The sequence below is a fragment of the Psychrobacter sp. GP33 genome (assembly GCF_014119005.1).
GTDB lineage: Bacteria > Pseudomonadota > Gammaproteobacteria > Pseudomonadales > Moraxellaceae > Psychrobacter.
In genome coordinates this window covers 288,357-346,027 of sequence record NZ_JACGYX010000002.1, presented here as the reverse complement: position 1 = coordinate 346,027, position 57,671 = coordinate 288,357, and the positions used below count along the sequence as shown (strand labels likewise).

General features: G+C 43.1%; 47 protein-coding genes (2 of these 47 cut by a window edge). 24 read left to right on the top strand and 23 right to left on the bottom strand.

Going from position 1 to position 57,671, the window contains the following annotated elements; genetic code table 11:
- The 3 genes from tsaD to H2245_RS03960 all read right to left on the bottom strand — a co-directional run.
- Positions 1–998, bottom strand: the 5' portion of a protein-coding gene (tsaD, locus tag H2245_RS03970) for a tRNA (adenosine(37)-N6)-threonylcarbamoyltransferase complex transferase subunit TsaD (RefSeq protein ID WP_182406075.1). 52 nt of this gene lie to the left of the window's left edge; 998 of the gene's 1,050 nt are visible here — the first part of the coding sequence; the start codon lies at positions 996–998; its stop codon lies off the left edge, out of view.
- Positions 999–1,116: 118 nt separating this feature from the next.
- Complete coding sequence (locus tag H2245_RS03965; RefSeq protein ID WP_182406074.1) at positions 1,117–1,641, bottom strand: cytochrome c5 family protein; 525 nt, start codon at positions 1,639–1,641, stop codon at positions 1,117–1,119.
- Between the two features lie 335 nt (positions 1,642–1,976).
- Positions 1,977–2,534 (bottom strand): cytochrome c5 family protein, encoded by a 558-nt coding sequence (locus H2245_RS03960; RefSeq protein WP_259365071.1) that lies wholly within the window; start codon positions 2,532–2,534, stop codon positions 1,977–1,979.
- A gap of 452 nt (positions 2,535–2,986) precedes the next feature.
- On the opposite strand from H2245_RS03960, the gene rpsU reads away from it, so the two are divergent.
- Both rpsU and H2245_RS03950 read left to right on the top strand, forming a co-directional pair.
- Positions 2,987–3,202 (top strand): 30S ribosomal protein S21, encoded by a 216-nt coding sequence (rpsU, locus tag H2245_RS03955; RefSeq protein ID WP_182406073.1) that lies wholly within the window; start codon positions 2,987–2,989, stop codon positions 3,200–3,202.
- 256 nt (positions 3,203–3,458) lie between these two features.
- A complete protein-coding gene (locus H2245_RS03950; protein ID WP_182406072.1) occupies positions 3,459–3,905 on the top strand; it encodes a GatB/YqeY domain-containing protein in 447 nt (148 codons plus the stop codon).
- A gap of 80 nt (positions 3,906–3,985) precedes the next feature.
- Here H2245_RS03950 and H2245_RS03945 read toward each other — a convergent pair whose 3' ends face one another.
- Positions 3,986–5,719, bottom strand: a complete 1,734-nt coding sequence (locus H2245_RS03945) for a M48 family metalloprotease (protein WP_259365070.1) — start codon at positions 5,717–5,719, stop codon at positions 3,986–3,988.
- A 382-nt stretch (positions 5,720–6,101) separates the two neighbouring features.
- Here H2245_RS03945 and H2245_RS03940 point away from each other — a divergent pair, with 382 nt between their 5' ends.
- From H2245_RS03940 to thiS, 4 genes are all read left to right on the top strand, one after another.
- Positions 6,102–6,599 carry a sulfurtransferase TusA family protein gene (locus H2245_RS03940; protein ID WP_182406071.1) on the top strand — a complete coding sequence of 166 codons (498 nt, stop codon included), beginning with the start codon at positions 6,102–6,104 and terminating at the stop codon, positions 6,597–6,599.
- A gap of 269 nt (positions 6,600–6,868) precedes the next feature.
- Positions 6,869–7,732 carry an RNA polymerase sigma factor RpoH gene (rpoH, locus tag H2245_RS03935; protein ID WP_220464377.1) on the top strand — a complete coding sequence of 288 codons (864 nt, stop codon included), beginning with the start codon at positions 6,869–6,871 and terminating at the stop codon, positions 7,730–7,732.
- A 119-nt stretch (positions 7,733–7,851) separates the two neighbouring features.
- On the top strand, positions 7,852–8,223 hold the full coding sequence (locus H2245_RS03930; RefSeq protein ID WP_182406069.1) for a DUF423 domain-containing protein: 372 nt from the start codon (positions 7,852–7,854) through the stop codon (positions 8,221–8,223).
- A 99-nt stretch (positions 8,224–8,322) separates the two neighbouring features.
- Positions 8,323–8,523 carry a sulfur carrier protein ThiS gene (thiS, locus tag H2245_RS03925; protein WP_182406068.1) on the top strand — a complete coding sequence of 67 codons (201 nt, stop codon included), beginning with the start codon at positions 8,323–8,325 and terminating at the stop codon, positions 8,521–8,523.
- Positions 8,524–8,814: 291 nt separating this feature from the next.
- On the opposite strand, the gene hpf is transcribed toward thiS, so the two are convergent.
- Both hpf and rpoN read right to left on the bottom strand, forming a co-directional pair.
- Positions 8,815–9,195: a ribosome hibernation-promoting factor, HPF/YfiA family gene (gene hpf, locus H2245_RS03920; protein ID WP_182406067.1), complete on the bottom strand. Its 381-nt coding sequence runs from the start codon at positions 9,193–9,195 to the stop codon at positions 8,815–8,817.
- Between the two features lie 410 nt (positions 9,196–9,605).
- Positions 9,606–11,288, bottom strand: a complete 1,683-nt coding sequence (rpoN, locus tag H2245_RS03915; protein ID WP_182406066.1) for an RNA polymerase factor sigma-54 — start codon at positions 11,286–11,288, stop codon at positions 9,606–9,608.
- A gap of 166 nt (positions 11,289–11,454) precedes the next feature.
- Here rpoN and H2245_RS03910 point away from each other — a divergent pair, with 166 nt between their 5' ends.
- Positions 11,455–12,330 carry a nitrilase-related carbon-nitrogen hydrolase gene (locus H2245_RS03910; RefSeq protein WP_259365069.1) on the top strand — a complete coding sequence of 292 codons (876 nt, stop codon included), beginning with the start codon at positions 11,455–11,457 and terminating at the stop codon, positions 12,328–12,330.
- Positions 12,331–12,345: 15 nt separating this feature from the next.
- Here H2245_RS03910 and H2245_RS03905 read toward each other — a convergent pair whose 3' ends face one another.
- From H2245_RS03905 to H2245_RS03890, 4 genes are all read right to left on the bottom strand, one after another.
- Positions 12,346–13,302, bottom strand: a complete 957-nt coding sequence (locus H2245_RS03905; protein WP_182406064.1) for a tyrosine recombinase XerC — start codon at positions 13,300–13,302, stop codon at positions 12,346–12,348.
- Between the two features lie 12 nt (positions 13,303–13,314).
- Positions 13,315–14,247, bottom strand: a complete 933-nt coding sequence (gene dapF / locus H2245_RS03900) for a diaminopimelate epimerase (RefSeq protein ID WP_182406063.1) — start codon at positions 14,245–14,247, stop codon at positions 13,315–13,317.
- Between the two features lie 248 nt (positions 14,248–14,495).
- Positions 14,496–15,839 (bottom strand): diaminopimelate decarboxylase, encoded by a 1,344-nt coding sequence (lysA, locus tag H2245_RS03895; protein WP_182406062.1) that lies wholly within the window; start codon positions 15,837–15,839, stop codon positions 14,496–14,498.
- An 81-nt stretch (positions 15,840–15,920) separates the two neighbouring features.
- Complete coding sequence (locus H2245_RS03890; RefSeq protein WP_182406061.1) at positions 15,921–16,277, bottom strand: LPS translocon maturation chaperone LptM; 357 nt, start codon at positions 16,275–16,277, stop codon at positions 15,921–15,923.
- Positions 16,278–16,938: 661 nt separating this feature from the next.
- Between H2245_RS03890 and H2245_RS03885 the strand changes: the two genes are divergently transcribed.
- From H2245_RS03885 to H2245_RS03855, 7 genes are all read left to right on the top strand, one after another.
- A complete protein-coding gene (locus tag H2245_RS03885) occupies positions 16,939–18,174 on the top strand; it encodes an acetate/propionate family kinase (protein ID WP_182406060.1) in 1,236 nt (411 codons plus the stop codon).
- Positions 18,175–18,247: 73 nt separating this feature from the next.
- The gene (gene pta, locus H2245_RS03880; protein ID WP_182406059.1) at positions 18,248–20,395 is read left to right on the top strand and encodes a phosphate acetyltransferase; all 2,148 of its coding nucleotides are present in this window, start codon (positions 18,248–18,250) and stop codon (positions 20,393–20,395) included.
- 184 nt (positions 20,396–20,579) lie between these two features.
- Positions 20,580–21,395, top strand: a complete 816-nt coding sequence (locus H2245_RS03875; RefSeq protein WP_182406058.1) for a nicotinate-nicotinamide nucleotide adenylyltransferase — start codon at positions 20,580–20,582, stop codon at positions 21,393–21,395.
- Between the two features lie 98 nt (positions 21,396–21,493).
- Positions 21,494–21,895: a ribosome silencing factor gene (gene rsfS / locus H2245_RS03870; RefSeq protein WP_182406057.1), complete on the top strand. Its 402-nt coding sequence runs from the start codon at positions 21,494–21,496 to the stop codon at positions 21,893–21,895.
- Between the two features lie 355 nt (positions 21,896–22,250).
- Positions 22,251–22,898: an MOSC domain-containing protein gene (locus H2245_RS03865; RefSeq protein ID WP_259365080.1), complete on the top strand. Its 648-nt coding sequence runs from the start codon at positions 22,251–22,253 to the stop codon at positions 22,896–22,898.
- Positions 22,899–22,952: 54 nt separating this feature from the next.
- Positions 22,953–23,807 carry an N-acetylmuramoyl-L-alanine amidase gene (locus tag H2245_RS03860; protein ID WP_182406055.1) on the top strand — a complete coding sequence of 285 codons (855 nt, stop codon included), beginning with the start codon at positions 22,953–22,955 and terminating at the stop codon, positions 23,805–23,807.
- Between the two features lie 43 nt (positions 23,808–23,850).
- Positions 23,851–24,048, top strand: a complete 198-nt coding sequence (locus H2245_RS03855) for a hypothetical protein (RefSeq protein ID WP_182406054.1) — start codon at positions 23,851–23,853, stop codon at positions 24,046–24,048.
- 104 nt (positions 24,049–24,152) lie between these two features.
- On the opposite strand, the gene H2245_RS03850 is transcribed toward H2245_RS03855, so the two are convergent.
- The 3 genes from H2245_RS03850 to purL all read right to left on the bottom strand — a co-directional run bounded on the left by H2245_RS03850 (position 24,153) and on the right by purL (position 29,994).
- Positions 24,153–25,052: a hypothetical protein gene (locus H2245_RS03850; protein ID WP_182406053.1), complete on the bottom strand. Its 900-nt coding sequence runs from the start codon at positions 25,050–25,052 to the stop codon at positions 24,153–24,155.
- On the bottom strand, positions 25,042–25,737 hold the full coding sequence (locus tag H2245_RS03845) for a hypothetical protein (protein ID WP_182406051.1): 696 nt from the start codon (positions 25,735–25,737) through the stop codon (positions 25,042–25,044). Before H2245_RS03845 ends, H2245_RS03850 begins: the two co-directional genes overlap by 11 nt.
- Before the next feature lie 243 nt (positions 25,738–25,980).
- The gene (gene purL, locus H2245_RS03840; RefSeq protein ID WP_182406245.1) at positions 25,981–29,994 is read right to left on the bottom strand and encodes a phosphoribosylformylglycinamidine synthase; all 4,014 of its coding nucleotides are present in this window, start codon (positions 29,992–29,994) and stop codon (positions 25,981–25,983) included.
- Positions 29,995–30,441: 447 nt separating this feature from the next.
- On the opposite strand from purL, the gene H2245_RS03835 reads away from it, so the two are divergent.
- On the top strand, positions 30,442–30,936 hold the full coding sequence (locus H2245_RS03835; RefSeq protein WP_182406049.1) for a pyridoxamine 5'-phosphate oxidase family protein: 495 nt from the start codon (positions 30,442–30,444) through the stop codon (positions 30,934–30,936).
- A gap of 243 nt (positions 30,937–31,179) precedes the next feature.
- Positions 31,180–31,674: a pyridoxamine 5'-phosphate oxidase family protein gene (locus H2245_RS03830; RefSeq protein ID WP_182406047.1), complete on the top strand. Its 495-nt coding sequence runs from the start codon at positions 31,180–31,182 to the stop codon at positions 31,672–31,674.
- Between the two features lie 114 nt (positions 31,675–31,788).
- Here H2245_RS03830 and pgsA read toward each other — a convergent pair whose 3' ends face one another.
- Entirely contained in the window at positions 31,789–32,460 is a 672-nt protein-coding gene (pgsA, locus tag H2245_RS03825; protein WP_182406045.1) for a CDP-diacylglycerol--glycerol-3-phosphate 3-phosphatidyltransferase, read from the bottom strand.
- A 690-nt stretch (positions 32,461–33,150) separates the two neighbouring features.
- Positions 33,151–34,701 carry an acetyl-CoA hydrolase/transferase family protein gene (locus H2245_RS03820; protein ID WP_182406043.1) on the bottom strand — a complete coding sequence of 517 codons (1,551 nt, stop codon included), beginning with the start codon at positions 34,699–34,701 and terminating at the stop codon, positions 33,151–33,153.
- Positions 34,702–35,163: 462 nt separating this feature from the next.
- Between H2245_RS03820 and H2245_RS03815 the strand changes: the two genes are divergently transcribed.
- Positions 35,164–35,442, top strand: coding sequence for a hypothetical protein (locus H2245_RS03815; RefSeq protein WP_182406041.1), 279 nt, complete (start codon positions 35,164–35,166; stop codon positions 35,440–35,442).
- A gap of 138 nt (positions 35,443–35,580) precedes the next feature.
- On the opposite strand, the gene H2245_RS03810 is transcribed toward H2245_RS03815, so the two are convergent.
- Together H2245_RS03810 and acs are read right to left on the bottom strand one after the other, a co-directional pair.
- Entirely contained in the window at positions 35,581–36,762 is a 1,182-nt protein-coding gene (locus H2245_RS03810) for an NAD(P)/FAD-dependent oxidoreductase (protein ID WP_259365068.1), read from the bottom strand.
- A 254-nt stretch (positions 36,763–37,016) separates the two neighbouring features.
- Positions 37,017–38,984, bottom strand: coding sequence for an acetate--CoA ligase (acs, locus tag H2245_RS03805; RefSeq protein ID WP_182406039.1), 1,968 nt, complete (start codon positions 38,982–38,984; stop codon positions 37,017–37,019).
- A gap of 381 nt (positions 38,985–39,365) precedes the next feature.
- Here acs and H2245_RS03800 point away from each other — a divergent pair, with 381 nt between their 5' ends.
- Together H2245_RS03800 and H2245_RS03795 are read left to right on the top strand one after the other, a co-directional pair.
- Complete coding sequence (locus H2245_RS03800) at positions 39,366–40,682, top strand: NAD(P)/FAD-dependent oxidoreductase (protein ID WP_182406037.1); 1,317 nt, start codon at positions 39,366–39,368, stop codon at positions 40,680–40,682.
- A gap of 208 nt (positions 40,683–40,890) precedes the next feature.
- Positions 40,891–41,901, top strand: a complete 1,011-nt coding sequence (locus H2245_RS03795; protein ID WP_182406035.1) for a pirin family protein — start codon at positions 40,891–40,893, stop codon at positions 41,899–41,901.
- 112 nt (positions 41,902–42,013) lie between these two features.
- Here H2245_RS03795 and H2245_RS03790 read toward each other — a convergent pair whose 3' ends face one another.
- Entirely contained in the window at positions 42,014–43,120 is a 1,107-nt protein-coding gene (locus H2245_RS03790) for an alkene reductase (RefSeq protein ID WP_182406033.1), read from the bottom strand.
- A gap of 338 nt (positions 43,121–43,458) precedes the next feature.
- On the opposite strand from H2245_RS03790, the gene H2245_RS03785 reads away from it, so the two are divergent.
- From H2245_RS03785 to H2245_RS03775, 3 genes are all read left to right on the top strand, one after another.
- Entirely contained in the window at positions 43,459–44,478 is a 1,020-nt protein-coding gene (locus tag H2245_RS03785) for a lipoate--protein ligase (RefSeq protein WP_182406031.1), read from the top strand.
- 127 nt (positions 44,479–44,605) lie between these two features.
- A complete protein-coding gene (locus H2245_RS03780; protein ID WP_182406029.1) occupies positions 44,606–45,307 on the top strand; it encodes a DUF1003 domain-containing protein in 702 nt (233 codons plus the stop codon).
- 179 nt (positions 45,308–45,486) lie between these two features.
- The gene (locus H2245_RS03775) at positions 45,487–46,851 is read left to right on the top strand and encodes a HEPN domain-containing protein (protein ID WP_182406027.1); all 1,365 of its coding nucleotides are present in this window, start codon (positions 45,487–45,489) and stop codon (positions 46,849–46,851) included.
- Between the two features lie 55 nt (positions 46,852–46,906).
- On the opposite strand, the gene H2245_RS03770 is transcribed toward H2245_RS03775, so the two are convergent.
- Positions 46,907–49,033 (bottom strand): FAD-dependent oxidoreductase, encoded by a 2,127-nt coding sequence (locus tag H2245_RS03770; RefSeq protein ID WP_182406243.1) that lies wholly within the window; start codon positions 49,031–49,033, stop codon positions 46,907–46,909.
- 318 nt (positions 49,034–49,351) lie between these two features.
- On the opposite strand from H2245_RS03770, the gene H2245_RS03765 reads away from it, so the two are divergent.
- Entirely contained in the window at positions 49,352–51,016 is a 1,665-nt protein-coding gene (locus H2245_RS03765; RefSeq protein WP_182406026.1) for an AMP-binding protein, read from the top strand.
- An 88-nt stretch (positions 51,017–51,104) separates the two neighbouring features.
- Here H2245_RS03765 and H2245_RS03760 read toward each other — a convergent pair whose 3' ends face one another.
- The 4 genes from H2245_RS03760 to hemA form a co-directional block, all read right to left on the bottom strand.
- Positions 51,105–51,539, bottom strand: coding sequence for a DUF6691 family protein (locus H2245_RS03760; RefSeq protein WP_182406024.1), 435 nt, complete (start codon positions 51,537–51,539; stop codon positions 51,105–51,107).
- A 97-nt stretch (positions 51,540–51,636) separates the two neighbouring features.
- Entirely contained in the window at positions 51,637–52,074 is a 438-nt protein-coding gene (locus tag H2245_RS03755) for a YeeE/YedE family protein (RefSeq protein WP_182406022.1), read from the bottom strand.
- Positions 52,075–52,227: 153 nt separating this feature from the next.
- Entirely contained in the window at positions 52,228–53,382 is a 1,155-nt protein-coding gene (locus H2245_RS03750; RefSeq protein ID WP_182406020.1) for an aminotransferase class V-fold PLP-dependent enzyme, read from the bottom strand.
- Between the two features lie 460 nt (positions 53,383–53,842).
- Positions 53,843–55,213, bottom strand: a complete 1,371-nt coding sequence (gene hemA, locus H2245_RS03745; protein WP_182406018.1) for a glutamyl-tRNA reductase — start codon at positions 55,211–55,213, stop codon at positions 53,843–53,845.
- A gap of 600 nt (positions 55,214–55,813) precedes the next feature.
- Here hemA and H2245_RS03740 point away from each other — a divergent pair.
- Positions 55,814–57,671, top strand: partial view of a hypothetical protein gene (locus tag H2245_RS03740; RefSeq protein ID WP_259365067.1) — the 5' portion only. It continues 95 nt past the right edge of the window; only the first 1,858 of its 1,953 coding nucleotides appear in the window; its start codon is at positions 55,814–55,816; the stop codon falls past the right edge of the window.

The following is a 57,671-nucleotide window of genomic DNA, read 5'->3' as shown; positions in this document are numbered from 1 at the left end:
AAATCATCTGACTGTCCAGCTTGCAAGCGCTCGTAGCCCGCATAAGCAATCATCGCCCCATTATCGGTACATAACGCGGGCGGCGCATAGTGAACGGTCGCATTTATTTTAGCCAATTCCGTTTCAAGTGTGTCACGCAAATGACGGTTGGCACTCACCCCGCCTGCAATCACTAAGCGGCTCATATTTGCTTGTTTTAAAGCTTTAATTGACTTTCTTACTAAGGTATCGACCATGGCATGCTGAAAACTGGCGGCAATATCAGCCCGTACTTGTGGGTCACTATCAGAGCCTGTCCCTGAGCCAGCAGTGTCTTTAATAAGATTGTGCACTGCTGTTTTCATACCACTAAAGGAAAAGTCCAAACCGCGATGCAACATCGGACGCGGTAACTGGTAAGCATTAGGATTGCCAGTTTCGGCAAGTTTAGCGATATTAGGTCCACCAGGATATTCTAGCCCCAGCATTTTTGCCGCTTTATCAAAACACTCACCTGCGGCATCATCAATGGATTCGCCCAATATTTCATACTGACCAACGCCCTGTGCAGCAATAAGTAACGTATGACCGCCAGATACCAATAACGAAACAAAAGGAAAAGCTGGCGGATTAGCGCCCATCAATGGCGCGAGCAAATGCCCTTCCATATGATGAATACCGATTGCCGGAATTCCTAATCCATAAGCCAAACTGCGCCCAAATAATGCACCCGTCATTAGCGCACCAATCAAGCCAGGTCCCTTAGTATAAGCAATGGCATCAATCTCATGTTTACTAATGCCACATTGATCTAACAGCTCATGAAATAACGGTACCAATTTACGAATGTGATCGCGGCTGGCAAGCTCAGGTACAACCCCGCCATAGACGGCATGCAGTTCTATTTGTGAATACAGCACTTGCCCAAGCAGACCCTTATTGTCACTGTCTATCAGCTCACTATCAAAAATCGCCAGACCCGTCTCATCACACGAGGTTTCTAAACCCAATACTTTCATGCACTCACCTTCATAAAAAAACCGTCATTGCAGAACACAATGACGGTCATTTTAACAAATTTCAATAGCCAGTATTGCAGTCACTGGTATTTCAATGGCTGATATTTACTGACTGCTATTAGCTAGCAGCGGCAATCATATAATCTACTGCAGCGTAGACCTGTGCTTCGCTTACACCGTTAGCAGCCTGAGCTGGCATTTGGTTGAAGCCTTTAGCAGAGTGCATATGCAAAGTGTCTTTACCTTTAGCAATACGCGGTGCCCATGCTTCTTTATCACCAAATTTAGGCGCATTTAGCAAGCCAGCGGCATGACAAGCCATACACTGGGCGTTGTAAAGCTGCTCACCAGCATCTGCTGCTAATACTTCAGTAGCAACCGCGCCTTCTGCTTCAGCAGTAGCTGTTTCTTCAACTGGTGCTGCTTCAACTACTGGCTCAGCTTCAACCACTGGTGCTTCTTCTACTACAGGTTCTTCGACAACTTCAACGGCTGGTACGTCTTCTACCACAGGTTCTTCTACCGCTTTATCGCCACTACAAGCACTTAGAGCAAGCATAGCGCTAAGACCTAGCGCTGACCACGTTAGTTTTCCCGCTATATTTAGCGATTTTTTATTGATAAGTTGCTGGTTGATGTCCATGTTCATTCCTTTGCCGGTTGGGTTAAGTGAGCGTTTTTTGAGTAGTACTTTTTTATTCCATGCTTACTACGGTTCTTACATGTTGCGGTTCTTACAAGTGTTGATGTCGCCAATACGCTTTTGCGCTTGACTCACTGTGGGTCTACCGCGCCGACTTCATAGTCAGAAGTCATCGCGGTCAGGGGAAGCTTATATAAGTGATGAGGTATTAGTCTTATAAAAACTAAAACAGAGTTGCAACGTAGATGTTAATTTTGTTAATTGTAGTATCGGTAATTAAATAGCTGTTTATTAATACCTAATTATAAATAATAAAAATTTATCTTCAATATAAATTAGCTGGCAGCAGCGACCATATAGTCAACGGCAGCATGAATCTGATCTTCAGTAACGCCATTGGTTGCTTGTGGTGGCATCTGATTAAAACCTTTTGCCGCGTGCGTATAAAGAGTGTCTTTACCTTTTGCAATACGTGGTGCCCAAGCTCCAGCGTCGCCATATTTAGGCGCATTGAGCAAGCCTGTCGCATGACATGCCATACATTGAGCATTATAAAGTTGCTCGCCTGCATTGTCAGTTGCGGCTACTGGAACAGCCGTAGCTGTTTCTGCAGATGCGGCATCCGCACTATCAGGTTCAGGTGTGGCTGCAGCAGCTGTTGCTGTATCGTCGGCTGCCGCTGGAGCTGCTGCTTCAAAAACCATTTCTTCTGCTTTCGGGGCATTTTTACGAGCGAGATCAGCGGCGGCATCTACACGATCCACTGCCAGCACCTGACCGTATGGAGCGACTTCTTTATCATCACTACAAGCGCTGATGCTGATGCCAAGTGTAACCGCAAACACTGTCCCTAAGACCATACGTAGCGACGTGTTTAATACCGATTTTTTCATCCCAATATCCTTAATAAAACTGACAAAAAAGCGTAAAGATGCCGACTGCTCTGACAAGGAAATTATCATAGCATAAACTGAAACCAAATCGTTATAGACAGTGAGGATTTTTTATCAGTTATTTCGCGACCATTTATCGTCTAGTTATCAATGATATATCCGCTATTAAGGTCGTACTAATTGACTCAATAATAGGGTTAATTTGCCATAATAAAGTTAAAAGATAAACCACAATCTACGTTTTATCTAACGTTTTACCTAATAAAGTGTACGGATGATATACATGAAAGGCTTTGACTTTATTACCATTTTTTATTAGAATGACCACCCTTGTGCTATTGCACAAGATTATCCTAGTTTGAGCTGATGTGTGCAATCTTGAGATATTGTCGCTACCTACTATTATACAGCCAGACTAATGCCTTTATATCTCATCCTCATAAGGAGTCTTCATGCCTGCAGTTAAGGTTAAAGAAAACGAACCAGTTGACATCGCTATCCGTCGTTTCAAACGTGCTTGTGAAAAAGCAGGCGTTTTAGCTGACGTACGCAAACGTGAATTTTTTGAAAAACCAACGCAAGAGCGTAAACGTAAAAAAGCAGCTGCCGTAAAGCGTTATAAGAAAAAACTACAACGCGAAACTATCCGTACCACGCGTATGTACTAATCTTAATGACGGAAGATAAGCGGTTATTTATTTGATTGCTATCATTCTTTTGTCACTTAAGCCAATGAGGGTATTGGTAAAAAGACCCTAAGCACAACCAGTTATATGAGCGCCACTGCTATCTATTGATGACAGTGGCGTTTTTTATGCTACACTTTTTATTGTGGTATTTTTAGCTTAGTGTTTAAATCCGTTGTATTTAAACCTAGTGTACTTAAGCCTACTGTGTTTAATCCTATAAGGAAGAGAAGCGATCATGAACCCACTTAAACAAAGCCTTGCAGACGACATTATCAAGTCAATGAAAGCTCATGATATTGAGCGCGTAAAGGTATTGCGCAATGTGCAAGCGGTCATCAAACAAATTGAGATTGATCGCCAAACCCAACTTGATGATAGTGATGTATTAGATGTGCTGCAAAAACAGTTAAAACAGCGTCAGGAGTCATTAACGATTTTTACTGAAAACAATCGTGACGACTTGGCGGTGAAAGAGCAGTTTGAAATTGATATTATCAATCAATTCATGCCAACGCAGATGGATGATGCGGAAATTGCCGCATTGGTCAATGCAGAAATTGCCGCACAAGGTGCAACATCCATGCGTGATATGGGCGCGGTTATGGGCGTGTTAAAAACCAAAACTGCAGGACGTGCCGATCCAGCGATTATATCAAAACTGGTCAAGCAAGCGCTGCAATAAATGTTAATAAGTCAGCTTTGCGTCATGTGAATTAATGATATTGCTTACGCTGCTAACAACTAACCGCACCATATAACCGCTTAAGGCTGATAGTCTTTGGCGGTTTTTACGTTTTTGATTTCTTGGGTAATGTTTGCTAATAAGGGTCGAGCGCTGCTACTTTGTTCAGCGATTGGCATATTTTTAGTTAATTGCTGAGCTTGGGTTAAAGAGATGAGCGCAGCATCATAGCGGCCATTCCACAGCTGGTCTTGACCGCGATAGCGTAGCGCGTTAATAGTGGCAATGCGCGCAAGCGGCGCTGATGCTGATGTTTTAGCAATTTTTTCATTGGCTAACTGCAAACTTTGCCAAGCGTAACGGTCGCTGGGTTGCTGCTGAGTTAGGGTTTTGAGGAGTATTTGAGCATCAGTCGGCTGATTATTATTGGTTAATGCTTCAGCCAAATACAAGCGCAAATCGCGCCGTTCAGGATAAAGGCGCTGCTGAGGAATGAGCACATCCACTGCTTGTTGCCACTTATTTTGTTCCGTTAACACTTGGCTATAAGTAATCGACAATAGTGGCTCTAACGCTTGGCGCTCGTTATCTGGCAAGGTATTGAGCTGTGACATGATAGTCGCAGCCTCGGTAAAGCGCTGTTGCTGAGCGTACCAAAGTAGTAAGGCGACTTTGGCACCAACGCTATTTTTCGCAGCAGTGGTGAGTGAGGTTTGGGAGACATGCTTACCGGTTACTTGAACCCGCCAATACAGCAAATCGAATAAGGCTTGGTGACGTTGTTGCTGAGCAAGTGATAACGCAGGATAATACTGGGCGCGGCTTTGTGCTTCGCTTAAACGCTCATTACTCAAAGGATGCGAGCGTACAAAGCTGGGTAAAAATCGATTGGCAACTTGATTGAGCTGACTTTTTTGATTCATCGTCGCAAAAAATCTCGGCATGGCGCGCGGATCGTAGCCCGCTTGAGTCATAATCTGCATACCTACCCGATCCGCCTCGCGCTCATTATTTCGGCTGAACGCCATACTGCTATTCATCGCAGCGGTCTGGCTTCCCATCATGACTGCAGCGGCCGCATCGCCACCACTATCAACAGCTGATGCCGCAATCGCTGCCAACATGCCACCGACTTGTATTAATAACGCCTGCCGACGCTCATCAGCACCATGCTCATAATGGCGCTGACTAATGTGTGCCACCTCATGTGCCACCACACTTGCGAGCTCATCCATACTACTGGCAGCAAGGATAGTACCGGTATTAATACCAATCACCCCGCCTGGCGCGGCAAAGGCATTAATACTGGGATTATCCAGAATCACCACGCCAAGCGGTGCTTGCTGCCGGGCTTGGGCATTAAGTCGCCAAGTCATCCCTTTGATTGTTTCTTGAATCCATGGGTCATGCTCCATTTTTGCCTGACCATTGATTTTTTGTAGTGACCACTCACCGATGAGTTTATTTTGATATTGATCGGCAAAGCTTAGCCCTTGCCCTTGTAAACTTGGCAGCGTAAGCTCTACAACTGGTGGCTTTTGCCATGAGCTTACCATCATATTATTAAATGAACTGGGCGCATTCGTTGCTGCCGTTGCCAAGGCTACCGCAGCATGACTTACCTGACTAAAGCCTACCGTCCCACTCATAATTGTCGCCATGACTACTAATCTGCTATAACGTCTCGCTATACCTGGATATAAAAGAACTTGCGGCAGACAAGAGAATGAAGCATGAGGTAAACCAACTAAAGGTGGTATCGGGTGCTTACTTATTAAGGCACGATTTAACGCAGAACGATTAACAGGGTTCATGTGCCCATCCTTTCTTATTAGTCAAATGTCTAGTAGTCAACTCATCATTTTTGATAATACGAGCTTGCAAGTCATTGGTCAATTTTAACCTGCTGCGCACTACCAATATCTAAGTAATGCGTTATCTTTGGGCAACATTGCCTTCCTGAATATTTTTTTATTTATGCTGACTTAAGCCCTGACTTAAGCTTTTTCACATCTATACAAAGACACGCGCCTCATTAATTATTTCAATAACAGCGTTGATGACAGGACGTCCAATCGACTGTAGTTGCTCAGCTAGGATTTGTTATAATAGTCAATCGACAATAAACATAACTAAAAGCTGCTCATGCAATACAATATAAAGAAAAACCACATTTAAGATTTTAAGGGTTTTATTATGACCGCTACCCAACAAACTACGCTTACGCTACACGCTCCATATTTTATTCATTTGGCGCAGACGTTGGCAGTGCCCCTACAGAAAACTGCTGTGACTTTGTTACAGCTATTGCCAGCCGAATGCATTGCTAACATACATCTTGCTCAAGTGCAGCTACTTGATGAAAGCGCGACAGAATCTGCCGCGATAATGGACGAGTCGGTAATTATTAAAAATATGGTCGATGGTCGTGGCTTGGCATGCCCTATGCCATTATTAAAAACCAAAGTTGCATTGCGTGACGTTAATAGTGGAGAGTCGCTGTATGTGGTTGCAACCGACCCCAATTCACGAGCGGACATTTTGGCATTTTGTCAGCAAACCCAGCAAAGTGGCACTCATGCTTTAACATTAATACTCAATCAAGTGACCAGTAGCGTGGCTGATAACTGCTTAGATACGCCCAAGCCCGATACAATATTTCACTTCATCATTACCAAAACCGATACCAACTGAGTCGCGCTATCCTTTACAATTAAGGCTATCAGCATATTAATGTGCTACGCGTGACCAAGATAACAACATTTAATTGATAAACTTTTACTTATTCCATTTTAATCAAGGTCAAGACTATGGCTACTGACTCGATAAAAACACTACATAGCGACAGCCCTGCTCCTGAATCTAATCCAGCACGCGATGCAGCGCTAAAGGCAGCAGCTGAACGTCCGCCTTATGATGCCACTGCTTTTGAAAATACCAGTACCCGCGATTTAGTCCCTACCATGCCGACTCACTTATCAGCACCTGGGGTAAACGTTGGCGCATATATTAATACGGTACATCAGATTCCTATCTTAACGCCGCAGCAAGAACAAGAGCTTGCCCATCGTTATTATGATGAAGGCGATGTCGAAGCGGCACGTTTATTGGTCATGTCGCATCTGCGCTTTGTGATTCATATTGCTCGCAGTTACTCAGGCTACGGATTACCGCAAGCCGATTTAATTCAAGAAGGCAATTTAGGTCTTATGAAAGCGGTTAAACGCTTTGACCCTAATAAGGGCGTGCGCTTGGTATCCTTTGCCGTACATTGGATTAAGGCTGAGATTCATGAATTTGTCATTCGTAACTGGCGTATTGTTAAGGTAGCAACCACCAAAGCCCATCGCAAATTGTTTTTTAATTTGCGGAGCTTAAAAAAGACCAATAATCAGCTGACTTTAGAAGAAGCAGATGCCATCGCCCAAGATTTAAACGTCACGCGCAAGCAAGTACTAGAGATGGAATCGCGCCTAACCTCTTATGATGCCTCATTTGAAACCCAAACTAGCGATGACGATGATGGTCGTTATGCACCGCAACTGTTCTTAGAAGACGGTATTGATCCTGCGGAAATGGTTGAAGAAGCAGACTGGGAAGAAAATAATTCCTCCGCGTTGATAGCCGCTATGGATACCTTGGATGAGCGTTCACGTGATATTGTTGAGCAGCGCTGGTTGTCCGAGCAAAAATCTACTTTGCACGAGCTTGCCGCTGTTTATTCAATATCAGCTGAACGCGTACGCCAAATTGAAAAAAACGCGATGGATAAAATTCGTGAAGCCATGACTATTGATAGCGTGATTTTGCCAGATGACATTCAGTAATTAAACTTTTATAAAAGCATAGTATTGGATTAAATATTAATGAATGACTGTTTGCGCAAAGGCGAATTTTAAGCAGCGACCGATTAGGCAGCCAATTGAAAAGTGATGAAGGGTTAACAATGGTGAATTGGATAGGTATTGCCGCACTTAATCTTGCTATTGCAGTGGCGTTAGGGGCGTTCGGCGCGCATGGTATTAAAAATCTGGTCGATGCACAGCAGTTAGAATGGTGGCATACGGCAACCCTTTATTTGTTTATCCATGCCTTAGGACTATTGCTGGTCGGGGTATTGATACGCCTCAACATTGCAGCACAGTCAACGGCATGGTTATTACAAATTGGGGTTATTATTTTTGCGGGTAGCTTATTTGCGATGACCCTTGGTGCGCCGCGTTGGTTTGGCGCGATTACGCCTATCGGTGGCGTGCTGATGATAGCGGGTTGGGTCTGGCTGGCAGTAACCGCGTTTCGCTCTACCAATGCAAGCTAATTCGTAAAAGCACGTTGATGAAGGCATGGTTTCTAATAATAGCTAATAGTCATAATTTGATTTATAAAGGATAGTCGCATTGATTAAGGAAGAATTATTATGAGTACAATCAGTATCAACGGAAAAATATTGCAAACTACCCATCAAACAGTACAAATGGTGGTGAATGAGATGGGCTTGAGTACCGGTCGCTATGCTGTTGAAGTCAATGGCGAGTTGATTCCTAAAAGTGAGCTTGATAAAGTGGGTATTGTAGAGGGAATGACAATCGAGGTGGTACAGGCGGTTGGTGGTGGTTAAATATTAGTTGCTATTTACATTGTTCAAAACTTTATTAAGGTATTATTTTTTGCAATTTACGTCACAGAAAAGACCGCAAACGTATCATACGCTTGCGGTCTTTCTTTTTTTGCTAATTACTCGACTACCTACTACTTTTTTATTAACTAATTTTCCTCACATTATAGGAACTCATTAGTAGCTAGCCGTTAGCTGAATTGTAGCTTTATTTATTATATATGCTTACAAATTCATTTTAACAATTAGCTAATAAACTAAATATTAAAGGCTTGGTAATTGAGCAACTAGTAATTAGGCAACTGGTTCTACATCTGCCAGATCTAGGTCACCAAATCGTGCATCACGACCTGCCCCTTTTACTTTATTCCGCTCTAAGCGCGTTTTATATTTGCTTACTTGTCTGTCGAGTTTGTCTGCCATCTCGTTAATGGCTTTATACATGTCATCCTCAAGTGCCTGTACAAACATTTCTTGTCCTGACACTCTCATGATGGCTTCAGCTTTGTGGGTCTTCTTACCGCCATCGCTGGCACCACTATTATCGAGTGATAGGATTACTTGAACGCTTTGTATTTGATCAAAGTGACGTTCTATTTTGGTCAACTTATCATGGACAGCGTTATTCATAGCTTCAGTTACGGTGATATGGTGACCACGGATAGTAACATTCATATTATTGTCCTTATAGTTATCGCTGATAATACAACCGGTAATTAAGAATCCTGTCCTAAAAACCTCTCTTTATCAATAATTCTGCTTTATTTGTCAGCTCTCTACTTTTATGTTTTCTTATTATCTAAGATCACTATTTTAATAGTATTGTTAGATAACTTGATGTTGAAACTGATTAGCAGTGGTTATTGATATGTCTCTAATTTGTCATGAATAAGCTCAGCTGGCAAGAGTAAATTGTGTATCGAAATGTATCTAAACCTTTCGATATTTACTAAAATCTATATAATCAGAAAATTTTATTTTTTATAAATAGTTTCAATAGACACTTAGTTACGGCAGGTAAATGCTGTTACTAGTGTTTAGCATTATTTTGACGTTGCATGACTTTGAATTGTATTAAATAGACACTAGTATTTTTGTTTACGCTGGGTTGAAGAGCCGATGTTCATCGCTTCGCGGTATTTGGCAACCGTACGCCGGGCGATATCAATACCGTCTGCTAAAAGTTGAGCTTGAATACGACTGTCGGAGAGAGGTTTTTTAGGGTTCTCATCCGTGATCAACTGTTTAATCATAGCGCTAATAGCCGTCGATGAGATATCACCGTCACTACTACTGACGTGCGATGAGAAAAAATGCTTGAGGGAAAATAAGCCTTGTGGGGTAAGCATAATTTTGCTGGTAGTCAGGCGTGAAACGGTCGATTCGTGCAGCTCTACTTCATCGGCTACTTCTTTTAAAATCAGCGGTTGCATGCTAGTTGCGCCATGCTGCAAAAAGGCTTGCTGACGCCGTACGATACTGGTGGCTACTTTTAGTAAGTTTTGGTTGCGCTCTTCTATACTGCGAATAAATAGCCGTGCGTCCATGAGATTATCACGCAAATATTGATTGTCAGGGCTATTATCGCCACGTTTGACGAGGCTGGCATATTCTTGATTAACACGCAGCTTTGGTAAAGTTTCTGGATTAAGCCTGACATACCAGCCCTCCGTTTGTACGGTGGTTTTTACTACGCTATCCGCTTTACTACGACCGATGGGTGTCACGATGATATCGGGAATATCGTAGCTGGCAGGCGGCTGGGTATAATCGGGCTGACTGCTTTGAAACAATAAGCCGGGCGCGGGATTGAGCGTACGCAGTAACTGTAGCGCTGGGGTTATATTTTCAGGCAGTAATCCGGTGGCGTCAGTCAACGCTTTAATATTATTACTAACCAAGTGTTCACTGGCGGATAATAAGGCGACTGCATGCGCTAAATTCTCGGTATTTTTATCAAGCTTGGCAAGTTGAAGGGCAAGGCATTCACTAAGTGTGCGCGCACCCACGCCCAAAGGATCACAGGATTGGATAACACGCAGTACCGCCATTATTTCATCGCGCTCGACGTGATTGTCCCATTGATAAAAACTTGCCACAGTCGTAAAGCTTTGCAGCAACTCATTAATATCAAGCTGGATAAAGCCCATGTCATCCATGGAATCCATCAGATAATTGGCAATGAGCGTATCGGTGTCGGATAAGTGTTTAAAATTAAGCTGCCAGCGCACATGATCTTGAATACAGGCGCTGGTACTGCCTTGATAGTCGTCCAATTCGTCAAATGCATGGCTTCCTTGCACCGATGACGCGGCATAGTTTCCTGAATCAATCCTATTCAAGTCGCTACCAAAATCAATATCTTGATAGTCATTATTGATATCGCCATTGTCCAGCACATTATCTTCGATACTAGACTGCTGTAACTTATCAAAGCTATTACTAAATGCATCATCATTGCTATAGCTATCATCAGCATAGTTACTATCATCATAACTATCGTCAGAATTATATTCCGTGTCGTTTGCTGACGAGCTGCCCGTGTCGCTATTCCACGTATCAAGGTTTAAAGTTGTGTCCGGTATGGCAGTGAAGTCATCGTCATCGTCTTCAATACGCTCAAGCAAAGGATTGCTATCCAATTTGAGTTGTACCTCTTGTGCCAGCTCAAGGCTTGACAGCTGCAGCAATTTAATCGCTTGCTGCATTTGTGGAGTGAGCCTTTGTGAGGTATTTAGGGTGGCCAATAGCCCAAACGACATACTCATAACTAAGGTTGATACTCCAATAAGATGATTATTTTACTTGTTATAAATAATGCATTCATTTTTATTTAAACAAATGAGCTGACCGTATTTGGATACGACGATAGCATTTTTTGCGGCATTGTTGCTATGATAATAGGCATACTAACAAATACGATTGAGAAGATATATGAGTCATCAGTTAACTGCCGTAGCAGTACAAATGAATAGCCAGCAAGATATTAATGCCAATATGACAACGATAAAATCGGCAATAAGCGAAGCAAAGAAGCAAGGCGCGCAGTTGGTGGTATTGCCGGAGAACTGCTGTAGCATGGGAGAGCAACGTGCGACAGCTGAGCGATTTGATGAGTTATCAGTCATAATTGGCGATGCCGCACGCGCGCATGGTTTGTATGTCCTTGCAGGCTCCCTACCATGCTTGTATCGTCCAGATGGCGCGCTGATAGCAGATGGACGACTGCGCCAAGTCAGTCAGTTGTTTGCGCCAGATGGCACGCAGGCAGCGCGCTACGACAAGATTCATTTATTCACCGCGACAGTGGCGGATAAGCAAGGCAGCTATAATGAAGCGGCAACGTTTGAGCCGGGCACGCAGACGGTAGTAACGCCATTTGAGGTCAATAATAAAGTTTTTAACTTGGGAATGATGGTGTGCTTTGATTTGCGCTTCCCGGCATTGGCTCAGCGTTTGCGCCAAGCGGGTGCGGATATGCTTAGCGCACCGTCAGCATTTACTTATCTGACCGGTCAGGCAAATTGGTCATTATTATTGCAAGCGCGGGCGTTAGACAGCCAATGTATGGTCATTGGCGCAGCACAAGGCGGTGACCACCTTTATAAAAATAATAGCATTCGCCAAACGTGGGGACACGCAGCGATTACGCAGTTTGATGGCTCAGTTACGAAAAGCTATGAGCACAGTAAGCTTGAGGGTGAAGCATTAGATAAAAGATATGCGTTAGTCATGGCAACACTGGATAAAAATGCACAAGAACAAGGGCGACAACACATGCCTATTTTTGATTGTCATCGCTTGGCATAGACAAATAATAATTTACTACCCCGATTTATCTTTTTTTACTTGGGTTGCACGTGGATGGGCGCGGTCATACACTTGGGTAAGCTTAGCAAAATCAACATGGGTATAAATTTGCGTAGTGCTGATATCGCTATGCCCGAGCATTTCTTGCACCGCGCGTAAATCGCCACTGCCGGACAGCAAGTGCGAGGCAAAGCAATGGCGCAGTAAATGGGGAGTCATATTTTGGGCAATACCAGCGCGCGCGGCGGCAATTTTTAGCCGTTGCTGCACCGCACGCGTCGATAAGCGCGTACCGAGCTTTTCGCTAATAAACAAAGCATTATCAAGATGCTCAACCCACAAGTGACGATGTGGCAGATAGCGCGTAATGGCAGTAGCTGCTTTTGTCCCTAGTGGCACGATGCGGGTTTTATTGCCTTTGCCAGTCACACGCACACGCAACTCCGAAATATCCACATCATTAACATCAAGTGCAACCAATTCGCCAACCCGCAAACCGCTACTATAGAGCAGCTCAAACATTGCTTTATCACGCAACCACAATCGTGCCTGCGCCGGCGTAACTGGCGTAGGCTGGTCAAGCAGCTGAGTGAGCAAATCAATATCGGCAATCGATGGCAAGGGTCTAGGGCTGCGTTTTAGCTGATAGCCCGTGGCAGGATTAATACGAGCAAGCCCTTCCTCAATCAGCCAACCATAAAAATGACGAATAGCGGACAGCTCTTGCTGCACGCTGGCAAGGGCTAACTTATCTTCGTCAAGGCGCTGACTAATATGTTGTACAAGTTGCCGCTTATCACAGCGCGTCCATATCAATTGCTTACCACGCAAAAATAATGCCAACTGCTGAACCCCAGCAAAATACGCGCTTAACGTATGAGTAGAATGATTGCGCACCGCTAACATATTTAACCAACGCTCAACCGGTATCAATAACGATTTTAACGCCTCATCCTTTTCTATTTTTGGCATGATGTCAATGACTTAACTGGCGTCATTGGCGTTGCTCGCATTAGGGGCGGTATTGGCACCGTTAACATTGTTGGGCTTGATACCTGCTTGAGCCATTAAGCCATCAGGACTGAAGACACCTTCATAGACAAATGCTGTCGGTCCAGTCATCATCACCGAATAACCCGGCTGCCAGCGTATCATCATGCTACCGCCATATAGCTGGGCGCGCACATCTTCACCTTCATCAAGCCAGCCTTCGCGAATACCAACTGCTACCGCTGCACAGGCGCCAGTACCACAAGCTTGAGTTTCGCCAACACCGCGCTCATAGACACGCAAACGAATATGACGATTATTCATCACTTGCATAAAGCCAACATTGACCCGCGCTGGAAATGCTGGATGCGACTCAATCGCCTTGCCCAATTTTTCAACTTCCGCATCTAATACGTTATCTACCTTAATCACGGCATGGGGATTGCCCATATTAGCGACATATAGTTGCACCGGCTTGCCGTTAACATCCAAATGATAGGCGTTTTGAATTTTAGTGGTGGCTTTTGGGGTAAAGGGAATCTCGTTAGGCTCAAACTTAGGCTTACCCATATCCACTTCTACCCAGCCATAACGATCCGTGGTTAAAGAGATAATACCGCTTGCCGTTTCAACCCGCAAACGCTGCTTAAGTGACAATTTTCGAGCTTGCACAAAGCGGGCAAAACAACGGGCGCCATTACCACATTGCTCAACTTCTGTGCCATCGGTATTAAAAATACGATAACTAAAATCCACATCCGGGCGCATCGGCGGCTCAACCACGAGCAATTGGTCGAAGCCAATTCCTAAGTGACGGTCACCCAATAACTGCACCAAATCCGTGGTCAACTCTAAGCGCTGGGTCACTAAGTCGATAACCATAAAATCATTGCCAAGACCATGCATTTTGGTAAATTCTATCAACATATTCTTATTTCCCATTCTATAATTATGTGTCCGATATAGTAGCATGGTGCCCGTTACAATGATAATCATCAGCATGGATTTACAGCGTTAGCACGACTAGAAATCAGCCATAAAAAAACCCACTGCTATGATAACAATGGGTCGTTTTCTACTGTAAAACTGGCAATAAGCGTGATTAATTTTTCATCATTTTACACTCAGCGCTTTTTCATCACTGCTTTATTACTATTTTGACCGAGACTTTATGATTACTTTTCGGTTTGCCATAAGGTTTCATTGGCATACAAATCAGCGATGGTTTCGCGTTTACCAATCAATTGATGACGATTGGCAGATACCATCACTTCAGCAGCACGCGGACGAGAGTTATAATTGCTACTCATCACAAAGCCATACGCACCCGCACCAGTAATGGCTAAAATATCACCAGTTGCTAAAGACAATAGACGGTCTTTGGCTAAAAAATCACCCGTTTCACAAATCGCGCCGACAATATCCCACGGCTGCGTACCTTCGGTGTTAAGACCTTCGCTTGGTAATACTTCTGGAATCACCGCCATTTCCGCTTGATACAATGCCGGACGAATTAAGTCATTCATCGCCGCATCAACAATAGCAAAGTTCTTATGCTCAGTTGGTTTTAGCACATCCACGCGAGTTAGTAGCACGCCTGCGTTCGCCACCATACTGCGACCCGGCTCAAAAAATACAGGCAAGCCAAGCTCGGTTAATTTTGGCAATAGCGCTTGAGCAAAATCAGCAATCGTTACTGGTGTCTCATCAATATAGCGCACGCCTAGACCACCACCTAAATCAACATGGCGCAACTCAATGCCTTTAGCGCGTAAGCTATGAATTAGCTCAATCACTTTATCCAATGCCGCAATAAAGGGCGCAACTTCGGTTAATTGCGAACCAATGTGACAATCAATACCAACGATATCAATATGCGATAACGTCGCAGCATGCTCATAAACTGCCAATGCTTTATCGTGCGCAATGCCAAACTTATTGTCTTTTAATCCGGTAGAAATATACGGGTGCGTCTTGGCATCGACATCTGGATTAACCCGTAATGAGATGGGCGCACGCTTATCCAATTGTTTGGCGACCATATTAATCAAGGTCAGCTCGCTAATGGACTCGACATTAAAGCAGCTGATGCCTTGCGTCAGTGCAAATTCTATATCGTCACGTGTTTTACCAACACCTGAGAATACAACACGGCTCGCCTGTCCACCTGCTGCTAATACGCGTTCAAGCTCGCCACGCGACACAATATCAAATCCTGCACCTGCATCTGCCAACACGCCTAACACCGCAAGATTCGAGTTCGCCTTAACCGCATAGCAAATCCGATTCTCAACTGAGGCAAAGCTGTCCCGATACGCCTGATATACCTCCAATATTGCCTGCTGCGAGTATACATAGCACGGCGTGTCATAGCGCTCCACCAGCTCACTCACACTCACATCTTCTATATATAACGCCTCATCGCAATAATGCAGCGCCGATAAATGGTCAGTTAATGCTTCAGGATGGATATACAGCCCTTGTTCGGTTTGGGTAATTACTGGCTCAACATTACTCATATTAGGTTCTCTAAGGTCATCAATTTATCAATATAAAAAGGTATGGGTTAAAAAATAAAAATTAAGAAAAGTATTCAAATTCTAGTAATCGTTCGGGTCGTCAGTTGCCTCTGGTAGCACCTGTTTTTGTTCTAGATAGCGTGTCTTTTGATACTCTTCATCATCAATCCCTGCAAACGCGGCATCTTGCGGATCACTGGTGCTGTCTAACTCCTCTGAGCTACTGGTGACCATTTGGCTATTAGTATCGGCTAAGTATAAATCGCCTTTTTGACCACATCCGGTTAGCCCGACCATTACCGCACCACTGACTAGCAACGCGCACACCATACGATAGGTGCTTGCGAGAATAAATACAGCCGAGCTGGAATTTTTATTGAGTGCATTTACGGGTGAGTTGGCAATCGTCATAGTGATAAGCTGAGGAGGAGTAAGCATAAGGATAAACAACCTTGCAACAAAGTGGCAGTGATAAAAGCGCGTAAAAGGACAGTATGAAAAGATGGATTACGATTATAGAAAAAACTAGCTTAGATAAGAATAAGGGACTGAGCGTAAGCGGAATCAAACGCTGTTATTAGCATTGATTGAATCATAGCATTATTATCTAAAGGTGTGCGATTGTTGCCTTTATTTAAGCAATAATTTTCGTTTTCAGCATTCTATTTCATATTTTATCTTTGGCAAAAGTGAGTTGAATTTACTCATTTACTGACCTTCTGACAAATTCTCTTACAATTCTCCTAAACTACCTTTGACGCTTTATGAGCTTGAATAATTATTCAGGGCATTGACTGAGTAGCAATTTATTTTGACAAAAATATCGAAAGATATAGGTTGAAAGAAATTCTTATACTCATTCTAGATCGCTTGTCTACTATGGCTTTCTAAAACAGAAATACATTTAAAACGAGCTAAATAGTATCGTTTTATATATTTATATTATTAAGAATAACTATCCATAAGATCCTATTTTTGTCGATATTTTTACGTTTTAATTGCAATTTTTTAGCGCTCAGCCGTGACACGTTTATGTTTGTTCAATCGGTATTAATCGGCTATGATTTATGAATCAATTAACATCATCTAAGGATAGAGCATGAGTGACAGCGTCAGCAATACCACTTTTAGTGACCGCAACTCGAGTAAGTCAAGTTTGATTAACCCTACTTTAGTTTTAAATTGCGGCTCTTCCTCAATTAAATACGCACTTATCAGTGAAGATGAATCGACTAGAATCACAGGGCTTGCCGAAAACTTAGGACTTGATACCGCTCGCATTAAACATACCACCTTAAATGGCGAAAAGCTTGAGATTACCATTCCTGGTGGTCGTCATGAGTTGGCGCTGCAAAAAATCCTCGCATTGCTTGAGCAATATCATTTTATCGCGGTAGGTCACCGAGTGGTACATGGCGGTCGTGAATACTCGAAAGCAGTAAGGGTTGATGCGCACGTGCTAGAAGAAGTCAAACGCCTAAAAATACTAGCGCCTCTACATAACCCAGCCAATGCGTTGGGCATTGAAGCGGTACAAGCGCTGTATCCTGATATCCCGCAAGTGGTGGTGTTCGATACCGCATTTCACCAAACCATGCCACCCGTCGCTTATCGCTATCCGATTCCAAAAGCCTTATATGAAGACGAAAAAATTCGTCGATATGGTTTTCATGGTACCAGTCATGCCTATGTGTCAGAGCGTGCCAGTGAATTGACGGACGCTACAGGTCCACATGGTTGGTTGACGGCGCATTTGGGCAATGGCTGTTCGGCGACCGCCATTTATGATGGCAAAAGTATGGACACCAGTATGGGTCTCACGCCACTTGAAGGTCTGATGATGGGCACGCGCAGTGGTGATGTTGACCCCGGTTTGCATATCCACTTGAAGCGCCTATTGGGTCTGAGCTTAGAAGAAATCAACGATATGCTGAATAACGACAGCGGTTTGCTGGGTATTTCTGGCTTATCCAACGATTTGCGTACCATTGAGCAAGCCGCGAATGAAGGTCATAAAGATGCGCAATTAGCTATTGAGATGTTCTGCTACCGCGCTGGGAAGTACCTTGCTAGCCTCAGCTGTGCCCTGCCTGAATTCACTGGTATTGTCTTTACAGGTGGTATTGGTGAAAACTCCTCTACCACGCGCGCGCGTATTTTAGAAGTGATGCGTCACTTCGGCATTAAATTTACCGCTGATAACAACACATCCCTATATGGCGGTGGAGAAGGTAGCTTCCATGATGATGATAGCAGCATCGAGCTGTGGGTAATTCCAACCGATGAAGAATGCCAAATTGCCAAAGAAACGCGCCAAACGTTGGGCTTATCATAAATATACTTGCGCACTACTTTGTCATTTGAAAGCTATGATTTATCAACTGCCCTCATAAAAAATAGGATATGCCATGCAAACCATTTTACTTGTTCCTATTAGTCGCGGTATTGGCGTGACCTCAGCAGCGCTCGGATTAATTCACGCGCTTGATTATAACGGTGTCAAAGCGGCATTTATGAAGCCGTTTTTGCAAGATGATTCGCTCGATAAGCAAAGCAGTTTAGACAGCTCAAGTGCGTTGATTATGAGCGCATTTGGTCTAACCCCGCCCAAATCCATCAACCGTCAGCGCGTTGAGCGGATGATTGGCGATGATCATTTAGATGAGCTAATGGAAGAGGTGGTGGGCAATTACCAATCGATTGGTGAAAATCAAGATGTCATCATTTGTGAAGGTCTGGTGCCGACTACTGAAGCCTCTTATGCCTCGCAAATCAACCGCGCCCTTGCCCATGCGCTTGATGCTAATATTATTTTCGTCAGTACCGTTGATATTAATAATCCAGCGCATTTAGCCGATAAATTAGATGTCAATGCGCGCTATTTTGGTGGTATTGCTGATGAGCGCGTATTGGGCTGTATTTTAATGCGCGTCCCAACTCAAGATACTACCGCAGAGCATCAGCTGGTTGCCCCTCGTGAAGCGTTATTTACGTTAGACAATCAGTTTATTGAAGATGTGCGCCGTTTGTCGCCGCATTTTAATAGTGAGCAATTTCGCTTAATCGGGGCGGTTCCGTTTAGTGATTCACTATCCGTACCGCGGACGTGGGATATTGCCACCGAGCTTGATGCCACGTGGCTACATGTGGGAGAAGCCAAAACGCGCCGCATCACGCATATTAGCCTGATTGCCCGTTCAGTGGCGCGTGTTGATCAAGTCTTTAAACGGGGCACACTTCTTGTCATACCAGGCGACCGGGATGACTTACTATTGGCAGCAGCGCTGGCGTGTATCAATGGCATTCCACTGGCAGGACTGGTACTGACTGGCGGGGTGGTGCCCAATCCTACCGTCGCTGAGCTGTGGCAATCGGCGCTAAAAACTGGCATTCCTATTATGTGTGTCGAAGCCCATAGCTTTGAGACCGTGCAAAGTCTGATGCACATGAGTTCTGAGATTCCAAGCGATGATACTGAGCGCGCCAAAGACGTCACCCGTTATGTTGCTGCCCATTTAGATTTAAGTTGGATTAAATCCTATTTTAGCAATGACCATAAGACGCGCTTGTCGCCAGCGGCTTTCCGTTATCAAGTGGTCAAAAAAGCCCAGCAAGCCAAAAAACGTATCGTCTTGCCTGAAGGCTCTGAACCGAGAACGGTAGAAGCGGCTTGTATTTGTCAAAGCCGTGGTATTGCCAATTGTGTGCTGCTTGCCAAGCGCGCTGATGTATTACAAGTTGCCAAAAATCGCGATTTGGTCTTGCCCGAAGGCCTAGAGATTATCGACCCTGATAGTCTCGATATGAATAAATATATCGCGGCAGTCGTTGAACGTCGTCAAGGTAAAACCACCGAAACGGTCGCGGCTGAACAGCTTAAAGATACGGTATTTCTAGGCACAATTATGCTGGAACTGGGTGAAGTCGATGGACTGGTATCCGGTGCTATTCATACCACTGCCAACACGGTACGCCCTGCTTTTCAATTGATTAAAACCGCACCGCAGTATTCCTTGGTATCCTCTATTTTCTTTATGCTGCTACCAGAGCAAGTGGTCGTCTATGGTGACTGCGCGATTAACCCTGACCCAACCGCAGAAGAATTGGCAGAAATCGCCATTCAGTCAGCACAATCAGCAGCTGCTTTTGGTATTGAGCCAAAAGTTGCCATGATTAGCTACTCAACAGGCGCGTCAGGTACGGGCGCGGATGTTGAAAAAGTTACCCGAGCCACCGAAATCGTCCGTGAGCGTGCGCCACATCTTGCCGTTGATGGTCCACTGCAATATGATGCCGCATCGGTAATGAGCGTGGGTAAACAAAAAGCGCCGGATTCACCGGTTGCCGGACAAGCCAACGTCTTTATTTTTCCTGACCTCAATACTGGTAACACCACCTATAAAGCGGTGCAACGTAGCGCTAATGTCATTAGTGTTGGACCCATGCTGCAAGGTCTGAATAAGCCCGTCAACGATTTATCGCGTGGGGCCTTGGTCGATGATATTATCTATACCATCGCCCTAACCGCTATTCAAGCCGAGAGCGATGCGGTTTAAAAGGTAAGCTATTATCTAAAAGTAGCTCAATAAAAAAGCCGATTCTTATCATAAGGGTCGGCTTTTTCGTGCGTTATGTTTAAGGATTTCTATCGTTTCTGTTAAATAATGAGCAGCTGATGACAAGTGCACCGCTGCCCTCTACAATAGCCAGTATATTTATGCTGTTATGGGTTATTAGTTGATGTCTACCGTACCTGCGATTCGTGCCTATCTTGGCGGCTCTTTTAATCCTGTACATCAAGGTCATATTCAAATGGCGATGCACGTTTATAATGCGCTTGCTGATATTGCTACTGCTCAGCAGCGCGTGCTTGAAGTATCCTTACTACCCAATGCACGCTCGCCATTTAAAGAAGACACCATCGATCCTGCTCATAGGCTTGCTATGTTGAAGTTAGCGATTGAAAACACCCCGCTACAAATCAGCGAGCTTGAACTGTGGCAAACGCCGCCGGTTTATAGTATTGATAGCGTACGTACTTTGCATGAGCGATATCCTAACGATAGCCTAATATTTATCATGGGCATGGACAGCGCGCGCAGTTTGGATAAATGGAAAAACGGTCTAGAATTGACTGACTATGTCCATTTATGGATTTTTAATCGCAATGACGATATTAGCTTTTCAGCTATCACTCATAATAAAAACCATGCAAACCAACCCTTGTCTAAGCAAGATATTGCAGAGGTATCGTTTCAATTACCATCAGCACTGCAAGGACAAATTACGAACACGCTGACCAATTTAATGCAGCCCTTAAACCAATTATTACAATCAAGAACTGGCTTGAAAAACCCAGCTAAAGGACGCATTTATATTGACCCGCGCCCTGTTGCGGCGATATCGAGTACCCGAGTACGTGCACAACTGACAATAAATAATACTTTACCTAACACGCCCCTTCATCCTTATAATCTGCCCGATTCATTAGCTAAATGGCTAAATCCTACGGTTTATCAATATATTATCGCCCATCAGCTATATTCTGCTGCCTAATTCCGTTAAAATCGCCCTATTGATGTCATTTTGCAGGTAGCTGCTTAAATGACCATTTATTATTTTATTTTTAAATACGATTAAAGAGATTAAAATTTATGTCCAACACCATGACGAATGAACGCTTAGAAGCCTGTCTGACCCTTGTTAAAACTGCCCTAGACGATATGAAAGCCAAAAATATCACTGTTCTTAATGTCGAAGATTTAACCGACGTGATGGAACGTATCGTCATCGCTGACGGTACGTCTAAACGCCATGTCCGTGCGATGGCAGACAGCGTCGGCGCTGAAGCGAAACTTGGCGGCTTTATGCCCCTCGGTCGCGAAGGTGGTAACGATTCTGACTGGACGCTTATCGACTTAGGCGCTGTCGTTGTCCATATGATGACCCCAGCGGCACGTGAGTTCTACGACCTAGAAGGTTTATGGTCATCAGCTGAAAACTTAGCTGAGCTGGTTGCCGTACCGCGTGAGAAAAAAGCCAATCGCCGTAACTAGTTCTGATAATTAAATATCAGTGCTGAAATAAAAAGACCGGATATATTATCTGGTCTTTTTTTATGTCTTCATTTTTAGTTCCTAATTTCACATGTCATTTCCTAACACTCATAAACCACAAAACAGCTGGTAATTACGCTAAGATAATGTGAGCCATCAACTCCTATTGGCTTCCTAAAACAATAACCGTCTAGGACGACTCATGAGCACAGATTGCATCACACCGTTACCGCAAAAATCTAATATTGAAACCACAACCAAAACCGAAGCTGATATTAATGTCCATATCAACGATTTTAATCACCCATTGCCGTTTCATATCGCCAATTTAATCGATGTTCGCGCTGGCAAAGCGATGCCATTTACGCGTGAGCAGCTGAGTGCCATTGATAAAAGTCCCATTAAAGCGCCAGTTGCTGTCAACTTTATGGGTTTGATTACCGATGAGCAAGCCGATCGCAAACATCATGGCGGTCCCTTAAAAGCGGTACATCAATTATCGACTGCAACATACGACCAGATTAATGCAGAATTTGGTTTAAAGGTTCGTATCGGCACATTGGGTGAAAACTTGACGACTGAAGCAGTAAATAATTTGCCAGAGATGACGGAAGCGACGGTTTGTATTGGCGACGTTTTTCAATACGGTGATATCGGCACTAGTGACAGCGTGCAATTGCGACTCGTCCAACCGCGCAGGCCGTGCTACAAAATCAATGATCAAATCGGACAGTTCACTAAAGTACCGAACATCGCCTCATGGATCACCAAACAAGGCATTTCTGGCTGGTATTTTGAAGTGGCGCGTGATGGCATGATTGACGCTAATTTGCCAGTCTATTTAATAGAGCGCCCGTATCCGTTTGCTAACCTTAAGACGCTATGGCAATTAGCAAATACCAAAGAGAAATTTGCCGCAGAAACTATCGAGCCTTGGCTGGCGATTGACTGCTTGGAAGAGAGCTGGAAAACGGTGCTTAAAAAGAAAATCCAGCAGAATTAATTATCACCCCTACTCTACTCAAAAATGTCCAATCTACTTTATTTAGAGCGTTTTATGGCAAAAAACAACTTCACCCTTCTTCTAACTTTTTGCCTTACGCTCCTGCTGATTGGCTGCATATCGACAACAGCGCCGCGCTACGCAATCGACAAACATACCTACCAAGCCCAAGGTAAAAATGAGCGCATTCATTTTATTGTGCTGCACTACACGGTTGGTAATAATGAGCGCTCTAGCAAAACCTTGACCACGGGCAACGTCAGCGCCCACTATTTGATTCTCAATAATGACGATCATAAAATCTATAATCTAGTACCGGATTATGAACGGGCGTGGCACGCAGGCGCGGGCGGCTTTGCGGGTAGAACGGTGTTAAATGATACGTCGATTGGCATTGAAATTGTCAATGACGGCATTGCTCCGCAATATCGCGATGCACTGAAAAACGGTGCGCTCGACTATCACCCTGCTGAGCACTATGTCGAATTTAGTGAGATTCAAATTAAAAAAGTCGCCCAACTGGTTCAGGAGTTAGCCAAAAAATATAATGTCGCCCCGACCAATATTATTGGGCATTCTGATATGGCACCCTCGCGTAAAATCGACCCCGGTGCTAAGTTCCCTTGGCAACGACTGTATAAGGAATATGGCATTGGCGCATGGTATGACGAATTTGATAAACAGTTCTTTATGAATCAAGATGAATTTGCAGCGGCAACGATACCGGATATTAAGCAAGCGTTTCGCGATTACGGTTATCAAATCAATGACAGCGATGAATGGGATAAAGCCAGTCGCAATGTCATTTATGCCTTTCAATTGCACTTTCGACCGCAGCAGCCAACGGGCGTGATGGATTTGGAAACGTATGCTATTTTAAAGGCGCTCAATAAGAAGTATGGTGATTAAGACAGTTCTTATTCAGCAATACAAAATATAGGAGACAAAAGCCATGAGTAACTCACAACCAAATGAACAAGACGATATTCAGAAATATCTAGAAGAAAAAGCCAAACAAGAGCAAGAAAAACAGCAGGAAGCCGAGCCGTTATCTGCGTATGATGCTTGTGTGCTAAAAGAAAGTGCTAAGGTTCGTGAGTTGATTGCTGAGGCTCAGCAGAAGACTAATGAGCGTTCAGAGAATGAATAGTTAGATAGAAATATTTTTTCAGAAAATATTTTTCCTAAAGTTGTTTTTACAAAGAGACAGTATGAGGTCTAGACTACTTTCTTAATGTTTATAAGACTTAGAACTTAATAAGGTTTGACTGGATTTTTTACACTTTCAATAATTATTTTCATTCTGCCATTATCTATACCATCTAAATTCACACTCAAGTTTTCTAAGTAATCTCTGCAATTATTTATGTCGAGCTTGGTCGGTAAAGCTTCTAGATTTATATTATCACACTGTTCACGAGCAATTTTAAACTCTTCCTTATAAGAATTATAAAAAAACGTATTCTTAGGAAAGAGTAAAGCTGGCTCTTCTTGATAAGGTTTAGTAAAGACAATCCCTTCATCTGAAATATCAAGTCTAAATAAAGAAGCTTTATCTAAGAAGTGGATACTAATTTGAAGTAATGGATTCGAGTTGTATTTTGCACATACTAATATTGTGATTATGAGTTCGACCTTAACGTCTAACCCAGTTTTCACTTTGAAGCCGTTTTTTCTATTCGAATGTCCAAAATTAGAATAATACTTACATAAATCCTTATTATTTGGGTTTAAAATTAATAAGCTAACTTCTGTTCTTGTCCTTTTCAATTTAGATTTTATTTTAAGTATTTCTAAAGTTACAGACCTATTCCATCTAGCTGTATGACCCATGTAGTAATATATATCAGTATCATTAGCAATTCTTTCTAATTCACTTTTGAGGTCTTTAGGATGGAGTATCTCGATATCACTAGTTTTAATGACTTTGGGACTAAAGAATATGACAGCAATTGAAGCTACTAATACAGAAAGTACTAAAGCTATTAGGTTATTGAGAAAAGCAGTAACCGTATCTACTATATTAAAATCATTTTCTAGATAAAAAGGTAAGACTATGTAGTTACCTAATATAAGCAAAGCAGCAGTCATGCTTAAAAATAAAAAGAACCACCTACTTTTATAACGACTTTGATAAAAATCTTTAATAATCACTATTTTTTATCTCTTCTAGTATTTTCGATAAATAATATTTAATAATATCTGCACTTAAATCACCATTCTCAATTAGCACTTCAGCTTCCTTTTCTGCACCTGTTATTACGTGAGCTATATTATTCTCTATATTCCCACAGATCATTAATGTTACTGCCCATTCTTCATTATTTTTAACTATTTTATGATATAAATATTTTTTACTTTCGTACACACAATTCTTTCTCATATCAAACTTTAAAATATCAGTCATATAAACATCTTTTATATAGCTAAAACTATGACCACTATAATCTTTTAAATATTGACATTCATACAGTTTCAGCTGATGTCCCATTTCTTTTTCCTGATATAACACCCAGGTATACTGCCCTAAGAGAACTACTCCACTTAAATCCCATGGATGGTTATGTATTGCCGAATCTTCCATAATTTTTGGTGGCCAAATGTGAAGCCTAATGGCGTAACTAGGTCTTCTATCTACAAGCATTAACTTAATAAACCCATTATCGTGCTCGTAAGCACTTTTAGCTAATAACTGTAAGTCTTTGGGGTTGCTTACGATTTCTAGAATCAAATTTCGAAAATGCTCTCCTTTCAACATTCTGATCAATTCTTCTCTTTGAGAACTTGAGTTATTTTTGAGATAGTTTTGTGCCAGTAAATTAAGTTGTTCTAGATTCATTTTAGACCTTAAAGAATATGTCATACACTTTCATAATAGCTTATGTATTTAGTTTTTAATATTGAAGTTAATAACTTATAAATAAGTGTGGATATACTTTGCTTAGTCAGGTTAATAGAGTCTAAGTTATGAGCGAAAAGCAACATTAGCTATCCTATTTTTAAAAACTCCAAACACAAAAAAGGTGAGCTTAAGCCCACCTTTTTTATTATCTAAAATTAATTCAAACTATCTTAACGAAACTTATCTGACCCACGCCCGCGCATTACGGAACATACGCATCCACGCGCCGTCCTCATCCCACGCTTCTGGTTTCCAGCTGTGATTGTAGGCACGTAGCGTACGCTCAGGGTGCGGCATCATGATGGTGACGCGACCGTCAGTGCTACACAGACCCGTGACACCGCCGACCGAACCGTTTGGATTGAGCGGATAAGTCTCAGTTGACTGACCTTGGCTATCGACGAAGCGCATGGCAAGTTGACCATGTTTTTCCATACCGTCGATTTCGGTAGCGTTCAGCGTGGCATAGCCTTCACCATGGGCGATAGCGATTGGTAAGATGCTGTCTTGCATACCTTTAAACAGGATAGACTTGGTACGCTCGATTTTGACATTGACCGTACGTGCTTCAAAGCGAGCCGATTTATTAGCGATAAAGCGTGGGAAATTCTCCGCACCTGGGATGAGGTCTTTTAACTGCGCCATCATCTGACAACCGTTACAAACACCGAGTGAGAAGGTATCAGGACGGGCAAAAAAGCGCACAAACTGCATACGTAACTCGTCATGGAACAAGATAGAGTTCGCCCAACCAGAGCCTGCACCCAATACGTCGCCGTAACTAAAGCCACCACAAGCGACCAGACCGTCGAAGTCACGTAGATTGATACGACCGCTGAGCAAATCGCTCATGTGGACGTCGACCGCTTCAAAGCCAGCTTGGGTAAAGCCTGCCGCCATTTCGGTCTGACCGTTAACGCCTTGCTCGCGGAGGATTGCGACTCTTGGCTTGCTGTTATCAGAATCAGCACGGCTGTTTAAGTACGGTTCTTCAACCTTTTGATTGAGGTCAAAATTTGGTACAGCGATCAGACCTTGATGGCTGGCGTCGCTAATCAAGTCATATTCTTGCTGCACGCAAGCTGGGTTATCACGGCGGCGCGCGATTTGATAGCTGACCTGACTCCACTCTTGTTGCAGCTCAGAACGCTTAAAGCTAAGCGTTTTATCACCGTTTAGCGTTGGCGTTTGAATAATTAAGCTATCTTCTTCAATGCTTTGACCAACGAGGCTGAGCATATCGCTGACATTAAATTCTTCTGCCATTTGCATTAAAGCCGCGACGTTTTCTGGCAATACTTGAATCACCGCGCCCAGCTCTTCACTGAACAATTGACCGAGTAAATTATCGTCAGTCAATGACAGCTTGATACCTTGACGACTGGTGAATTGCATTTCAGCGATAGTCGCAAGCAGACCGCCATCACCGATATCATGATAAGCGCTGATGACGCCTTGCGCGTTACCGGCTTGGATAAAGTTAAAGAAGTCGACCAAGTCACTTGGCTGCGCTAAATCTGGGCACTCGTTCCCTAATTGGCTTAGCGTTTGCGCAAGGATTGAACCACCTAAACGCAATTTGCCTTTGGATAAATCAATACGATAAAAAGCACTATCACCGTTTACCAATTCAGGAGTAAGCGTTTTTGCCACATCAACGACAGGAGCAAAAGCAGTAATTACTAAGCTCATTGGTGAGACCACTGATTTGTCTTGCTCGCCTTCTGCATTGCTATCCGTCCAATTGGCACGCATAGATAGCGAGTCTTTGCCGACTGGAATAGCAATACCAAGTGCTGGACATAGCTCTTCACCAACGGTATATACCGCATCAAACAATGCAGCATCTTCTGCATCGTCGCCACACGCTGCCATCCAGTTTGCTGACATAGTGATATCAGATAGCTGATTAATACGTGCGCCAGCGATGTTGGTAATGGCTTCGCCAACGGCTAAGCGTGCAGAAGCTTTAGGACTAATAAGTGCAACAGGCGTACGTTCGCCAACACTCATCGCTTCACCGCTCATTGGCTGACCATCTAGCGCAATCAAGCCTGAAGCAGTCACGGCGCAGTCAGCAACCGGTACTTGATAACGACCAACGAATTGATCACGGACAACCATACCCGTGATAGAACGGTCACCAATGCTAATCAAGAAAGACTTGCTAGCAACGGTAGGATGACGTAGCACGTCTTTGATTGATTCAGCTAGATTGACTTCGCCTAACTCTAAAGCTGGCAAGGTAGTCTCTTGACGCTCAAAGCTGCGCTTCATCTGAGGCGTGCCACCGAGCAATACTTGCATTGGCATATCGACTGGCTGCTCAGGTAGCAATTCGTCGTTAACGACAAGCTGACGAATATCTGTCGCTGTACCCAAAATCGCATACGGGCAGCGCTCACGAGCACAAATCGCATCGAACTGCGCTTCGCTTTCTGGACGAATTGCCAAGACATAACGCTCTTGCGCTTCGTTTGACCAAATCGCCATTGGCGACATGCCAGCTTCTAGCGACGGAATTTTGCGTAAATTTAGTACTGCGCCCATTTCGTGGTCATTGACCAGTTCAGGCATGGCATTGGATAAACCACCTGCACCGACATCATGTAGCGAGACAATTGGGTTGCCATCTTTACCGTTGTTGCTCGCATCGACGTCATTACCCGCCAGCGCCCAGCAGCGATCCATCACTTCTTGGCAGCGACGTTCCATCTCAGCGTTATCACGTTGAACTGATGCAAAGTCTAAGCCTTCATCGAGTGAGCCACTATCGACAGATGATGCCGCACCGCCACCTAGCCCAATTTGCATGGCAGGACCACCAAGGACGATAAGTAAATCGCCTTGCTGAATGGCATTTTTTTCAATCAGGTTACGTTTGATATTGCCGTAACCACCAGCAAGCATGATTGGCTTATGATAGCCGCGCATTTGGCTACCATCTTTTGCCGCTGAAGTATCGAGTTGGAAACTACGGAAATAACCGCATAAGTTTGGACGACCAAACTCGTTCGAGAAATTAGCTGAACCGAGTGGTGCTTCTGTCATAATCTCAAGGCTGGTTGCCATACGATCAGGAGTACCATAATCCTGCGTACTTACATTACCTGACTGCTCCCATTTTTCGGCAAGCTCTGGGATATGTAGATGCGACACATGAAAGCCAGTTAAACCTGCTTTTGGCTTACCACCACGACCGGTTGCACCTTCATCACGAATCTCACCGCCCGCACCTGTTGCAGCACCGGCATAAGGGGCAATTGCTGTTGGGTGATTATGAGTTTCGACTTTCATTAAGATATCGATGTTTTCTTGATGAAAGTTATACGGATGCGCTGAATTTGCATCTTGAGCATTTTCAGGCACTGGATAAAAACGCCAGCCCTCAGAACCTGCCATCACTGCGGCGTTGTCTTTATAAGCCGACAAAATACCTTGCGGATTGGCTTTATAAGTATTCTTAATCATTTGGAACAGTGATTTTGGCTGTACTGCGCCATCAACCGTCCATTCTGCATTAAAGATTTTATGGCGGCAATGCTCAGAGTTCGCCTGCGCAAACATCATCAGCTCAACGTCGGTTGGATTGCGCTTAAGCTCATTAACATAAGCATTCATCAAATAATCGATATCTTCGCTAGATAACGCAAAGCCAAATTCTTTATTTGCGGATTCTAACGCTGACTGACCTTCACCAATGACATCAATATGATTCAATGATGCTGGCTGCTCATCGTCAAATAATTTATTCACATCATTTAAATCATAAACCAAACTTTGCGTCATACGGTCAAACAATAATTGCTCAGCGACTTTTGGTAAGTGCTTATCGGCAGTATTATCACCAAGCGTTAACGTATAAACGATAACGCGCTCAACACGCTTAATCGAAATTTCACAGTTATTAAAAATATCGGTCGCTTTACTTGCCCATGGCGAAATCGTACCAAAACGTGGACCAACGATGACTTGCAGCTGATTTGACTCGGGTGCCGCAAGCGTTATAGATGGGTCGACAGCAAACAAGTCGAGTGCTTTTTTATGCTCATCACCTTCGAGTTCTCGTGATAACACATAAACTTGCTGAGTACTGATATTGCTGACATTTAGCGTGGTTTTTTGCTGAAACTGACTGATGAGTTGCTGCGTCTGAAAATCGGTTAAAAACGGTTGTCCGGCGATGGTCATCATAAAGGCATATTCCATAGGATGGGCAAAGAATGGCATCACTGCCATGCAAAGTAAATGGTCTGCGCATTATAACAAGAAGACCTCTAATAATCAGGTATAAACCGTGATAAATTCATTGATTGTCCTTTGGCTGTTTGTTAACTATAAGCACTTTTTTATCAAAGAATCCCTGAGCAGCAGCATCCCGTACACAATCGCCTGACTCTGTACAAGAGTGCTGCTCGTTTTACCTAACCCTCGTAAACCTTACAAACGCTCACATCCCATTACGGGCAACCTATATAATTGAACGCCTAACTTTCGCTATTCTAACCCCAGTCCAAACATACTGACCAACGACGATGTTTTTTATTAAAAAATTATTATCAAAATAATACTTATTTTTTATCACTATTTTCTTCTTCACTAAAATCAAGCCATTAATAATTAAAATTAAGGAAAAGCCTCATGAGTAGACAAGACCATATCGACAAAATCCAAGAAGTGGTAAAAGACGTAAAATTTGCCATGATGAGTACTACTAATAAAAAAGGTGATATCCATGCGTGGCCTATGACCACCAGCGAAACCAGTATTGGTGCCAAAGAGATTTGGTTTATCGGTGATAAAACCTCAGATGTGGTCAAAGACATTCAGGACGATGCAAGAATTGGTCTGACTTATGCCTCTCCAGATGCAAAAAATTACGTTTCTATTAGTGGTGATGCCGAATTAGTAAATGACCAAGACAAGCTCGATGAGCTGTGGTCGCCAGTGTATAACGCCTTTTTTGCTCATGGCAAAGAAGATGAAAACTTGCAGCTGATTAAAGTCGTGCCACATGGCGCAGAATGCTGGCTCAGCGGCAACTCTGTGATTAATATGTTTAAGATGGCAACTGCCGCCGTACAAGATGGTAAAACGGCTGAAGATCTAGGTGAGACTTTCTCTGTATCGTTATAACGTAACTTTATAGCATTGCCTTTTAGCTCAACAATTAAAAGTTGAACTAGGTTTGTAGTGGGTCATTGATATTGCTGTTTTACCCTTAAAAGCTGTCTAGTTATTAAAAAGAATAATAATATTAAAATAATAATAAGCTTTATCTTCAAGCAGGGCAGCAAGCTACAACCAGTTCTAAGAATAATTTGTCTTAGAGCGCAGCCATATTAATAATGAATATTCATAACAATAAGGATAACTATTATGAGTAAACAAGAACAGATGGATACAATCCAAGCGTTGGTTAAAGACATCAAATATACCATGATGACCACGCGCACTGCCGACGACCATCTGCACTCTTGCCCGATGAATACTACAGAGACCAGCATCGGTGCAAAAGAAATTTGGTTCATTGGTCACACACCTTCTGATACGGTAGAAAACATTAAAAAGAATCCAGAAGTGAATCTTTCTTACGTTACTCATGACGATAAGAATTATCTCTCTATCGCTGGTAAAGCTGAATTGGTCGAGGACAAAGAAAAGCTAGATGAGCTGTGGTTACCCGTTTACAATGCTTACTTCGAACACGGTATCGATGATCCAAAAGTGCAGCTTATAAAAGTTGTACCTCATGGCGCTGAATTTTGGGCGAATGGTAATTCATTTGCTAATATATTCAAAATTACTGCTGCTGCGGTCACCGAAACTGCCGTTGGTGATAGCTTAGGCGAAAATTTTTCGATAACGCTATAATACTCGATAACGCTATCGACTTAGTTTGAGATACTTAAATAACAGCACAACAAAAAACGCCAATAGCGATAAGCTTATTGGCGTTTTTTATTTCTTATCCAAAAATTTTAAAAATTAACCACTTTGTTTGAGATAAGGCCATGCCGCTTTTAGATAAATAAACATTGACCATAAAGTGAGTATGACTGCCGCCACCATTAAGAGATAGCCAATCATTTCTAGCGATTCCCAATTCAGTAATAGCACAGTAATTGCAATCATCTGAAAAGCGGTCTTTAATTTGCCGACATAAGAGACCGCAACGCTGGTACGATTGCCCAACTCCGCCATCCATTCGCGCAGTGCTGATACCGCAATCTCGCGTGAGATAATCACAATCGCGGCTATCGCCATGATGATATTAGGATGCCATTGCACCAAGATGATTAACGCTGCCGCCACCATGAGCTTATCGGCAACAGGGTCTAAAAAACGACCAAAAGCTGACATCATATTGAGCTTGCGGGCAAAATAGCCATCGAGCCAATCAGTAATAGCGGCAATAATAAAAATGCCCGTGAGCAATAAATGCCGTAGCAAACTATCGCTGAACTCACTCATCCCGACCCGTGCAATGACGTTATCAGGAATGGCAGGCATATTAATGCCCATCGCAGGTGGCCAATAGGCAATCGCCACAAATAGCGGAATCATTAAGATACGCGCGATAGTGAGGTTGTTCGGTAAGTTAAAAATACTTCTATTATCTGGTACAGGTGGTGTTTGCAGATGTGTGCGCTCGGTCATGGCTAACCCAGTTTAATGTCGACGTAAGTATGGCTACTAGCTTAGCATTTTTCAGCACTGGCGTCATGCCAAGTCTGTCACTTCCCTATTATTGATACTCTTCTAGGCCATACACTACGCTAAAATAAAGATAAACGTAATGTCATGTAACCAAGCTGGCTTGCTCATGTTGTTATCGGCTATGATAGACGCTGAGAGATACAAACGTACACCGAAATTTCTGCCAAATATATTCTATCAAAAATCGTTAATAATCAGTATTTTATTAAAACTCTATAAACACGTTATATATAATAAATTTAGTAATAAATAGCAATAATGATTATCAGTCGCCCTTGAATTAGTTTTATTAGTCCTTATGTATATAAGTAAGAAGAGTAAATAATTAAGATAACTTCCCAGATAACAATAAAAACCATGATGCTCTAATTTAGACAAACAGAATAAAAATAAGAGTTATATTTTAGCGATACACGCGCTTTCCTCAGCCCACAGTCTCCTCCTCTGTGGGCTCTTTTTTTGTCTTAAATTTAGCTGACCCATAATAACTACCTATAAGTAAATGGACATAAAAAAGCCCCCTACCTGAATATCAGATAAGGGGCTTTTTATGTGACTACTTTTTGATGCGTGAAACGTTTTTAACCACGAAATACACCTTACAAAGTTATCTTATTTATAATGACTAACTTATGCAGCTTCTTTATCCGCAGCCTGCTTAATGCGCATATCGCCGGTTTCAATATAACGCTGATGCCATGATAAAGCTTCCTGTAAGATATGCGGTGTTTGCATACCCGCATTGTCTGAGGCGCGATCAAAGTAATCTTGCAGCATTGGACGATAGTCAGGATGGGCACAGTTATTGATAATCACTTGTGCGCGCTGACGTGGAGATAAACCACGCAAATCCGCCAATCCTTGCTCGGTGACGATGACCATCACATCATGCTCAGTATGGTCGTGATGCGAGACCATAGGCGTGATACAAGAGATAGCACCATCTTTTGCAACCGATGGCGATACGAAGAACGAGGTATAAGCGTTTCGTGCAAAGTCACCTGAACCACCCAAGCCATTCATCATATTGGTGCCCATGACGTGGGTTGAGTTGACGTTACCATACAAGTCACACTCAATCATGGCATTGATGGCTAAAACGCCTAAACGACGTGCTACTTCAGGATGGTTGGTAATCTCTTGTGGACGCAAAACAATACGCGCGCGCAGCTCTTCGATATTGGCATTAAAGCGCTCTAGCGCATCTGGGCTTAATGACAGTGCGGTTGCCGATGCCATGGTCATTTTGCCAGACATAATCAGATCTAACATACCGTCTTGTAAGACTTCAGTATATCCAGTTAAATTCTCAAACGGGCTATTTTGCAAGCCTGCCAATACCGCGTTGGCAACGTTACCCACACCCGATTGGATAGGTAATAAATTTTCTGGCATGCGACCTTTTTTCACTTCATCGTGGAAGAAGTTAATAATATGACTGGCAATTTTGTTCGAGCATTCATCAGGATCGGCAAATTTACTATTGCGATCTGGTGAATCCGTCAACACGACCGCGACAACTTTATCCAAATCACAATGCAAATACGGCACACCAATACGTCCACCTGGGGTCACAAGTGGAATGGGCGTGCGATTGGGCGGCATACCAATGTCGTTATACACGTCATGCATGCCTTCTAACATCAAGCTTTGCTGCGCATTTACTTCTAAAATAATTTTATCCGCATTTGCTAACCATGCATTGTTGGTACCAATGGATGTCGATGGAATCAGGCGACCATCTGGTAAAATACCGGCGACTTCAACCACTGCCATGTGCATATCACCATAAAAACCAATAGTGCTCTGCTGTGCCACATGTGATAAATGCATATCAAAATAATGCGCTTTACCAGCATTGATTTGCTTACGTAGAGCAGGCTCTGACTGGTACGGCGTACGCCACTTAATACCATTCGCTTCTGCTAATACGCCATCACATTCAGTTGCCGTAGAGGCGCCTGTCAATAAACCAATTTGGAAATCTTCACCACGCGCGTGAGCCGCTTGCATATGTTTTGCAAGTGCAGCGGGAATGGCTTTTGGGTAACCGGCACCTGTAAAGCCACTCATGCCGACATTCATATCATTTTTAATAAAGGTCGCTGCTTCTTCAGCCGACATGATCTTTTTGCTTAACTCGTCGTGAAGGACACGCCCTTCATGGTTTAGTGATGTCATACCGCTTCTCCTAATAACGTCCATATTAATATCAACCCTCATGATCATGAGGAAAATTGAGACATAACTGATTGCGTGCGGTCGTTTTTATCCTGTCGCTTGCAGCTTGTTATGCCTGAGTTTTGCGTCACTTTGTTGTGAATAATCTCAAACCTGAAATAATTCACGTGATGACCATTATAACGATACTGTTCGTCTCAACAACTGTTTTTTTGCTATTAATTAGACTAATGTAAGTTTTTAGTAAAGGTGTCAAAGGTTTTTAGCCAAAATATATAGGGATAGCTTGGCTTGTAGCGGTTTTTTAAGGCATATTTTAATATTGTGATTTAGAACCCTTAAAGACGATTTATTCAGATTGCGGGTATGATTAGGAACTGATACAAAATTGTCTCGACAGTCCGTTATACTGTTTGTTAATAGTAGCTGCGAGAGAATGAGAAAATAATAATGGCAAATATAATGATGATAGTAATTTTGGTCGTGCTGCTAGGCGTCTATGGACTGATGTTTTGGTATTGGATACGAACGACATTGATTATGATGCGCCAGTCAGTATTACTTGGAATACTTGGTTTATTGTTTTCACCGCTCGCACAGCTCGTTTATTACTTTTCCAATAAAAATAAGCTCAATATGAGTGATAAAAAAGAATTTAGTCGCTATTGGTTGGTTATCGTCCTGACAATAGTGATTAGCATTATTGGAGCGATGGTGACCACCTTTTTGCCCGTTCAGTAGTAGAGCAGCCTAGTAACACAGTAAGAATTTTTTAACGCATAAAAAAACGCCACTTGCTATAAGTTCGCAAGTGGCGTTTTTTAAAATTAAAAATATCTCTTATTTTTTTTAGAGATACTCTTTATCGTCATCTTTGATTTAATTTTTATAGGCGTTCATGAGTATTTGTATTGTTTCTACTGCCATCTGATAGCAACTTTCGATATTACCTTGCCCGCACCAATCGCCACTGACAATCCACTGGCGAGAATTATCAACGGCTATTCCTAGAGGCTGCTCGGTAGTCAGGGTTGCCGCATAACGCCAGCGATGAATGTCAATCTGGCTGGGCGCGGTGCGATTTTTCCATTGCAATACCTGCTGCGCGGCCGCCAATAACTGAGTTTGAACCGTTTCTATATCTTCATCAACGTTTACCTCAGACCAGTCATTACGGGCATGAATGGTGATACTTGGCAGTAGCTCACCATGAGCCGGTTTATGATGTTCAATAAATATTCTGTCCAATACTGACTCATTGAGATAAGCCACATCCCAAATAGGCAGGCTATCATCGCGTAAGACGTTGGGTAACTGTTCAGCGGAATCCCAACCTAGCATCAAGGTATAACACGCCTGCATCTGCGGCTGACGTATTTGGGCAAGCTTATCGAAACCGCTTTTTGCAAGTAGGTTAATAGCTTGTGCTGCGGGAACGGTACAAATCACCCAATCAAAATGACCGAGACTGGCGCCGGTGTCATCAAACAGCTCAGTTTGTGTATCAATCGCGACCTTGGTTTGAATCAATGGTGCTACATGGGTTTTAAATTTGAGTGTGGTATGTTGTAACTCAGCCGCCAATGCGCGACCCCAACTGGTCATTTTTGGGGTACTAATATAACGTGCATGCTGGCTGTCCCATTGCTCTTTTTTGCGAATATCAGGTGATTGATACTCACTATTAGGCGTCAATTCAACCACGTGCGCACACCACGGTTGTATTACTCCAGCCTTTAGCCATGGCGTTATAAACGCTGAAAAAGCGTCTGTTTTTGCAGTAAAAAACTGCGCTCCAAACGCCCATTGCCATTGCTTATTGGTGTGCTCATCGGTACGGTAGCGCGTGGCTAAGCGCCCAACGCTACGAGATTTCTCAAATATCGTTATCTTTGGCGTGCAGGTTTGAGGCTCTTGCTCAGCGAAGGCACGCTCTAACAAAGTTGCTGTTAGCAAGCCACTAAGCCCACCACCGATAATGGCAATTTTTGGGTTGGGTTTGGGGTAATTATATGTACTGGTATGAGCCATAGCGTTATTAACCGTCATTTGATGAGCCATAGTTGGATGAACCTTGGTATTTATTTCAAAGTGTTATATAGCGATTCTACGTTTTAGAAACGACAAGTATTACAGTCAATACGTCTTATAGAAAATCAATAATTGAAAGCATTAACCCATTAAAAAGTCATACTAGCATCACCAGTATGACTTTTTTTACAATAATTCCACTTTATAATAAGTAAATCCACCTTAAATGAAGCAACTTACTTACTAAATATATCAATTTTCAGAAACGTTCGCGAGATCAGGTATTAATGATAATTTGGACGCTCCGCTTTAACTACTTCAATCAGCTTATTAATCACCGAGCTATCCGCTAAAGTCGATAAGTCGCCAAGCCCAACATATTGCCCTGCCGCCAAACTACGCAAGATACGACGCATGATTTTACCAGAGCGTGTTTTGGGCAATACATCAACAATATAAATGGCATCCAAGGTGGCAATCGGACCAATATGGGAACGTACATGGCGATTTAATTCTGTTTTTAATTCGTCACTAGCAACCTCTCCCGCTTTAAGGATAATGAATGCACAGATGCCTTCACCGCGAATGGGATGCGGCATGCCGACCACGGCAGCTTCTACAGTCGCCCGATGTGAGTCTACTGCGCTTTCTATTTCAGCGGTACCCAATCTATGACCTGAGACGTTTAAGACATCATCGACTCGTCCCGTAATCCAGTAGTGACCATCTTCATCACGCTGCACACCATCACCGGTAAAGTAATAGCCTGGGTATTCAGTAAAGTAAGTCTTCAAAAACCGCTCATGGTCATTATAAATACTGCGCATTTGTCCTGGCCAGCTGCTCTTAATTGCCAAATTGCCCTCTGCAGGACCTTCAAGTGGCACTCCATCAGTATCTACCACCTCAGGTATGATACCGTACAATGGATTCATCGCCGCACCCGGCTTCATATCAACCGTACCAGGAATCGGTGCAAGCAAAATCCCGCCGGTTTCGGTCTGCCACCAAGTATCGACAATCGGGCAGCGGCTGCTACCGACGACATCATAATACCAATCCCATGCTTCAGGATTAATCGGCTCGCCAACGGTGCCAAGTAAGCGCAAGCTTGAGCGATCGGACTCACGGACAAAGGCATCGCCTTCTTTCATCATGGCACGAATGGCGGTGGGCGCGGTATATAAAACACTTACCTTATGCTTATCAACAATATGCCCAACGCGCGCCCAGGTTGGATAATCTGGAACACCCTCAAACATAAGGGTTGTGGTGCCATTGGCAAGCGGCGCATAGGTAGTATAGGTGTGTCCGGTGACCCAGCCGACGTCCGCTGTACACCAAAACACATCTTCGTCTTTCACATCAAAGACATCGCGGAACGTTGATAGTGCATAGGTAATATAGCCGCCAGTGGTATGTAGGACGCCTTTTGGTTTGCCCGTTGAGCCGGAGGTATACAGTAAGAATAACGGGTCTTCTGCATTCATTACTTCAGGCTCGCACTGCTCGCTTTCGCTCTCGACCAAGGTGTGATACCAAACATCACGGCTGCTACTCATTGACACAGGATTGCCAGTACGATGAACGACGATAACATTAGCAACGCTGTCTGTTCCTTCCATATCAAGGGCGCGATCGACGTTGGCTTTAAGCGGCGTGCACTTATTACCTCGTAAGCCTTCATCAGCTGTAATAACCAGCTTGGATTGACTGTCGATAATGCGATTGCCCAAACTTTCTGCAGAAAAACCACCGAATACTACCGAATGCACCGCCCCAATACGCGCGCACGCCAGCATTCCGACTATCGCCTCCGGAATCATGGGCATATACAGCGACACGCGATCGCCTTTTTTAATACCCAGTTTGCGCATGGCATTACCTAGGCGGCAAACTTCGCTATGCAGCTCTTTAAAAGAGATAATTTTATGTAGTGAAGGGTGATCGCCTTCCCAAATAATCGCCGGTTTATAGGGGTTGGTTGCCAGATGTCTATCCAAGCAATTGACCGAAATATTCAGTTCACCATCTTCGAACCATTTAATTCGAAAGTCGTCCAAGTCATAATTGACATTACTAATGATGGTTGGCTTTTTGAACCAATCAATCAGCTCAGAACGAGATGCCCAATAGGCGTCAGTATCTTCTGGAGAGGCAATGGAGTGTTGATAGTTTTTTTGGTATTGCTCGGCGGTGGTGTTGGCAGTAGTCACGAAGTCAGGGTTAACGGGGTATATTTTTTGGGTCATGGTCTTTTCCTTTTTTTAATTATTATTACCTATATCTATCAGGTTAATAACCGCTGTCAGGCAGAGGCAGTAACCGCTACAAGTAATGCGGTGTCATTTTCCATAATGAGTGACGACCTCGTTCTAGTGTGACAAATAAGACCTTGTGATGCAAGGTATCAACCATGAATCACAACAATTTCACTTATCTTATATTTTGTCGTCACTGACCCCTGCTATGGTTTTACGTCGGGCTGCTATTTAATCCTTGTAACCCGCCCTTAAATATGGACAATAGCTCCTCTAAATAGCGGATTTTTCAGACTATTTTTCTGATGATTTGCCCTAATTTTTACGATGCATCGATACTATGCAACGTCACGCTTTCTGGAAATAACCGCAATGGATACCCAACGCAGCACACCCTTCTCTGAACCGTCTTCTAGCAAGGCTAGTCAGTCTGCTACCCATTATGACGTGATTATTATTGGTGCGGGCGCATCAGGGCTATATTGCGCGCTGACCGCTGGGCGCCGTGGTCGGCGCGTATTGGTAGTCGATCATGCCAATAAGGCAGGCAAAAAAATCCTGATGTCAGGTGGTGGTCGTTGCAACTTTACCAACTACTTCGTCGAGCCTGAGCATTTTATTAGTGCCAATCAACACTTTTGTAAATCCGCACTCAGTCGTTATCCGAGTTGGGAATTTATTGCGATGGTTGAGCAACATAAGATTGCTTATCATGAGCGCGAGCATGGGCAACTGTTTTGCGATGATTCCGCGCAAGATATTTTGACTATGTTGCTTGATGAATGCGCCGCTGTTGGGGTACAAATACGGCTCAATACTGAGATTCAGCAGGTTCAAGCTATCAACAATAATGATACAGCACGCTTTGGATTAATAACGGCTAAAAAGCTAAGTAAAAAAGACGTAACTAACGAAGCAAATACCCCGCAAACTTACTATAGCTGTGAGTCACTGGTTGTTGCCACGGGCGGCTTATCTATCCCAACCATGGGCGCAAGCGGTCTTGGTTATGAGCTGGCGCAGCAGTTTGGACACACACTGGTCTCTACTGATGCCAGCCTAGTACCGTTTACCTTTACCGATAAAACGGGGGAACTGCTTCGAGCATTGGCAGGTATTAGCTTACCAGTGGTTGCCAGTAATACACGTACCTCCTTTAAGCTGCCGTTACTCTTTACTCATCGCGGCTTGTCAGGTCCTGCCATGTTGCAGCTGTCCAATTATTGGCAAACGGGTGAGCATATCAGTATTAATCTGTTACCGGATATTGATATCACCGCGCTACTACTTGAGCATAAAAAGACGCATCCGAAACAACTGATTCGTACAGTGTTGGCGGACAATACGGATAACGCCTTACCCAAAAAACTATTGGTCGCCCTACAAACGACGCTATGGGACGATATCAAAGACACAGAACTGGCAAATATCAAAGATGAGCGCTTAGTAGAGCTTGGCGCAACGCTCAACGGCTGGCAATTAAAACCATCTGGTACGGAAGGCTACCGTACCGCTGAGGTGACGCGCGGCGGTATCAAAGCCAATGAGGTGTCCTCAAAAACCATGCAAAGTAACCATCAAGACGGGCTATATTTTATTGGTGAAGTGTTGGATGTCACTGGGTGGCTGGGTGGCTATAACTTTCAATGGGCGTGGGCGAGTGGCTTCGTTTGTGGCGAGGTGGTTTAGCTTATTAATAGTCAAAAAAAAAGGTCATTGAAAGATCTAAATATTTAGAGACATAAGTATTTAGAGACCTAATCATTGAGAAAATCAAGCGCGTATTGTTAAATAGGAATTAGTATTGATGAGCTTATGCCAATTCATCATCAATGCATAACTATTGATTAGTATATAATTTCTATTATATATAAAATATTATGATAGGAAGATAATAGTGCGCGCCATTCAACATATTCATGGGAACAAAAGAAGCTACTGGGTAGGTGATGGCTTTCGGGTGCAAACGTTGGTCAATCATTTACAGCCGCAGCCTGACTTTAATTATCAGCATACTGACCCTTTTCTATTGCTAGATTATGGCGAGCCGACCACCTTTGCTGTTAATCCTGACTATGACACGCAGCCGCGCGGCATCGGTCAGCATCCGCATAAAGGCTTTGAGACGGTGACCATTGCCTACGCTGGCGAAATTAGCCATAAGGACTCAACTGGTGGTAGCGGTATTATTCGTGAAGGCGATGTCCAATGGATGACCGCAGGGCGTGGTATTACTCATGAAGAGTTTCACTCGCCAGCATTTGGCAAGCAAGGCGGCATGTTTAGTATGGCGCAAATGTGGGTCAATCTGCCACAGCAACATAAGCTCACGGATGCGCATTATCAGGCGCTCGAGCGGGCAACACTACCGACAACGACATTATATGGAGATAACGACGTTGATAGGAACGCTGATGACAGTGATTATTCCAGCAACCAGTCGCCAATAGGTCAAGCGACGATTATTGCTGGTGATTTCAACGGAGTAACTGGCGCTGCGAGAACCTTTACGCCCATTAACGTTTGGGATATTGAACTCCATACCACAGGCACGACGACATTGAGCCTACCTGCCAGTCATAACCTAATGATACTGGTACAAAGCGGGTCGCTACTGATTAACGACACAGAAGTGACGGCTGGACAACTGGTACAGTTTAAAGCGCCTAACGCCTTGCAATCTAAAGAATCTTCTATAAAAGAAACAGCTACAGAAACAACTGCAGACATCATTACCCTAACCTATCCTGAGTGCTCAGATTCAGCAGATACGCCCATTGTTAAACTATTATTATTAAGCGGTGAACCGATTGGCGAGCCGATTGCCGCCCATGGTCCTTTTGTGATGACCACGCAAGAAGAACTGAACCAAACCTTTCGTGATTATCAAAACGGTAATTTTGGTTAAAAACCACACTACAAATAACCGGTTAAAATAAGCAGATTAACCGGCATAAAAAAGCCACCTTATGAATGATAAGGTGGCTTTTTATTGAATTAATAATCAATCTAACGAGGCGTTATTGGTCGCCATCCATAAACGGATAATCGGTATAGCCAACCGTACCGCCACCATAAAACGTTTCAGGGTGCTGCTTATTAAAGGGTACGCCTTGACGAATACGCTCTGCCAAATCTGGCGTGGCGATATAATCACGCCCAAATGCCACCGCATCAATATAGCCATCACGGATATTCTTTTCCGCTTTGTCTGCGGTATAACCACCTGCGGCAATGATTAAATTATCAAAGGTATCACGCACGCGCTGACGGAAATTATTGCTATAAGGTGTACCACCTGCCCAGTCCGGTTCAGATAAATGCAGATACATAATCCCGCGCTTATTCATCTGCTCAATCAGCCAAATATTCTCATCTTCATGATACCCAGCTTCAACATTATTAAAAGTACCAAGGGGCGAAATACGAATGCCTACATGCTCCGCATCCCATGCTTCAATACAAGCATCGATAACCTCAAGCGTTAGGCGGGCGCGATTTTCCTTGCTGCCACCATATTCGTCCGTGCGCTTATTGGTATGTTCAACCCAAAATTGATGCAGCAAATACCCATGTGCCCCATGAATCTCAATACCATCAAAACCGGCAGCGCGCGCGTTACGCGTGGCATGGGCGAAGTCAGCAACGACTTGCTGAATCTCATCAAGGGTGGCAGGACGCGGTTGCGTTGCATCGACACGGATGGCTTGATTATCGCTATCACGCAGCGAGGTACGAATACCAACGTCAACATCAGATGCTGAGATAGGCGCTTGGCTATCAGGCTGTACACTTTTATGCGCGACCAAACCCGTATGCCAAAGTTGCAACACAATCTTGCCGCCTTTGGCATGGACATTATCGACAATCACTTTCCACGCGGTCATCTGGTCTTGGGTATGCACGCCCGGTGCGCCCGCATAGCCTTTCGCCTGAAAAGATACTTGCGTTGCTTCTGCAATAATCAATCCTGCACCAACGCGCTGCGAGTAATACTCACCTGCCAATGCCGTCGGTACATCACCCGGCTCAACGGCGCGTAGGCGGGTTAACGGTGCCATAATGATGCGATTCTTTAACGTTTGCGTGCCCATTTTAATAGGTTCAAATAAGTTATCATGTGCCATGAGATTGCCTTGCTTATCATTAAAAATAAGTAATGAATGAGTGATAAATGTTAGATTATCACTATAAATTGATGATTCTCATTGATTGAGAAGAAGGCTTTTATAAGGGGTAAGACTCATTATTCAATCTATTTTTACAAACAAACACGCCTGCTTGATAAAACACCATTATTAATAAAATCAACTGATTAACGACGCTTACCAACCCTTTAAGAATAGCCACTCAATAATCAACTGACGCTAGACAAGGCAACTAGCTATTCAACCCACTATTCAGATTTGAGCTAATCCAACTTATTTCAATCAAATTCGTGCTAATCAAATTAGGAGTTCAATACATGAAACTACGCATCTTAAAATCTGCCGTGACCAATCCTTGGTTTAACTTGGCAACCGAAGACTGGATATTTAATACACTTGGCAATGATAAAAAAGCGTCCCATTCGCACACGCTATTTTTATGGCGCAATTCTGAAACCGTCGTCATCGGGCGCTCGCAAAATCCGTGGGTGGAATGCAAGACTGACAAAATGGAAGAAGACAACGTATTTCTAGCACGGCGGCAAAGTGGTGGCGGTGCGGTATTTCATGATTTGGGCAATACCAACTTTACCTTTTTATCTCCTAAAAACGACTACGATCAACACGCAAACTTTACCATTATCATTAACGCCTTAAAAAAACTAGGCATCGATGCCACGCTGTCTGGGCGTAATGACATGCAAGTAGGCGATAAAAAAATATCCGGTAGCGCTTTTAAACACGCAGTAGACCGCAGCTTTCATCATGGGACGCTACTGGTCAATGCCAACATGCAAAAGCTTGGCGATTATCTCAATCCGCATCCACTCAAACTGCATGCCAAAGGCATCAAATCGGTACGCTCGCGAGTGGCTAATTTGGTCGATTTCAATGATGCGATTAATCATGAAGTCTTATCTGACGCCATTATCGAGGCGTTTTGTGAGTATTACGGGCAGACGGTGGCAGTAGAGGAATTGGACGAAAACACGCTCGCAAAAGAGCCGTCTTTGAACAAATACTATCAGCAAATGGCGGATTGGGATTGGCGCTTTAGTAAAACGCCGGAGTTCTCGCATCGTATTGAAACGCGCTTTGATTGGGGCATGATTGATTTGCATATGGATGTGAAGCAAGCGGTAATTGCGGAAGTGGTCATTTTCTCTGACGCGCTAAACGTTGAGTTGATTGACCTGCTAAAAGACACGTTGACTGGCATCAAATACGATAAGCATGAGATTCAAGATAAGCTTGATAAGTTGCAAACAGCGAATTCAGATTTATCAGATCAAATTAATGATTTTGAGCAGTGGCTGATTGGAGAGATGGAGGGTTAGATTTGTTTATAAGGTTAAGTTTATTGGTCAGCTAATAAGGACAGATATGTTCAGCAGTATGCTTTACACAGCACTTTCATGTCTACCTTATCCAACAACGCTACGATTATCATAAAAAGGTGTGGTTATGAATAAAAAAAATGAATCTCATCACTGTATGGTCTGTGGACAAAATTATCCTATAAAAAGCCTCACACCTATAGGCGCAGTTCGCAAAACCATTACCGCAGAAATCTCACATGATTTTCCAGAATGCTCACCTAACGATTATATTTGCCCAACCGATTTAAGTAAGTATCGTATGCAGTACGTTCAAGCATCGCTAAAGTCTGAAAAAGGTGAGGTGACCAACCTTGAATCTGAATTGATTAAAAGTATGCAACATCATGAACTCATCACCAAAGATGTTGATACGACCCTAGAGCAAGAATGGACGTTTGGTGAACGATTGGCAGATAAAATTGCCACGTTTGGGGGCAGTTGGACGTTTCTTATTTGTTTTGCTATTTTTTTAGCCATTTGGATTATCATCAATACCGTGGTGATGGTCGCCCATCCTGCTGATCCTTATCCGTTTATTCTATTGAATTTAATATTGTCCTGTATCGCTGCGATTCAAGCCCCTGTGATTATGATGAGCCAAAATAGACAGGAAACCAAAGACCGATTGCGCTCAGAAAATGATTATCAAATCAACCTAAAAGCCGAGCTTGAAATTCAACATTTGCATGAAAAACTTGATCATCTATTAATGCATCAATGGGATAGGCTGGCTGAAATACAAGAGATGCAACTCGATTTATTATCTGAGATGAGCAAAAAGCGTTAGGATAATGCCCCTATTGCCCTATCCTGTCTTTATGAATTAAAGGAATCACATGCTGATTTAGTGGGGCAATCTGATGCGGTTAAGGCGTGGTTGGTTAGACAGATTAAGGTTTATCTATATATAAAAGCTAATAATAACAATAATATAGTTTTTTTATAAAATAAAAAGGTCTTTATTCTATGAGTGCTACTAAAGAAGATATTGAAGATTTCAATATTATTTTTGAGGAGATAAAATCTTTAAGAGAGATTTTCAAGCTGTCTCCTGAAATGTATAGCAAAGAATTTGATAGCGATATTGACCGTATAGCCTCTACATTACAATCTCAACAAAATGCTAGAGAAGCAATTGAAAATCAAGTTCAGTTTTTTCTTTCTTCTAAAGCTCAAAAAAAACTATATGAAATTGCTAAAAGACAGTGTCTATCGCTAGATAACATAACAGTCAATGAGTGCATTTATGAAATTAGAAGTTCATTATATTTACATTTAAAAAATAAGAGAGCTTTTGATGCATCTGGCTGCATGAAACTGATATCAAAAGTACGTAAAAATGTTAATGCAAAAGCACAAGAGATAACTTACTTTTTTCCTTTTAATGCACCTAGTCTCAGCCTTGACAAAGAGATACAGATAGGTAATGTAAAAATAATTCACAAAGATAGTGTTTACGCAAAAGTCAGCGATAATAGAAACTATAACCGCTTTGTGAAAAGTAATAACCACAATAGCTTTAACTGCCTTCTTAGTATCACAATACCGAAGTGCTCGAATAAAATGAGTAAAAATCGGGCGCAAAATACTGCAGAATTTATCTTTGGGGTTATTAAGGTTTTTACCACTCTTCATGAGTTTGAAGCCGCTCAAGTAAACCTAATTAGCAACCCTACTAAAAGTGATATTACCCATTATATTGCCAACAACAATGATGATGAATACTGGATTGGTGGTTCATATTCTTTTAGCGAAGATTTACAAGGTTTCTGGGATTCTTTTGAAGAAGACTTAAAATCAGATTTAGGACTCGTTATCGCAAAACTTATATCACGCGCAGTATCTCCTAGTAATACAGAATTTTTGGCAGACCGTTTAATTGATGCTTTTTATTGGTTTGGTGATGCTTCTAGAGACAATAACAGTAGCGCCCAAGTTGTTAAGCTAGTCACAGCAATGGAAAGGTTAGTAACTGTGAAAAATGGAGAAAAAAACGAAGGTATAACAAAAAACTTTTGTCGCAGAGTTTCCTGCTTGATTGCTGTATATCATGGCGAGATTGACGAGTGGTCTACCAAAGCCGAAAAGGTATATAAGTTAAGATCAGATTTTGTCCACGGAAGACAAAGCATTTACAAGACTTATGGAACAGAATTAGGTTTTGACCCATTTCAGCTTGCGTGTCCAACCATACTTTCTGCATGCATAATATTTTATAAGTTAGGTTTAGAGCTTAGCCCTTATGAAGCAAAGTTAAAAAGCGCATATGTTGAATTATCTGAAATATGTGAGGATGAGAAATACAAAATGAAGAAAGTTATGAATTCATAGTTTTATAATGGTAGGTTACGATATTGCTAACCTACCATTATAATTTTACTAGATTTTAAATCCCCGCCGCTACCTCAGCTCCATCTCTTATCGCTCGTTTGGCATCCAGCTCAGCTGCCAGTTTTGCACCACCAATTAGATGATATTGCGCATCAGGCGCATCACCGACATTAGGCATTAGCTCGACAACCGACTCTTGACCAGCACAGACCACTACACTATCGACACGTAATAGCTGACTTTGACCTTGATTGTTGGTGATCCAAATGCCCTCATTGGTGATTTTTTCGTACTGCGCACCCGATACTTGAATGACGCCATGCGATTTGACATGGGCGCGATGTACCCAGCCCGAGGTTTTATTGAGACCACTACCCAAGCGACCCTTGGTACGCTGTATCATATACACTTGGCGAACGGGAGTAATATCGCCAGTCTCGATGAGACCGCCTTCGCTTTGATAGTCAGGGTCAGCAGTCACGCCCCACTCTTCACGCCACTCGCTGACCGATTGCGCTTTTGGGCGGTACGTTGGGTCTTTTAACACCTCAGAACCCAGCTCATCTAATGCCTGACCGTGATTGGCGGTGAGATATTCACTGACATCAAAGCCGATACCGCCCGCACCGATGACCGCAACGGTATTGCCGACTGATTTTTGCCCAGAGAGTAATTCAGCATAGCTCATCACTTGTGGCAAATCTGCCCCTTCTAATTTTCCTTTTAGGCTTCTTGGCACGACACCAGTTGCGACGATAACATGATGAAATTTGCCCGCTTCCAGCATTGCTTTATCAACCTTAGTATTCAGCTTAACCTCAACCCCGAGATGCTCAAGCTCATTGATATAGTAGCGAATGGTCTCAAAGAATTCTTCTTTACCGGGGATAACTTTGGCGTAGTTAAACTGTCCACCTAAGATATCCTTGGCTTCAAATAACGTGACGTTATGCCCACGTAAAGCGGCGACATGAGCAGCTGACATGCCAGCAACACCGCCACCAATAACCGCGACTTTTTTCGGTTTTTTGACTTTCTTATAGACCAGTTCCGTTTCATAGCAGGCTTGCGGATTGACCAAACAGGTTGAGCGTTTATTCTCAAAAGTATGGTCGAGGCAGGCTTGGTTACAAGCAATGCAAGTATTAATACGATCCGCTTCACCATTTTTGGCTTTATTTACCCAATTCGGATCGGCTAAAAATGGACGCGCCATTTGAATCAAGTCTGCTTGACCTGAAGCAACAATGTTTTCAGCAGTATCCGGCATATTGATACGGTTGGCTGCCATGACTGGAATGTTGACGTGTTTTTTAATCTCGCTGGTAAAGTCAACAAAGGCAGCGCGCGGAACGCTGGTAACAATCGTTGGCACACGCGCTTCATGCCAACCAATGCCGGTGTTGATAATGGTCACGCCAGCCGCTTCTAACGCTTGAGCGACGGTAATCACTTCATCCATGATGTTGCCGTCTGTCACTAAATCAATCACCGACAAGCGAAATAGAATAATAAAATCATCACCTGCCTTTGCCCGAACGGCTTTGACCACATCAACGGCAAACTTCATCCGATTATGAATATCACCGCCATAATCATCGGCACGTTTATTGACATGACGCGATAAAAACTGATTAAGCAAATAACCTTCCGAGCCCATGATTTCAACGCCGTCATAACCGGCTTGCTTGGCTAATTTTGCTGAACGAGCAAAATCATTAATCGTTTGTTCGATGTTTTTAATGCTCATTTTACGGGGTTTAAATGGTGAGATTGGCGATTTTATCGGACTTGCTGACACTACGAAGGGATGATAACCATAACGACCACTGTGCAGAATCTGCATAATCATTTTACTGTCGTATTTATGCGCAGCTTTGGTGATTTTTTGATGGTTACGCACATCCATCTTACTGTTCATCGTGCCGCCTGCAGGGAGCAGCCAACCTTCACGATTCGGTGAGATACCACCGGTTATCATCATTGCCGCGCCACCTTTAGCACGTTCAGCGAAATACGCAGCAAGTTTGCCATAATTATAAAAACGGTCTTCAAGTCCTGTATGCATCGACCCCATTACCACACGATTTTTAAGGGTGGTAAATCCCAAATCTAACGGCTCAAATAAATGCGGATAATAGGCGTTTTTATCGGTAGTGCTAATAGCAGCATCAATGGTCATGCTAGGGTCGTGGCTTGCGGTATCGATGCGGGCGCTCATATCATTATCCTTTTGAATCGATGGGAGATTACGCTATCAATAAATAATATTAATAGACAGTTGTCACCTATCGTATCACACCGCCATTATTATCAGCCATTCATGCACGCGACTGACGAGTGAGCAATAATTGCTGTTCTTAAAAAACAATGGCGCACAGTGCAAACCAGTTACAAATCCATCTTACTTTTTAGTTCTGCTTATCTATAATAATTATGAATACGCTATCCAACTAATTGTACAAACCAACCATTTTCATTTAGATAAAGGATTATCACAATGACCGACTTTCATACCGGACTTGGTAAAAATGATGCCAATTATCAGCCGCTAACACCCATTGATTTTATTATCCGTAGCGCGCAGGTTTATCCAAACAATACTGCCATTATCTATGATGACCTTGAGCATAATAATTTTACCCAAACGTGGCAGCAGACTTTTACGCGTTGCCGGCAACTGGCGGACGGTTTGCGTAAACTTGGTATTGATAAAAATGACACCGTCGCAGTAATGATGCCAAATACTCCCGCTATGGTTGAATGTGCGTTTGGCGTACCGATGTCAGCAGGTGTATTGTGCACCTTAAATACCCGCCTCGATATTAATGCGCTCACTTTTTGCTTGCAACATTCTGAAGCCAAAGTATTAATCATGGATAGTGAGTTTGCCGACCTTGCAGAGCTGATTATTGAAACTTTTCCCAACTTAATCATCATTCATGCCACCGATATCGCTGTTGATGTGGAAAGATTCGGGCAAATGAGTTATGAAGAATTAATCGAAAGCTCAGACGACTTAGACAATTGGGAAAGATCGCTAGATGAGTGGGATGCGATTTCTCTCAACTATACCTCTGGTACGACAGGCACGCCAAAAGGTGTGGTTTACCATCATCGCGGTGCAGCGCTCAACGCCATTTCTAACATACTAGATTGGGATATGCCCAAGCATCCGATGTATCTATGGACATTGCCTTTATTCCATTGTAATGGTTGGTGCTTTCCGTGGTCTATCGCTGAACGCGCAGGCGTCAATGTCTGTTTGCGAAAAATGGATGCGGATTTAATGTTACAACTAATTGCCAAATATAAAGTCACCCATTATTGCTCCGCGCCTGTGGTTCATAACATGATTGCTAATGGTAAACCTGAATATAAAGCCGCGATTACTCACACCGTTAAAGGCTGGGTTGCCGGTGCGCCGCCGTCAGAAACCATGCTGACACACATGGAAGAAATGGGCTTTGATATCACCCACGTTTATGGACTGACGGAAGTGTATGGACCGGTGACGGTTTGTGCGGAACAAAACGATTGGGCTGCGCTCGATATTGCCGCCCGCGCCCAAAAGAAATCAAGCCAAGGTGTCATCTCGCACCTTATGACTGGCTTTGACGTCTTCAAGCAAGGCACCACCGAGCCAGTAAAAGCTGATGGTGAAGATATGGGCGAGCTTGCTCTGCGCGGCAATATGGTGATGAAAGGCTATCTAAAAAGTCGCAAAGCCACTGAAGCCGCGTTTGCTGATGGTTGGTTTCGAACCGGAGACTTAGGCGTCAAACAGCCTGATGGTTATATTAAAATCATGGATAGACTAAAAGACGTCATCATATCGGGCGGTGAGAATATCTCCAGTATTGAAGTCGAAAATGTCTTATATAAAATGCCTGCAATTCAAAGTTGTGCCGTTGTTGCCGCGCCCGATGATAAATGGGGCGAAGTACCGATTGCTTTTATCGAAATATATGACGGTAGCACCTTGCAGCGTGATGCCGTGATTGAACATTGCCGACAGTATTTAGCAGGATTCAAAGTACCCAAGCACATTATTTTTGCCGAAATTCCAAAAACCAGTACAGGCAAAGTGCAAAAGTTCGAATTGCGCCAAGCCGCCAAATCAATGGCGCATGAAACCAGTAAAGTAACTATAAATCCAGAATAATCTTATAAAATAGTAAGTTATTTATGATAAAAAAGGTCACCCTAATAAAAGTTAGGCTGACCTTTTTACTTATTTTTTAATTTTGCTGTTAGTTTAATTTCGGCTCAAGCCATTGATATATCAGCATCCCAATAATCATGGCAGGTATAAAGACATAGGCTTGCCAAACTCCTGTACCAAGCAACACAATACCAGGTCCAGGGCAAATACCGACCAAGCCCCAACCTATCCCAAATAGCATCGCCCCGATGAGGAGTTTTTTATTAATAGCCGTTTTGGTTGGCAGTTCTATCGGCGTGTCAATCCAGCTGACTTTTTGACGTTTCGCTATTTGTACGCCAACGATTGCCGCTATTAAGCCGCCACCCATTACCAGTGCCAATGAGATATCCCAAGCACCGAACACGTCCAAAAACCCTTGTACTTTAGCCGGATTGGTCATGCCTGATATCAATAATCCAAACCCAAACAATAACCCTGTTAACAGCCCAATCATGTTTTTTAGTATCGTATTTTTTAGCATTATTATTTCTCGCACTTTATTTGTTGATACAAGCGTTTATAAATCGACTTCAATACGGTCTTAGCACTCTTAGTCTCAGCCATGCGTGATGACATGGTCAAATCAAGCCCAATAACTGCCTACCAAGATAAACTGTCAGAATACCAAACAGCATAAAGGTCACTGTTGCTGCCATCGACCGAGGCGACAGGCGCGCATTACCGCAAATACCATGACCGCTAGTGCAACCCGAACCCAGCCGCGTGCCAAAACCAACAAGTAATCCTGCGCCAATTAACAACGGTAATGAGCTAGTTATATCTACAATCGGCAATGGCGCTACCAGTTGATACAGCAGCGGCGATATCACCAAACCCGCTACAAATAGCACTTGCCATAACTCTACTTTTTTGGGCTTAAGTAAGCTTGAAGCAACACCACTAATACCCGCAATACGCCCAATTCCCAGTAATAACAATACAGTTGCCGCCCCTATTATCAAGCCGCCTGCCAGTGATATTGGAGTAAAAGCTTGCCAGTCTATCTGTATACTCATAACGGTTCGCCTCTGCTAATTTTTATCAATGCTGTTCTTTGAAATATAATTTTAAAATCTATATATTATTAAACATTATATTATAAAGTATAATAAATAGGTAAAAAAATACCAAACTCAAAAGTTTGGTATTTTAGAAGCTGGCTTGATAAATTAAGCAGACTTCGCTTCGTCTTTTGCAAGCACTTGATTTAGCACATCTTCAAAACGCTTAACTGCGCCATCAACGTCAGTCAGTTTATCAAAACCAAATAGACCTAAACGGAACGTTTTAAAGTTAGCTGGCTCATCACATTTTAATGGCACGCCCGCTGCGATTTGCATACCAAGTTCACCAAATGCCGTGCCTTTATGCATGTCATCACGCTCAGTGTAAGAAACCACAACACCTGGCGCTTTAAAGCCTTCAGCAGCAACACTTTCAATGCCTTTGCCTTCTAGCAATGCACGGATTTTATTGCCAAGTTCCCACTGTGCGTCACATAATTTATCTAGACCAATTTCTTTGGCTTCATTAATAGTGTCACGGAATTGACGTAAGCTGTCAGTAGGCATAGTCGCATGATAAGCATGACCACCATTTTCATAAGCACGCATAACCGTTAGCCACTGTTTTAAGTCAAGGCTAAAGCTATTAGATTCGGTGCTTTCTACTTTCGCAACCGCTTTTTCACTAAGCATGACGACACCGGCACAAGGGGTGCTGCTCCAGCCTTTTTGTGGAGCACTGATCAATACGTCAATACCCAACTCTTTCATATCAAGCCAGATACAGCCAGATGCGATACAGTCGATAACCAATAAGCCGCCAACACTATGAACGGCGTCAGCCAATGCTTTGATATAGTCATTTGGTAAAATGATACCAGCTGACGTTTCAACGTGCGGTGCGAAAACGATACCAGGCTTCAATTCTTTAATTTTAGCAACGGCAGTTTCGATATCAACAGGTGCAAATGGTTTTGGTGCTTCAGTATCTTCAGTACGATCAGCAGCAAGAACAGTAGTCGTATTGCCGATATTGTTTTTTTCTAAAATTTGCGTCCAACGATAGCTGAACCAACCATTACGGATGATGACGCAATCTTGATTTTGTGCCAATTGGGCAGCCACTGCTTCCATGCCGTAAGTACCAGCACCTGGAACGATAGCAACCGCATCAGCGTTATAAACGGCCTTTAGATCAGTTGATAAATCGTTCATCACTTGCTGAAATGCTTTTGACATATGGTTTAAAGCACGATCAGTATAAACGACTGAATATTCTAATAAACCTTCTGGATCAATATCTTGACGTAATGCAGGCATGAGCTATTCCTTGTTTGTTGTTAGATTGTTTGCGGTTGAATAATAGTCAGGTACAAATTGAGATATGGATAACGCTAATAGCTGACACAAAGATACTAAGTATCGACTGTGTATCGCTAGGATTACTATAGATTTAGGTAAGGCTAAAGGCGTTGCTAGAGTTACAACATTAGATTGACGATATAGCACTTTGACCTCGCGCTATTGCCGTTAGTAAGGGTATGTGGTCTGTAAGACTACATAAAGCGTCATTAGCATTGCTACGCGGTGGTAAGCAGATAGTAATGAAGCCTTTTTAGCTAATATCCATTTTTAACTAATCTGACCTATCATTAATTCAATCCTAATTTACCAATTGAAGTAAGATAACGATGATATTACCACTGATTTTCAGTGCTGACAATGGTTTGTTGCTATTGCTCAAGTTGCTATTGTTCATCATGCTGATGCTGAATGAAAATTAGCGACGATAGGCATCCTGTAGCCCTGACACCACAAAATTTAGCAAATCGCTGTCGCCCTCTCGAGCGGCTTTGCGCATAAGCTTCGATGGCGCATGATTTATAGTCTGGCTAAGACGCCGTGACAGTTCAGTTATTACCTCTTCAGCACTTACCTCCCCTTGCTCAAGCTGAGTTAATGAGGCGGTTAATAATTGCTCTACTTGTGCATGGGTACGGCTGCGATATTGCTGAATGTCTCTACCTACTTGACGGACTTGAAAACGCCTTTCCATCTCAACCACCAGCTGACTGACCAACAACTCTGCATCAACAGCGGCTTGGCGGCGCTGCTCAAGGTTGCCAGCAATAACATGCTGCAAATCATCGACAGAATATAGATAAACATCATCCATTCGGCTAATCGTTGGGTCGATATCGCGCGGTACCGCCAAATCAATCATCAGCATCGGCTGATAGCGACGCTGTTTTAACGCCTGCGCGGTCATAATTTTATCAATCAATATATCCATGCTGCCGCTACAGCTGCTGATAATATCTGCTTCTGCCAATACGTTGGGTAAATCTTGTAGCGAACAAACCTCTACGCGGCGATTTGGTTGCCGTAACCCGACGGCTAAAATCTCAGCACGTTCCGGACTGCGATTACAAATAATAATCCGTCCGACCCCAAGTCCGGCAATATGAGTGGCAACGAGGCGATTCATCTCCCCTGCTGCTACTACCAATAAGGTACGGCTCGGCAAATTATCAAAAATTTGCGTTACCAATTTGGCGGCAGCAAAGCCAAGGGAGACCGCATGCGAGCCAACACTGGTCTCATTACGTACGCGCTTTGAAGCAGCAAAGACTTGATCAATAATCCAGCCTAGCTGACCATTGATTGTATGCTCAGTGTGCGCAAGTTGTACCGCCTGCTTGATTTGCCCAAGTATCTGCGGCTCCCCCAATATCATGGAGTCAAGCCCGGCTGCAACCCTGAGCCAATGGGTAATAGCATGGGTATCACGGTGCACATAAAGATAGGGATCAATTTCAGCCAATGGCAACTTTTTAAAATCAGCAAGCCATGTTTTGATATGGTTAATATGATCATTATTTGCCACTGAATTGCTTGCTGCTGAATGGCTTATAGTACTCACGCCTTGTTCACGACTGACGTGATGACTGGCGTTAACTAATAGTGTAGGCTCTGCTGGCATCAGCGCATAGATCTCAGTGCGATTACAGGTTGAGACAATGACGCTACCATCAGTAAAGTCTTTGAGCTGCCCAAGCGCAATATTAATATCGCCACCGACAAATGCCAAGCGCTCACGCAAAGCGACTGGTGCAGTTTTGTGATTGACGCCAATGACCACTAATCTCATTATCGATAGACCATAAACATAATGCTCATTTACTTGCTAAGTAAGTTGTCATGCTACATTAAAAGATACTGTTAAAGATTGCTGAAAATAATTATAAAAAAAGAATAAAAAAGAGTGAATCATTAGTATTGAAGGTACTGTAGCACCATTTACCATGTGTGCTTAGCGCCTAGTTATTATTTGAAAATCATATTGCAAAGTGAATACTGTCTTGATAAAACCGACTATTATACCATTGTTAGAGGTTTTATTTAACACTCACCGCCATAGAACAGGCTAATTGTCTTCATTTGGGCAAAGGCATTATAAATCAAGGAATACTATTAACGATTGTTGGTCAGCACTGCTATGATGTAACACGAGCTATATTGTTAATCCTGATTATTCGCGACTATACTGGCTTTGGAATAAACTTATAATAATGACTTTGTTATAGGGTTTTGATCTGATTCTCGTCAATTAATCGGAGTAAGCCGCTATTTTCTTGATATGATATTTCTGTTCATTAATCTTCTACGATTGCTTTTTTACCGTTTCTTATCGCGACAGGTTAGCTACTTTAGCAGCTTTTCGTCTTTTTATGGATGCACAATACGACATATGACTTTTTTTGGGTTTCTGTCTCGTCCTACTACTTTGTCTACCGCTGTTTCTATTTCTAGAATTAAGCCAAATACGCCAGTGGTAAACCGTACTGCTAATAGACCTATGTTGTTATTGCTCGCCTTATTGTTGCTGAACGCCCCAGCGCAAGCGCATATTCTAAGTCCATTGCTCGATGCTTTGATTCCTAATACATTGTTTGGCTCAGCCACTAAAAAACAACAAGCAGATGAAGTGCAAAGTAGCGGTGTGAATGCGGCAACTCAAAAGTCAAGCACACGTATCAATGAGACCACAACCACAAAATCGGTAAGTAGTACGAAGCCTTTAGGCGCGACATCAGTATTACAAACTTCGCTGAATGAACCCAGCCTATATGCGCTAATGGATGCGGAGTTTGCTGCTGCGCGCGGCGAGCCACAGCGTGCGGTCGCCATTTATAAGCAGCAGTCGTTAAAAGATGAGGCAACCGCTGTATTTGAGCGCGCGCTTGGACTTTCGTTACGCAATGAGGATATCAACAGCTCGCTACGTTTTGCCCAAACCTGGCAAAATCAAAACCCAGACCATGTTCCTGGTTGGTTTTATGTGGCACATTTGGCATTAAAGGCACATGATTATACGCTAGCAGGCGAAACCCTCAGTCGTATTTTGCGTTATGATCCACGCGCTGATTTAAGTGAGATTTTGATTGGTATTTATCCAACAGACAGTAGTGATCAGCGTGAGCTACTAGCTGCGTTGCAGCCTATTGATAGCCAGCAAAATGCCTCTTTGTCCGTTTTAAAAGCGGGCTTACTGTATCAGTTTAATGAGCCTCAAACGGCACTGGTACATATTGAGCGTGCTTTATTAAGTCAGCCCGATTATGTGCCTTTTATAACCTTAAAAGCCGATATTTTACGCAAAATAGAACAGTCAGCCACGGTGCTGAACTATATTGGCCAAGCACGCTTACGCAATCCGAGTAGCAAAAATTTATATCTGTACGAAATCAGATATTTATTGGACCTAAAACAAAGTAATGAGGCATGGCAGTTGTTACTCGAAGCCCACAACCGTTTCCCCGAAGATGAGGAAATCACGTTATTAGCTGCGCTGGTTAGCTTAGATATTGAGCAATATCGCAGTGCCGATCAACTGCTAAATATCTTGGCAAAAAGCCCCGCTTATCTTGACCAAGCTTACTACTATTTAGGCGTTAGTGCCGAACGCCAACAACGTTTTGAGCAGGCAAAATACTATCTTAATGGCGTGATGCAAGAAGACTTAGTCTTGGCTGCCCGTAAAAAAGTGGTGGCTTTTGAGCTGCTTAACAATAACGTTAATGCCGCTCTAGCAACGCTTGAGACATTGCGCCAACAATTTGAAGTGTTTGCGCCTGAAAGCTATGTGCTGCAAGCGGACGTATTATTACAGCAAAATGAATCCAATGCGGCGCTACGCTTGCTCACCCGTGCCAGCCGAACTTATCCAAACAGCGAATTGATACTTTTCGCCCGCTCGCAACTGCTCGATGATGTCAAAGATTATGACGTTAAGCGCACTTTGCTCAATCACTTGCAAGCGCTTGACCCAAAAGAGTTGTCCTATCAGCTGAGCTACGCGCAACTGTTACTATCTAATGACAATCAATCAGAACAAGGGCTAGCGCTGGCTTCTGCCATTATTCAGATACGCTATGATAATCCGCGTTATGACAACGAATTGCACTTGCAAGCGCTTAATATCCTTGCGACTAATGCCCTAGCTAAGGCTAACTATGCTCAAGTCATTGAATACTTGCAAACGCCCTACGACGTATTACCGAGCCTGCGCTCGGGGGTGTTACTATTGCGCGCTTATCAAGGTTTGG

What these genes read in the sequence shown, in the direction of transcription:
- H2245_RS03965 (WP_182406074.1), bottom strand. Translation starts at nt 1,641, where the DNA reads ATGGACATCAACCAGCAACTTATCAATAAAAAATCGCTAAATATAGCG.
- H2245_RS03960 (WP_259365071.1), bottom strand. Translation starts at nt 2,534, where the DNA reads ATGAAAAAATCGGTATTAAACACGTCGCTACGTATGGTCTTAGGGACA.
- rpsU (WP_182406073.1), top strand. Translation starts at nt 2,987, where the DNA reads ATGCCTGCAGTTAAGGTTAAAGAAAACGAACCAGTTGACATCGCTATC.
- H2245_RS03950 (WP_182406072.1), top strand. Translation starts at nt 3,459, where the DNA reads ATGAACCCACTTAAACAAAGCCTTGCAGACGACATTATCAAGTCAATG.
- H2245_RS03945 (WP_259365070.1), bottom strand. Translation starts at nt 5,719, where the DNA reads ATGAACCCTGTTAATCGTTCTGCGTTAAATCGTGCCTTAATAAGTAAG.
- H2245_RS03940 (WP_182406071.1), top strand. Translation starts at nt 6,102, where the DNA reads ATGACCGCTACCCAACAAACTACGCTTACGCTACACGCTCCATATTTT.
- rpoH (WP_220464377.1), top strand. Translation starts at nt 6,869, where the DNA reads ATGCCGACTCACTTATCAGCACCTGGGGTAAACGTTGGCGCATATATT.
- H2245_RS03930 (WP_182406069.1), top strand. Translation starts at nt 7,852, where the DNA reads ATGGTGAATTGGATAGGTATTGCCGCACTTAATCTTGCTATTGCAGTG.
- thiS (WP_182406068.1), top strand. Translation starts at nt 8,323, where the DNA reads ATGAGTACAATCAGTATCAACGGAAAAATATTGCAAACTACCCATCAA.
- hpf (WP_182406067.1), bottom strand. Translation starts at nt 9,195, where the DNA reads ATGAATGTTACTATCCGTGGTCACCATATCACCGTAACTGAAGCTATG.
- rpoN (WP_182406066.1), bottom strand. Translation starts at nt 11,288, where the DNA reads ATGAGTATGTCGTTTGGGCTATTGGCCACCCTAAATACCTCACAAAGG.
- H2245_RS03910 (WP_259365069.1), top strand. Translation starts at nt 11,455, where the DNA reads ATGAGTCATCAGTTAACTGCCGTAGCAGTACAAATGAATAGCCAGCAA.
- H2245_RS03905 (WP_182406064.1), bottom strand. Translation starts at nt 13,302, where the DNA reads ATGCCAAAAATAGAAAAGGATGAGGCGTTAAAATCGTTATTGATACCG.
- dapF (WP_182406063.1), bottom strand. Translation starts at nt 14,247, where the DNA reads ATGTTGATAGAATTTACCAAAATGCATGGTCTTGGCAATGATTTTATG.
- lysA (WP_182406062.1), bottom strand. Translation starts at nt 15,839, where the DNA reads ATGAGTAATGTTGAGCCAGTAATTACCCAAACCGAACAAGGGCTGTAT.
- H2245_RS03890 (WP_182406061.1), bottom strand. Translation starts at nt 16,277, where the DNA reads ATGCTTACTCCTCCTCAGCTTATCACTATGACGATTGCCAACTCACCC.
- H2245_RS03885 (WP_182406060.1), top strand. Translation starts at nt 16,939, where the DNA reads ATGAGTGACAGCGTCAGCAATACCACTTTTAGTGACCGCAACTCGAGT.
- pta (WP_182406059.1), top strand. Translation starts at nt 18,248, where the DNA reads ATGCAAACCATTTTACTTGTTCCTATTAGTCGCGGTATTGGCGTGACC.
- H2245_RS03875 (WP_182406058.1), top strand. Translation starts at nt 20,580, where the DNA reads ATGTCTACCGTACCTGCGATTCGTGCCTATCTTGGCGGCTCTTTTAAT.
- rsfS (WP_182406057.1), top strand. Translation starts at nt 21,494, where the DNA reads ATGTCCAACACCATGACGAATGAACGCTTAGAAGCCTGTCTGACCCTT.
- H2245_RS03865 (WP_259365080.1), top strand. Translation starts at nt 22,251, where the DNA reads ATGCCATTTACGCGTGAGCAGCTGAGTGCCATTGATAAAAGTCCCATT.
- H2245_RS03860 (WP_182406055.1), top strand. Translation starts at nt 22,953, where the DNA reads ATGGCAAAAAACAACTTCACCCTTCTTCTAACTTTTTGCCTTACGCTC.
- H2245_RS03855 (WP_182406054.1), top strand. Translation starts at nt 23,851, where the DNA reads ATGAGTAACTCACAACCAAATGAACAAGACGATATTCAGAAATATCTA.
- H2245_RS03845 (WP_182406051.1), bottom strand. Translation starts at nt 25,737, where the DNA reads ATGAATCTAGAACAACTTAATTTACTGGCACAAAACTATCTCAAAAAT.
- purL (WP_182406245.1), bottom strand. Translation starts at nt 29,994, where the DNA reads ATGATGACCATCGCCGGACAACCGTTTTTAACCGATTTTCAGACGCAG.
- H2245_RS03835 (WP_182406049.1), top strand. Translation starts at nt 30,442, where the DNA reads ATGAGTAGACAAGACCATATCGACAAAATCCAAGAAGTGGTAAAAGAC.
- H2245_RS03830 (WP_182406047.1), top strand. Translation starts at nt 31,180, where the DNA reads ATGAGTAAACAAGAACAGATGGATACAATCCAAGCGTTGGTTAAAGAC.
- pgsA (WP_182406045.1), bottom strand. Translation starts at nt 32,460, where the DNA reads ATGACCGAGCGCACACATCTGCAAACACCACCTGTACCAGATAATAGA.
- H2245_RS03820 (WP_182406043.1), bottom strand. Translation starts at nt 34,701, where the DNA reads ATGACATCACTAAACCATGAAGGGCGTGTCCTTCACGACGAGTTAAGC.
- H2245_RS03815 (WP_182406041.1), top strand. Translation starts at nt 35,164, where the DNA reads ATGATGATAGTAATTTTGGTCGTGCTGCTAGGCGTCTATGGACTGATG.
- H2245_RS03810 (WP_259365068.1), bottom strand. Translation starts at nt 36,762, where the DNA reads ATGGCTCATCAAATGACGGTTAATAACGCTATGGCTCATACCAGTACA.
- acs (WP_182406039.1), bottom strand. Translation starts at nt 38,984, where the DNA reads ATGACCCAAAAAATATACCCCGTTAACCCTGACTTCGTGACTACTGCC.
- H2245_RS03800 (WP_182406037.1), top strand. Translation starts at nt 39,366, where the DNA reads ATGGATACCCAACGCAGCACACCCTTCTCTGAACCGTCTTCTAGCAAG.
- H2245_RS03790 (WP_182406033.1), bottom strand. Translation starts at nt 43,120, where the DNA reads ATGGCACATGATAACTTATTTGAACCTATTAAAATGGGCACGCAAACG.
- H2245_RS03785 (WP_182406031.1), top strand. Translation starts at nt 43,459, where the DNA reads ATGAAACTACGCATCTTAAAATCTGCCGTGACCAATCCTTGGTTTAAC.
- H2245_RS03780 (WP_182406029.1), top strand. Translation starts at nt 44,606, where the DNA reads ATGAATAAAAAAAATGAATCTCATCACTGTATGGTCTGTGGACAAAAT.
- H2245_RS03775 (WP_182406027.1), top strand. Translation starts at nt 45,487, where the DNA reads ATGAGTGCTACTAAAGAAGATATTGAAGATTTCAATATTATTTTTGAG.
- H2245_RS03770 (WP_182406243.1), bottom strand. Translation starts at nt 49,033, where the DNA reads ATGACCATTGATGCTGCTATTAGCACTACCGATAAAAACGCCTATTAT.
- H2245_RS03765 (WP_182406026.1), top strand. Translation starts at nt 49,352, where the DNA reads ATGACCGACTTTCATACCGGACTTGGTAAAAATGATGCCAATTATCAG.
- H2245_RS03760 (WP_182406024.1), bottom strand. Translation starts at nt 51,539, where the DNA reads ATGCTAAAAAATACGATACTAAAAAACATGATTGGGCTGTTAACAGGG.
- H2245_RS03755 (WP_182406022.1), bottom strand. Translation starts at nt 52,074, where the DNA reads ATGAGTATACAGATAGACTGGCAAGCTTTTACTCCAATATCACTGGCA.
- H2245_RS03750 (WP_182406020.1), bottom strand. Translation starts at nt 53,382, where the DNA reads ATGCCTGCATTACGTCAAGATATTGATCCAGAAGGTTTATTAGAATAT.
- hemA (WP_182406018.1), bottom strand. Translation starts at nt 55,213, where the DNA reads ATGAGATTAGTGGTCATTGGCGTCAATCACAAAACTGCACCAGTCGCT.